The 56123-nt window shown below is 75.2% G+C and carries 56 protein-coding genes, 1 tRNA gene and 1 pseudogene (1 of these 58 running past the window's edge); 30 read left to right on the forward strand and 28 right to left on the reverse strand.

The features are described 5' to 3' along the window. Positions 1-46 precede the first annotated feature (46 nt). The 3 genes from GCU56_RS14030 to GCU56_RS14040 are packed head-to-tail and all read left to right on the forward strand — an operon-like array spanning position 47 to position 1646. Positions 47-493 (forward strand): hypothetical protein, encoded by a 447-nt coding sequence (locus tag GCU56_RS14030; RefSeq protein ID WP_163482361.1) that lies wholly within the window; start codon positions 47-49, stop codon positions 491-493. Then, entirely contained in the window at positions 490-1014 is a 525-nt protein-coding gene (locus GCU56_RS14035) for a sigma-70 family RNA polymerase sigma factor (RefSeq protein WP_163482362.1), read from the forward strand. Before GCU56_RS14030 ends, GCU56_RS14035 begins: the two co-directional genes overlap by 4 nt. Next, positions 1011-1646 carry a zf-HC2 domain-containing protein gene (locus tag GCU56_RS14040; RefSeq protein ID WP_163482363.1) on the forward strand — a complete coding sequence of 212 codons (636 nt, stop codon included), beginning with the start codon at positions 1011-1013 and terminating at the stop codon, positions 1644-1646. The genes GCU56_RS14035 and GCU56_RS14040 overlap by 4 nt, the downstream gene beginning before the upstream one ends. A 12-nt stretch (positions 1647-1658) precedes the next feature. On the opposite strand, the gene GCU56_RS14045 is transcribed toward GCU56_RS14040, so the two are convergent. After that, on the reverse strand, positions 1659-2651 hold the full coding sequence (locus GCU56_RS14045; protein ID WP_163482364.1) for an NAD(P)H-quinone oxidoreductase: 993 nt from the start codon (positions 2649-2651) through the stop codon (positions 1659-1661). A gap of 99 nt (positions 2652-2750) precedes the next feature. Here GCU56_RS14045 and GCU56_RS14050 point away from each other — a divergent pair, with 99 nt between their 5' ends. Beyond that, complete coding sequence (locus tag GCU56_RS14050) at positions 2751-3374, forward strand: hypothetical protein (protein WP_163482365.1); 624 nt, start codon at positions 2751-2753, stop codon at positions 3372-3374. Positions 3375-3432: 58 nt separating this feature from the next. Here GCU56_RS14050 and GCU56_RS14055 read toward each other — a convergent pair whose 3' ends face one another. The 6 genes from GCU56_RS14055 to GCU56_RS24670 all read right to left on the reverse strand — a co-directional run bounded on the left by GCU56_RS14055 (position 3433) and on the right by GCU56_RS24670 (position 9369). Further along, complete coding sequence (locus GCU56_RS14055; protein WP_163482366.1) at positions 3433-5034, reverse strand: AMP-binding protein; 1602 nt, start codon at positions 5032-5034, stop codon at positions 3433-3435. Positions 5035-5122: 88 nt separating this feature from the next. Next, on the reverse strand, positions 5123-5545 hold the full coding sequence (locus GCU56_RS14060) for a PaaI family thioesterase (RefSeq protein ID WP_163482367.1): 423 nt from the start codon (positions 5543-5545) through the stop codon (positions 5123-5125). Positions 5546-5651: 106 nt separating this feature from the next. Further along, positions 5652-6032 carry a VOC family protein gene (locus tag GCU56_RS14065; RefSeq protein WP_163482368.1) on the reverse strand — a complete coding sequence of 127 codons (381 nt, stop codon included), beginning with the start codon at positions 6030-6032 and terminating at the stop codon, positions 5652-5654. 163 nt (positions 6033-6195) lie between these two features. Beyond that, on the reverse strand, positions 6196-7056 hold the full coding sequence (folP, locus tag GCU56_RS14070) for a dihydropteroate synthase (protein WP_163482369.1): 861 nt from the start codon (positions 7054-7056) through the stop codon (positions 6196-6198). 229 nt (positions 7057-7285) lie between these two features. Continuing rightward, positions 7286-8542: a serine hydrolase domain-containing protein gene (locus GCU56_RS14075; RefSeq protein ID WP_345771841.1), complete on the reverse strand. Its 1257-nt coding sequence runs from the start codon at positions 8540-8542 to the stop codon at positions 7286-7288. Positions 8543-8805: 263 nt separating this feature from the next. Beyond that, positions 8806-9369, reverse strand: a complete 564-nt coding sequence (locus tag GCU56_RS24670) for an HU family DNA-binding protein (protein WP_275585886.1) — start codon at positions 9367-9369, stop codon at positions 8806-8808. Between the two features lie 13 nt (positions 9370-9382). Here GCU56_RS24670 and GCU56_RS14085 point away from each other — a divergent pair, with 13 nt between their 5' ends. Next, complete coding sequence (locus GCU56_RS14085; RefSeq protein ID WP_163482371.1) at positions 9383-10306, forward strand: aldo/keto reductase; 924 nt, start codon at positions 9383-9385, stop codon at positions 10304-10306. Between the two features lie 61 nt (positions 10307-10367). On the opposite strand, the gene GCU56_RS14090 is transcribed toward GCU56_RS14085, so the two are convergent. Beyond that, entirely contained in the window at positions 10368-11462 is a 1095-nt protein-coding gene (locus GCU56_RS14090; RefSeq protein ID WP_163482372.1) for an EAL domain-containing protein, read from the reverse strand. A 179-nt stretch (positions 11463-11641) separates the two neighbouring features. On the opposite strand from GCU56_RS14090, the gene GCU56_RS14095 reads away from it, so the two are divergent. Next, positions 11642-14476 (forward strand): SpoIIE family protein phosphatase, encoded by a 2835-nt coding sequence (locus GCU56_RS14095; RefSeq protein ID WP_345771842.1) that lies wholly within the window; start codon positions 11642-11644, stop codon positions 14474-14476. A gap of 4 nt (positions 14477-14480) precedes the next feature. On the opposite strand, the gene GCU56_RS14100 is transcribed toward GCU56_RS14095, so the two are convergent. Next, positions 14481-15707: a saccharopine dehydrogenase NADP-binding domain-containing protein gene (locus tag GCU56_RS14100; protein WP_163482373.1), complete on the reverse strand. Its 1227-nt coding sequence runs from the start codon at positions 15705-15707 to the stop codon at positions 14481-14483. A gap of 41 nt (positions 15708-15748) precedes the next feature. Beyond that, a complete protein-coding gene (locus GCU56_RS14105) occupies positions 15749-16462 on the reverse strand; it encodes a TRIC cation channel family protein (RefSeq protein ID WP_163482374.1) in 714 nt (237 codons plus the stop codon). 77 nt (positions 16463-16539) lie between these two features. Here GCU56_RS14105 and GCU56_RS14110 point away from each other — a divergent pair, with 77 nt between their 5' ends. The 10 genes from GCU56_RS14110 to GCU56_RS14155 all read left to right on the forward strand — a co-directional run bounded on the left by GCU56_RS14110 (position 16540) and on the right by GCU56_RS14155 (position 25804). Further along, on the forward strand, positions 16540-18510 hold the full coding sequence (locus GCU56_RS14110) for an ABC transporter substrate-binding protein (protein ID WP_163482375.1): 1971 nt from the start codon (positions 16540-16542) through the stop codon (positions 18508-18510). Beyond that, a complete protein-coding gene (locus GCU56_RS14115; protein WP_163482506.1) occupies positions 18507-19448 on the forward strand; it encodes an ABC transporter permease in 942 nt (313 codons plus the stop codon). The genes GCU56_RS14110 and GCU56_RS14115 overlap by 4 nt, the downstream gene beginning before the upstream one ends. 22 nt (positions 19449-19470) lie before the next feature. Beyond that, positions 19471-20412: an ABC transporter permease gene (locus tag GCU56_RS14120; protein WP_204332099.1), complete on the forward strand. Its 942-nt coding sequence runs from the start codon at positions 19471-19473 to the stop codon at positions 20410-20412. A 29-nt stretch (positions 20413-20441) separates the two neighbouring features. After that, positions 20442-21521, forward strand: a complete 1080-nt coding sequence (locus GCU56_RS14125) for an oligopeptide/dipeptide ABC transporter ATP-binding protein (protein WP_163482376.1) — start codon at positions 20442-20444, stop codon at positions 21519-21521. Continuing rightward, positions 21518-22552 (forward strand): oligopeptide/dipeptide ABC transporter ATP-binding protein, encoded by a 1035-nt coding sequence (locus tag GCU56_RS14130; protein WP_163482377.1) that lies wholly within the window; start codon positions 21518-21520, stop codon positions 22550-22552. The genes GCU56_RS14125 and GCU56_RS14130 overlap by 4 nt, the downstream gene beginning before the upstream one ends. Positions 22553-22816: 264 nt before the next feature. Continuing rightward, entirely contained in the window at positions 22817-23725 is a 909-nt protein-coding gene (locus tag GCU56_RS14135; protein WP_239522266.1) for a hypothetical protein, read from the forward strand. A 62-nt stretch (positions 23726-23787) separates the two neighbouring features. Then, positions 23788-24282 carry a DUF2975 domain-containing protein gene (locus GCU56_RS14140; protein ID WP_163482378.1) on the forward strand — a complete coding sequence of 165 codons (495 nt, stop codon included), beginning with the start codon at positions 23788-23790 and terminating at the stop codon, positions 24280-24282. Then, complete coding sequence (locus tag GCU56_RS14145; RefSeq protein ID WP_163482379.1) at positions 24282-24527, forward strand: helix-turn-helix domain-containing protein; 246 nt, start codon at positions 24282-24284, stop codon at positions 24525-24527. The genes GCU56_RS14140 and GCU56_RS14145 overlap by 1 nt, the downstream gene beginning before the upstream one ends. Continuing rightward, a complete protein-coding gene (locus GCU56_RS14150; RefSeq protein WP_163482380.1) occupies positions 24524-25732 on the forward strand; it encodes an FAD-dependent oxidoreductase in 1209 nt (402 codons plus the stop codon). Before GCU56_RS14145 ends, GCU56_RS14150 begins: the two co-directional genes overlap by 4 nt. Beyond that, positions 25718-25804: transfer RNA gene (locus GCU56_RS14155), tRNA-Ser, on the forward strand. Before GCU56_RS14150 ends, GCU56_RS14155 begins: the two co-directional genes overlap by 15 nt. A 127-nt stretch (positions 25805-25931) precedes the next feature. On the opposite strand, the gene GCU56_RS14160 is transcribed toward GCU56_RS14155, so the two are convergent. Both GCU56_RS14160 and GCU56_RS14165 read right to left on the reverse strand, forming a co-directional pair. Further along, positions 25932-26180 (reverse strand): NrdH-redoxin, encoded by a 249-nt coding sequence (locus GCU56_RS14160; protein WP_163482381.1) that lies wholly within the window; start codon positions 26178-26180, stop codon positions 25932-25934. A gap of 129 nt (positions 26181-26309) precedes the next feature. Next, positions 26310-26828: a GNAT family N-acetyltransferase gene (locus GCU56_RS14165; protein ID WP_204332100.1), complete on the reverse strand. Its 519-nt coding sequence runs from the start codon at positions 26826-26828 to the stop codon at positions 26310-26312. Positions 26829-27101: 273 nt separating this feature from the next. Here GCU56_RS14165 and GCU56_RS14170 point away from each other — a divergent pair, with 273 nt between their 5' ends. Next, positions 27102-27407, forward strand: coding sequence for a hypothetical protein (locus tag GCU56_RS14170; protein ID WP_163482382.1), 306 nt, complete (start codon positions 27102-27104; stop codon positions 27405-27407). Positions 27408-27510: 103 nt separating this feature from the next. On the opposite strand, the gene GCU56_RS14175 is transcribed toward GCU56_RS14170, so the two are convergent. Together GCU56_RS14175 and GCU56_RS14180 are read right to left on the reverse strand one after the other, a co-directional pair. Further along, positions 27511-27759 carry an STAS domain-containing protein gene (locus GCU56_RS14175; RefSeq protein ID WP_163482383.1) on the reverse strand — a complete coding sequence of 83 codons (249 nt, stop codon included), beginning with the start codon at positions 27757-27759 and terminating at the stop codon, positions 27511-27513. Further along, the gene (locus GCU56_RS14180; RefSeq protein ID WP_345771843.1) at positions 27756-28052 is read right to left on the reverse strand and encodes an STAS domain-containing protein; all 297 of its coding nucleotides are present in this window, start codon (positions 28050-28052) and stop codon (positions 27756-27758) included. The genes GCU56_RS14175 and GCU56_RS14180 overlap by 4 nt, the downstream gene beginning before the upstream one ends. 203 nt (positions 28053-28255) lie before the next feature. Here GCU56_RS14180 and GCU56_RS14185 point away from each other — a divergent pair, with 203 nt between their 5' ends. From GCU56_RS14185 to GCU56_RS24035, 3 genes are read left to right on the forward strand one after another with little or no spacing between them, the layout of a single operon-like run. Beyond that, a complete protein-coding gene (locus GCU56_RS14185) occupies positions 28256-28984 on the forward strand; it encodes a response regulator transcription factor (protein ID WP_163482385.1) in 729 nt (242 codons plus the stop codon). Then, a complete protein-coding gene (locus tag GCU56_RS14190; RefSeq protein WP_163482386.1) occupies positions 28981-30354 on the forward strand; it encodes an ATP-binding protein in 1374 nt (457 codons plus the stop codon). Before GCU56_RS14185 ends, GCU56_RS14190 begins: the two co-directional genes overlap by 4 nt. Beyond that, positions 30351-30953 carry a GerMN domain-containing protein gene (locus GCU56_RS24035; RefSeq protein ID WP_163482387.1) on the forward strand — a complete coding sequence of 201 codons (603 nt, stop codon included), beginning with the start codon at positions 30351-30353 and terminating at the stop codon, positions 30951-30953. The genes GCU56_RS14190 and GCU56_RS24035 overlap by 4 nt, the downstream gene beginning before the upstream one ends. Before the next feature lie 16 nt (positions 30954-30969). Here GCU56_RS24035 and GCU56_RS14200 read toward each other — a convergent pair whose 3' ends face one another. Together GCU56_RS14200 and GCU56_RS14205 are read right to left on the reverse strand one after the other, a co-directional pair. Beyond that, on the reverse strand, positions 30970-32127 hold the full coding sequence (locus GCU56_RS14200) for an NAD(P)/FAD-dependent oxidoreductase (RefSeq protein WP_345771844.1): 1158 nt from the start codon (positions 32125-32127) through the stop codon (positions 30970-30972). Then, a complete protein-coding gene (locus GCU56_RS14205) occupies positions 32106-32675 on the reverse strand; it encodes a TIGR00730 family Rossman fold protein (protein ID WP_163482388.1) in 570 nt (189 codons plus the stop codon). Before GCU56_RS14205 ends, GCU56_RS14200 begins: the two co-directional genes overlap by 22 nt. A gap of 53 nt (positions 32676-32728) precedes the next feature. On the opposite strand from GCU56_RS14205, the gene GCU56_RS14210 reads away from it, so the two are divergent. Continuing rightward, the gene (locus GCU56_RS14210; RefSeq protein ID WP_163482389.1) at positions 32729-33193 is read left to right on the forward strand and encodes an NUDIX domain-containing protein; all 465 of its coding nucleotides are present in this window, start codon (positions 32729-32731) and stop codon (positions 33191-33193) included. Between the two features lie 213 nt (positions 33194-33406). Here GCU56_RS14210 and GCU56_RS14215 read toward each other — a convergent pair whose 3' ends face one another. Then, positions 33407-34213, reverse strand: coding sequence for an endonuclease/exonuclease/phosphatase family protein (locus GCU56_RS14215; RefSeq protein WP_345771845.1), 807 nt, complete (start codon positions 34211-34213; stop codon positions 33407-33409). 1065 nt (positions 34214-35278) lie between these two features. On the opposite strand from GCU56_RS14215, the gene GCU56_RS14220 reads away from it, so the two are divergent. From GCU56_RS14220 to GCU56_RS14230, 3 genes are all read left to right on the forward strand, one after another. Further along, positions 35279-36196 (forward strand): 1,4-dihydroxy-2-naphthoyl-CoA synthase, encoded by a 918-nt coding sequence (locus tag GCU56_RS14220; RefSeq protein WP_163482390.1) that lies wholly within the window; start codon positions 35279-35281, stop codon positions 36194-36196. Positions 36197-36236: 40 nt separating this feature from the next. Continuing rightward, on the forward strand, positions 36237-36569 hold the full coding sequence (locus GCU56_RS14225) for a hypothetical protein (protein WP_163482391.1): 333 nt from the start codon (positions 36237-36239) through the stop codon (positions 36567-36569). A 143-nt stretch (positions 36570-36712) separates the two neighbouring features. After that, complete coding sequence (locus tag GCU56_RS14230) at positions 36713-37306, forward strand: TetR/AcrR family transcriptional regulator C-terminal ligand-binding domain-containing protein (RefSeq protein ID WP_163482392.1); 594 nt, start codon at positions 36713-36715, stop codon at positions 37304-37306. A 51-nt stretch (positions 37307-37357) separates the two neighbouring features. Here the strand turns inward: GCU56_RS14230 and GCU56_RS14235 are convergent, their stop codons facing one another. The 7 genes from GCU56_RS14235 to GCU56_RS25225 all read right to left on the reverse strand — a co-directional run bounded on the left by GCU56_RS14235 (position 37358) and on the right by GCU56_RS25225 (position 46252). Then, the gene (locus GCU56_RS14235; RefSeq protein WP_163482393.1) at positions 37358-38059 is read right to left on the reverse strand and encodes a TetR family transcriptional regulator; all 702 of its coding nucleotides are present in this window, start codon (positions 38057-38059) and stop codon (positions 37358-37360) included. Between the two features lie 9 nt (positions 38060-38068). Further along, positions 38069-38563, reverse strand: a complete 495-nt coding sequence (locus GCU56_RS14240; RefSeq protein WP_163482394.1) for a DUF5946 family protein — start codon at positions 38561-38563, stop codon at positions 38069-38071. A 66-nt stretch (positions 38564-38629) separates the two neighbouring features. Then, positions 38630-39622 carry a glucosyl-3-phosphoglycerate synthase gene (locus tag GCU56_RS14245; RefSeq protein ID WP_163482395.1) on the reverse strand — a complete coding sequence of 331 codons (993 nt, stop codon included), beginning with the start codon at positions 39620-39622 and terminating at the stop codon, positions 38630-38632. Positions 39623-39724: 102 nt separating this feature from the next. Beyond that, the gene (locus GCU56_RS14250) at positions 39725-41875 is read right to left on the reverse strand and encodes a phage holin family protein (RefSeq protein WP_163482396.1); all 2151 of its coding nucleotides are present in this window, start codon (positions 41873-41875) and stop codon (positions 39725-39727) included. Then, positions 41872-42585: a VTT domain-containing protein gene (locus GCU56_RS14255; protein ID WP_163482397.1), complete on the reverse strand. Its 714-nt coding sequence runs from the start codon at positions 42583-42585 to the stop codon at positions 41872-41874. Before GCU56_RS14255 ends, GCU56_RS14250 begins: the two co-directional genes overlap by 4 nt. After that, on the reverse strand, positions 42582-43391 hold the full coding sequence (locus GCU56_RS14260; protein ID WP_163482398.1) for an MBL fold metallo-hydrolase: 810 nt from the start codon (positions 43389-43391) through the stop codon (positions 42582-42584). The genes GCU56_RS14255 and GCU56_RS14260 overlap by 4 nt, the downstream gene beginning before the upstream one ends. A gap of 227 nt (positions 43392-43618) precedes the next feature. Then, positions 43619-46252, reverse strand: coding sequence for an EAL domain-containing protein (locus GCU56_RS25225; RefSeq protein WP_163482399.1), 2634 nt, complete (start codon positions 46250-46252; stop codon positions 43619-43621). 221 nt (positions 46253-46473) lie between these two features. Between GCU56_RS25225 and fdh the strand changes: the two are divergent. From fdh to GCU56_RS14290, 4 genes and pseudogenes are all read left to right on the forward strand, one after another. Beyond that, positions 46474-49764: pseudogene (gene fdh, locus GCU56_RS14275) on the forward strand (formate dehydrogenase). Positions 49765-49786: 22 nt separating this feature from the next. Next, positions 49787-50854 (forward strand): 4Fe-4S dicluster domain-containing protein, encoded by a 1068-nt coding sequence (locus tag GCU56_RS14280; RefSeq protein ID WP_163482401.1) that lies wholly within the window; start codon positions 49787-49789, stop codon positions 50852-50854. A 37-nt stretch (positions 50855-50891) separates the two neighbouring features. After that, entirely contained in the window at positions 50892-51926 is a 1035-nt protein-coding gene (gene nrfD / locus GCU56_RS14285) for an NrfD/PsrC family molybdoenzyme membrane anchor subunit (protein WP_163482402.1), read from the forward strand. 46 nt (positions 51927-51972) lie between these two features. Continuing rightward, the gene (locus tag GCU56_RS14290) at positions 51973-52161 is read left to right on the forward strand and encodes a hypothetical protein (RefSeq protein WP_163482403.1); all 189 of its coding nucleotides are present in this window, start codon (positions 51973-51975) and stop codon (positions 52159-52161) included. An 8-nt stretch (positions 52162-52169) separates the two neighbouring features. Here GCU56_RS14290 and GCU56_RS14295 read toward each other — a convergent pair whose 3' ends face one another. Next, positions 52170-52670 (reverse strand): diguanylate cyclase, encoded by a 501-nt coding sequence (locus GCU56_RS14295; protein ID WP_163482319.1) that lies wholly within the window; start codon positions 52668-52670, stop codon positions 52170-52172. Between the two features lie 196 nt (positions 52671-52866). Between GCU56_RS14295 and GCU56_RS14300 the strand changes: the two genes are divergently transcribed. Further along, a complete protein-coding gene (locus tag GCU56_RS14300; RefSeq protein WP_163482404.1) occupies positions 52867-53367 on the forward strand; it encodes a hypothetical protein in 501 nt (166 codons plus the stop codon). Here GCU56_RS14300 and GCU56_RS14305 read toward each other — a convergent pair. Both GCU56_RS14305 and GCU56_RS14310 read right to left on the reverse strand, forming a co-directional pair. Then, on the reverse strand, positions 53332-53598 hold the full coding sequence (locus GCU56_RS14305; protein WP_163482405.1) for a hypothetical protein: 267 nt from the start codon (positions 53596-53598) through the stop codon (positions 53332-53334). The genes GCU56_RS14300 and GCU56_RS14305 overlap by 36 nt on opposite strands. 51 nt (positions 53599-53649) lie before the next feature. Then, positions 53650-54846 (reverse strand): glycoside hydrolase family 3 protein, encoded by a 1197-nt coding sequence (locus GCU56_RS14310; RefSeq protein ID WP_204332102.1) that lies wholly within the window; start codon positions 54844-54846, stop codon positions 53650-53652. Positions 54847-54988: 142 nt separating this feature from the next. On the opposite strand from GCU56_RS14310, the gene GCU56_RS14315 reads away from it, so the two are divergent. Then, entirely contained in the window at positions 54989-55750 is a 762-nt protein-coding gene (locus GCU56_RS14315; protein ID WP_163482406.1) for a PP2C family protein-serine/threonine phosphatase, read from the forward strand. Between the two features lie 282 nt (positions 55751-56032). On the opposite strand, the gene GCU56_RS14320 is transcribed toward GCU56_RS14315, so the two are convergent. After that, positions 56033-56123, reverse strand: partial view of an LCP family glycopolymer transferase gene (locus GCU56_RS14320; protein ID WP_163482407.1) — the final stretch only. It continues 896 nt past the right edge of the window; the window shows 91 of its 987 coding nt (coding positions 897-987); the start codon falls outside the window, past its right edge; it ends in the stop codon at positions 56033-56035.

Below are 56123 nucleotides of genomic sequence, written 5' to 3' on the forward strand. Positions count from 1 at the left end.
GCGGCGCGTCGACCGCATGCTGACCGGCCGTCGAGGGGAGCGTGTCATGGACCGACGGCTGACCGTCCCGCCGTCCGTGCTGGTCGCCGGCCGGGTGGTCGGTGCCGGACTGCTCGCCACCACGGCCGTGATCCACCTCTACCTGTGGGACACCGGCTACCGCGCCATCCCCTGGATCGGACCGCTGTTCCTCGTCCAGGCGGCCACCGGGCTCCTGCTCTGCGTGGCGGTGCTGGCGGTGTCGCAGGGCTGGCTGTCCGAGGTGGCGCTGCTCGGCGTCCTGCTGCAGATCGGCACGCTGGTCGGGCTGCTCATGTCGGTCGAGGTCGGGCTGTTCGGCTTCCACGAGTCGCCGGTGGCCGCGCTGTTCGGGCCCAGCGTGGGAGCCGAGGTGGTCGGGACGCTCGTGCTGGCCGCGCTCGCCGCCGTCCGCCCGCGGGAGCAGCGACCGCGGCAGCCGGCGGCCACGCGGGAGGTGCGTGCGGGCAGATGAGCGCGCGCGGCGACGACACGGGGGAGCGGGACCTGCGTGCCCTCTACGACGCGCACGCGGCCGCCCTGCTGGGTTACGCGGTGCGGCTGTGCGCGGGCGACCGCGCGCGCGCCGAGGACGTCGTCCAGGAGACGCTGGTCCGTGCCTGGCGGCACCTCGACCAGCTCGACCCGGACGCCGCGCCGGTCCGTCCGTGGCTGTTCACCGTCGCCCACCGCGTGGCCATCGACGCCCACCGCGCCCGGCGGGCCCGCCCGCCGGAGGTGCCCGACACCGGGCTGGCCAGCGTGCCGGCCCTCGACGAGCTCAGCGTGGCGCTGGACCGGATCGTCGTCACCGACGCGCTGGGGTCGCTGTCGGCCGAGCACCGGGCCGTGATCGTGGAGACCTACTACCGGGGGCGCACCGTGGGCGAGGCCGCCGCCACTCTGGGCGTTCCCGTCGGCACGGTGAAGTCCCGCTGCTACTACGCGCTCCGGGCCCTCAAGCTGGCCCTGGCCGAACGGGGGGTGACGACGTGAGCTGCACCGCCGTGGTCCCCGACCTGGGCGCCTACGTGCTCGGGGCACTCGCGCCCGAGGACCGCCGTCGGGTGGCCGAGCACCTGCGGGGGTGCGCCGACTGCCGCGCCGAGGAGGCCGAGCTCGCGGCGCTGCCCGGCCTGCTCGCGCTGGTGGACCCCGCCGACCTCTCGACGCCGAGCATCGTGCCCTCTCCGGACCTGTTCGACCGGGTGTCCGCGGCCGCGGCCCGGCCGGCCCACCCGACCCGGTCGCGCCGGCGGCTGCTGCTGGTCGCCGCGGCGCTCGTCCTGCTCTTCGGCGGGGTGGCCGCCGGGGTGGCCACCTGGGCCGCTCGCGAGGACGGGACGACCGTGTCCGCCTCCGCGGGAGCGGCCGAGATCACGGTGACCACGTCGTCCGGGGGCGGCGGCACCGTCATCGACGTCGACGTCGCCGGGCTGGCGCCGTCCGGCGAGTGCCGGCTGGTGGCGGTCGACGGCGAGGGCCGGGAGCACGCCGCGGGGGAGTGGACGGTCGACGAGCGCGGCGGCGGCAGCTGGCGCGGCTGGGCCGACGTCGACGCCGACGCCGTCATCATGGTCGTGCTGCAGGACGGCGAGGGCACGCCGCTGGTCCGCGCACCGCTGTGACGACGGCTCCGCTCACCCGTCGGTGAGCAGCAGCACCTTGCCGACGTGCTCGCTGGCCTCGACCACACGGTGGGCCTCGGCCGCCCGGGACATCGGCAGCCGCCGGTCGACGATCGGCCGGACGACGCCGCGCTCGACGTCGGGCCACACCTCGTGCCGGACCGCGGCCACGATCTCGGCCTTGCCGCCGGGTCCGGTGGCCGGCCGGGCGCGCAGCGTGGTGGCGTGCACCGACGCCCGCTTGCGCATCAGCAGCCCGAGGTCGATCTCGGCCGTGGTCCCGCCCTGCATGCCGATGCAGACCAGCCGCCCACCGGTGCACAGCACGTCGAGGTTGCGGGACAGGTACTTCGCCCCCATGTTGTCGAGGACCACGTCGACGCCGGCGTCGTCGGTCTCCTCGAGCACGCGCTCGACGAAGTCCTCCTCGCGGTAGTTGATGCCGACCTCGGCGCCCAGCTCCCGGCAGACGTCGAGCTTGGCCGCGGTGCCGGCGGTGGTGAGCACCTGCGCTCCGGCCCGGGCGGCCAGCTGGATGGCCATCGTGCCGATGCCGCTGGAGCCGCCGTGCACCAGGAACGCGTCGCCGCGCCGGAGCCCGGCCAGCATGAACACGTTCGACCACACCGTGCAGACCACCTCCGGCAGCGCCGCCGCGGTGGCCAGCTCCACCCCGGCAGGGCGGGGCAGCAGCTGGCCCGTGGGGACGGCCACCCGCTCCGCGTACCCCCCGCCCGAGAGCAGCGCGCACACCTCGTCCCCGACCCCCCAGCCGGTCACGCCGTCCCCGACCTCGCTGACCACCCCGCTGCACTCGAGGCCCAGGATGTCGCTGGCACCCTTCGGCGGCGGGTAGTGACCGGCGCGCTGCAGGAGGTCCGCGCGGTTGACGGCGGTGGCCACCACGTCGACGACCACCTCGCCGGGCCGGCAGACGGGGTCGGGGACCTCGCCCCAGCCCAGCACCTCGGGTCCACCGGCTCCGCTGAGAGTCACCGCGCGCATGGCCCGACCCTAGGCAACCGGGCGGCCCGGTGCCCTCCACGTGCGCTGCGCAAGTGGGGCGCAAGTGCAGCCGAAGGACCTCCCGGCAGCGTCCTGGGCATGACGACGACGCTCCTCGCCCCGGTCCCCGACACGGCCCTGTCCCCGGTCCTGGCCGTGCGCCCGTCCCCGGCTCGCCGGCCGCCGGCAACGGGCTGCCCGATCGAGCGGCGGGCGCTGCGCGCCGGGGCCCGTGACCTGGCCGCCGCGCTGACCGGGATCGCCCTCGACGACCCGTGCTGCCGGCGACGCCAGCGGGCGGTGCTCGCCTCCTCGGCCACGGTCGTGCGGACGGCCGGGGCGGTCGCCCGCCGCACCGGGGACGGCGCGCTGGGGGCCGCGCGCGGAGCCGTCACCGCGGCCACCCCGGTGTTCGCCGCCGACGTGAGTGCCGGCGCCCCCGCGCTCGCCCTCGCCTGGACGGCGCTGGCCGACGCCCTCGACGGCGTCCCGGCCGGCGGCGGGCACGACCACCCATCCGGGGAGCTGCTCCGCTGCGAACACCGGTTCCGGACCGCCGTCGGGACGGCGCTGGTCGCCGTCCCGTGGTTCCTCGACGCCTGCAGCCCGCGGGAGCGGAGGGACCTGGTCCTGGCCGCCCCCCGCCGGCTGCGGCTGGCCCTGCGGCAGGGGGAGGACCGGTGGCTGGCCCGCCGCGACGCCGTGCGCGCAGCGGCGCACTGACCCCGTTCCGGGTGCTCCGGCCCTGACCCCGCCGGCGCCCGGAACGGTCCGGGTCAGGTCATCTCGCGGCCTTGAGCTCCTTGCGCAGGATCTTGCCGGCCGAGGACTTCGGCACCTGCTCGATGAACTCGACGAACCGGATCTTCTTGTGCGGCGCCACCTTGCCCGCCATGTACTCCATGACCGTCTCGGGCGTCAGGCTGGAGCCCGCGGCCCGGACGACGAAGGCCTTGGGCAGCTCCTCGCCGCTCTCCTCCTCCAGCACGCCGATGACCGCGGCGTCGGCGATCTCCGGGTGCCCGAGCAGCACGGCCTCGAGCTCGGCCGGGGCGACCTGGTAGCCCTTGTACTTGATCAGTTCCTTGACCCGGTCGACCACGGTGTAGTGCCCGTGCTCGTCGACGACCGCCACGTCGCCGGTGTGCAGCCAGCCCTCGCCGTCCAGGGTGTCGGCGGTGGCCTGGGGGTTGTTCAGGTAGCCCTTCATCACCTGCGGCCCGCGCACCCAGAGCTCGCCGCGCAGGCCGGCCGCGACGTCCTCGCCGGTCGCGGGGTCCACCAGCCGGCACTCGGTGTTGGGCAGCGCGTACCCGACCGACCCCTTCGGCACGTCCGCCGCGGCGCCGGGCGGCTCCTGGCCGGTGTCGGGCGTGCTGTGCGAGACCGGCGACAGCTCGGTCATGCCGTAGCCCTGCGCCACGGTGACGCCGGTGTCGGCGCCCTGGCGCAGCCGCTGCTGGCAGGCCAGCGCCAGCGACTCGTCCAGCGGGGCCGCGCCGGAGGTGATGGTCCGCAGCGAGGACAGGTCGAACTGGTCGACCAGGGGGTGCTTGGCCAGCGCGAGGACGATCGGGGGCGCCACGAAGGCCCGGGTGATCCGCTGGTCCTGGATGACCCGGAGGAAGTCCTCGAGGTCGAACCGGGGGAGGGTCACCACGGTGCCGCCGACGGCCAGGCCCTGGTTCATCAGCACGGTGAGGCCGTAGATGTGGAAGAACGGCAGGACGGCGATGATCCGCTCGTCGCCCTCGTGCACGTCCATGATGGGGCGCATCTGGACGACGTTGGCCACCAGGTTGCGGTGGGTGAGCATGACCCCCTTGGGCAGCCCGGTGGTGCCGCTGGAGTACGGCAGCGTGACGAGGTCCTGCGCCGGGTCGATGTCCACCTGCACCGACGGCGCGTCGGTGCTCAGCAGGTCCAGCAGCGAGGGGTGGCCCTCCGCGCCGTCCATGACCACGATCTCGTCGACCGGCGCCTGGTCGACGGCGGCCCGCACCCGGTCGAGGAACGGCGAGACGGTGATGAGCACCTTCGCGCCGGAGTCGCGCAGCTGGAAGGCGATCTCGTCGGGGGTGTACAGCGAGTTGATCGGAGACATCACGCAGCCGGCCGCGGCGATGCCGTGGAAGACCACCGGGTACCAGGGCGTGTTGGGGCAGAAGACGGCGACGACGTCGCCCTTGCGCAGGCCCCGGGCGTGCAGCGCGGCGGCGACCCGGTCCACGTAGGCGGCCAGCTGGCCGTGGGTGATGGTGTCGCCCTTGAGCCCGTCCACCAGCGCGGGCGCGTCCGGCCGGGTACCGCCGGCGGACAGGACGTGCGCGGGTACCGACACGTCGGGGATCTCGACGTCGGGATAGAGGCTGGGCAGCGCCACGGAGGAGCTCCTTACTCGTCGGTTGTGGCGCCAGTCTCACATCCGGGGGCGCCGCCCACCCAGGAGGGCCGCGGCGTCCCGGCCCGGGTCAGCGCGGCCAGAGGACCGACTGCGTGCAGCGGAACAACGCGAGCGTCCTGCCCGACTCGGCCTGCACGACGGCGTCCCACACCTGCGTGGTCCGCCCGGCGTGCGCGTTGGTGGCCACCGTGGTGATCCGCCCCTCCCGGACGGTGCCGAGGAAGTTGGTCTTCAGCTCGATGGTCGTGAAGCCCGACGACCCCTCGGGCAGGAGCGCCCGCGTGGCCAGCCCGCAGGAGGTGTCGGCCAGGCCGACCACGGTCGCGGCGTGCAGGTAGCCGTTGGGGGCCAGCAGCTCCGGCCGCACGGTCAGTTCCGCCTCCAGCCGACCGGGCTCGTGGGCGGTGATGCTCAGCCCGAGCAGGCCCGGCAGGGTGCCGGGGAGGAGGGCGTTGAGCTCGTCGGCGGTGTGGAACCCGGTGGCGGCCATGCCGCGCAACCTATCGACGCGCCGTCGTCCTGCCTGATCAGGTCACCTGGCGCCACCGGTCGTGAGGTCCGAGCCCGCCCGACCAGGGGACCTGGTCATCGGCGGATCAGCGGGCGGTCTCCCACAGCCCGACGACGTTGCCCTCGGGGTCGGTGAAGTAGGCGGCGAAGCCCATGTCGCCGACCGGTGTCCTCCCGACGACCGTGGAGCCGCCGAGGCCCCCGATCTTCTCGAGGGCCGTCTCGATGCTGTCCACGTCGACGACCAGGACCGGGCCGCTGGTGGCCGCCTGCGCGCGGGACAGCATGCCGCCGTTGATGAAGCCGGCCTCGCTCGGGCCGCTGTCGTCGCCGGGGCCGGTCATGACGATCGTGTAGCCCATCTCGGGCATCTCCATGGTCCGCCAGCCGAAGGCCTCCTCGTAGAAGCCCCGCGCCCGGTCCCCGTCGTCGAACGGGACCTCGAAGTGCACGACCCGACCGCTCATGACGCCACCTCCCGGCTGACCCTGGACCTGACGCGGGGCAGGCTAGTGCCGCGGCACCCTCCCGGGTACCGGCCGGAGCGCGCGAGGCGTGCGGGGCAGGGGTCAGGCCCCCCTCCCGGGTACCGCCCCGAGACTGCGAGGTGCGGGGAGGAGGGGTCCTTCGTCAGGCGAGGCCGCGGACGGTGCGCAGCGGCGGCCGGTCGCCCCGGATGGCGGCCACCATGTCCAGCGTCTGCCGGGTCGGTGCGACGTCGTGCGCGCGGAACACCGTCGCACCCAGCCACGCACTCACCGCGGTCGCCGCCAGCGTGCCGGTGAGCCGGTCGTCGAGGGGGACGTCGAGGGTCTCCCCGACGAAGTCCTTGTTCGACAGCGCCACGAGCACCGGCCAGCCGGTGCCGACGAGCTCGTCCAGGCGCCGGGTGGTCTCCAGCGAGTGGCGGGTGTTCTTGCCGAAGTCGTGCCCCGGGTCGACCAGCACCCGTTCCCGGTCGACACCGGCCGCGACGGCGGCCTCCGCCAGCGCCGTCGTCCGCCCGACCACGTCGGCGACCACGTCGTCGTAGGTGACCCGGTGCGGCCGGGTGCGCGGCGGCAGCCCGCCGGCGTGCGTGCAGACGATCCCGGCCCCGGCCTCGGCGGCCACGGCGGCCAGCTCGGGGTCGACCCCACCCCAGGCGTCGTTGACCACGTCGGCGCCGGCCGCGAGTGCCTCCCTCGCCACCTCGGCCCGCCAGGTGTCGATGGAGATGGGCAGCGTCGGGTGGGCGGTGCGGATGGCCGCGACCAGGCCGACGGTGCGGCGGATCTCCTCGGCGGCGTCGACGTCGTCACCCGGGGCGGCCTTGACCCCGCCGACGTCCACCATGTCCGCGCCCTCGGCCACCACCCGGTCGACCCGCTCGAGCGCCGCGGCCAGCTGGTAGGTGGCGCCGCGGTCGTAGAACGAGTCGGGGGTGCGGTTGACGATCGCCATGACGACGAACCGGCCGGCCGGCACGTCGAGGGCCCCCAGGCGCAGCAACCGGCCCCCCGTTCGGTCCGTGTGGTGGAGTCCCGCCAACGTAGAGGACCACGCAGCGGGAGGAACGGCGCGACGGCGGCGACGACGGTGGACGGGACCGACGGCGTGCGGGGTCCGGTCGGGGAGCGGCACGGCGACGGGCGGGAGGTCACCCGGGAGCGGGTGGACCTGGTCGCCGAGCCGGCCGGCGACGACCACGGTCTCCCGCCGCCACCTGTGCAGCCCCCTGTCAGGTGACGATCGCCTGGTTGACCAGCTGGCGCAGGAAGTTGCGGATCGGCAGCGTGCTCGACGGCAGCAGCTGGGTGTAGAAGCCGACGGTCACGTCCTCCACCGGGTCGACGTAGAAGGCCGTCGACGCAGCCCCGCCCCAACTGTAGTCGCCCGGGCTGGCCAGCACGCCGTAGCGCGCCGGGTCCAGGACCATCGAGAACCCGAGCCCGAAGCCGACCCCGCGCAGCGGCGTCTCGGCGAACAGCGGCCGGCCGAAGGTCTCCAGGTCCGCTCCACCGGGCAGGTGGTTGCGGGTCATGTGCGCGATGGTGCGCGGGCCCAGCAGCCGCCCGCCGTCGAAGGACCCGCCCCGACGGAGCAGCTCGATGAACCGCAGGTAGTCACCGGCGGTGGAGACGAGCCCGCCGCCGCCGGACAGGAACGCCGGCTTGCGGAGGGCTCCGGCGCCCATGGCGTCCAGCGGCGCGATCCCCGTCGCGGGCCCACCGGGCCGGCCCGGGACGGCCGTGTACAGCCGGGCCAGCGACTCGGGGTCGTCGCCGTCCCGGAGCCCGAACGCGGTGTCGGTCATGCCCAGCGGGGCGAAGATCCGCTGCTGGAAGAACTCGTCGAGGGGCTGGCCGGAGAGCACCTCGACCAGCCGGCCCAGGACGTCGGTGGACACGCCGTAGTTCCACTCGGAGCCTGGCTGGAACACCAGCGGCATCGCCGCCCACTGCCGGCAGACCTCGGCGGAGTCGGCGCCGGCGGGCGTGCTCCACTCGTGCCCGGCCGCCCGGTACATCGCGTCCACCGGATGGGTGTGGTGGAACCCGTAGGTCAGGCCGGAGGTGTGGGTGAGCAGGTGCCGCACGCGGATCGGCTCGGTCTGTGGGGCGGTCACCGGCTTCAGTGCCGACCCGGCCACGTAGACCCGGGTCTCGGCGAACTCGGGCAGCCACGTGGCGATGGGGTCGGACAGCTCGAAGGCACCCTCCTCGTACAGCATCATCGCCGCGACCGAGGTGATCGGCTTGGTCATCGAGTAGATCCGCCAGCGGGTGTCGGCCTCCACCGGGAGGCCCTCCTCGACGTTGCGCGCGCCGGCCCGGCCGACGTGCACCAGCCGTCCGTGCCGGGCCACCGTCACGAGGAAGCCGGGGAGCTGCCCGTCGTCCACCCAGCGGGCCAGCCGCCCGTCGATGCGCGCCAGCCGGGCCGCGTCGAGACCGACCTCGGCCGGGTCGGTGTCCACCTGGAGTGCCGTCGTCACGTGTCCTCCGTTCCGGACACCGCCCGCCGTCGGGCGGCGCCTGCCCCGCATCCTGACCCACGGCGCTGTGGGTCAGGCCACACGGGGGGCCGTCCGACGGCGGGCCGGCGGACCGGACCGGCACCTCGTCGGTGCCGCGACGGTCAGACCGGCACGTCGCTGTGCCGCGACGGTCAGACCGGCACGCCGCTGCGCCGCGACGGTCAGACCGGCACGTCGCTGTGCCGCGACGGTCAGACCGGCACGCCGCTGCGCCGCGACGGTCAGACAGGCACGTTGCTGGCGGCCTTCTTCAGGTTCGAGCCCGCGGTCACCTTGACGGTGTTGGCGGCGGGGATGTCGATCGACTCACCGGTCTGGGGGTTGCGACCGGTCCGCGCGGAGCGCTGGGTGCGCTCGACGGTCAGCAGGCCGGAGACGGCGACCTTCTCGCCACGGGTGATGGCGTCGACGAGCTCCTCCTGGAGCCCGGCGAGGACCGAGTCGACGGTGGCGGTGGGCACGTCGGCCCGCTTGGCGATGGCGGAGACGAGTTCGGCCTTGTTCACGGAGTTCCTCTCGCAGGGGGACGGGATCAGGCGGCCGGCCGCGGCAGATCCGCCGAGGCCGGGCCGGGAGGCACGGTGCCACGTGGGGCCGACAACCCGCCACCGCGGGGGGTCCGGCGCGCCCCGGGCGCCCCATCGGCATCGGCGGGGGCGTCTCCTCCGGACGGCGGCACCGGCCCTCCTGCAGGGGCCGGTCGCGAGCCCCGGACGGCGGGACCGGCCCTCCTGCAGGGGCCCGTCGCGAGCCTGCGAGCGACGGGGGGCAGGAGGCTCCTTCATCTAGCGTGAGTGCATGCCCCAGATCCCCGGTACCGACCTGGACGTCAGCGACCTCTGCCTGGGCGGCAACGTCTTCGGCTGGACGGCGGACGAGCCGACGTCCGCCGCCCTGCTGGACCGGTTCGTGGACGCGACCCCCAGCACGCTGTCCCCGTTCGTCGACACCGCGGAGATGTACGGCAACGGTCGCTCGGAGGAGATCCTGGGCAGCTGGATGACCGCGCGCGGCATGCGCGACCGGGTGGTCGTGGCCACCAAGGCCTCGCCGGGGCAGAAGGAGCACCCGCTGTCGGCCCCGGAGATCCGCGCGGCGGCCGAGCGCTCGCTGCGGAACCTGCAGACCGACCACATCGACCTCTACTACGCGCACTACGACGACGAGACGACGCCGCTCGAGGAGACCCTGCAGGCCTTCGACGAGCTGGTGCAGGCGGGCAAGGTCCGGCACGTCGCGGCGTCGAACTACTCGGCGAAGCGGCTGACCGAGGCGCTGGAGACCGCCGAGCGCCTGGGCACCGCCCGCTACGTCGCCCTGCAGCCGCACTACAACCTCATGGAGCGGCCGGCCTACGAGGACGAGCTGCGCGACGTCGTGGCGGAGCAGGGCCTGGGGATCCTGCCCTACTTCGCGCTGGCCAAGGGCTTCCTCACCGGCAAGTACCGCGCCGGCGAGCAGGTCGAGTCGCCGCGGGCCCGGGGTGCCTCGGTCTACGTCGGCGAGCGGGGCGACCGGGTGCTGGCCGCCCTCGCCGAGGTCGCCCGCGCGCACGGGGTGACCGGCGCGGCGGTCGCCCTGCGGTGGCTCGCCGACCAGCCGACCGTGGTGGCACCCATCGCCAGCGGCCGGTCGGTCGAGCAGCTGGCCGACCTGCTGCCGATGCTGGACCTCGTCCTCACCGACGAGCAGCGTCGCCTGCTCAGCGACGCGTCCGCCTGAGAGAGGACCCTCCTGCCCCCCGCCACTCGCACGCTCGCGGCGGGCCCCTGCAGGAAGGCCGTCAGCGGCAGGCCGCGGCGGTGACGAGGTCCTCGATCCGCAGCAGGCCGAGGACGGTGCCGGTCGCGTCGGTGCAGACGACGGGGTCGAAGCGCTGGGCCGGCGGTCGGGTGAGGGCGCGCTGCAGCGTCTCGGTGATGCCGGCGGTCGGGGGCACGCGCAGCGACACCGGCGCGGTGAACGCCGCCGCCGTCCGGGGGCAGGCGAGCAGGAGACCGACCGGCTCGCCCCGCTGCCCGAGGAGCACCGCCGGCGGGACGCCCGGCAGGGTCGAGCCCGCCTCGCACTGACGAGCCGGGCGCAGCAGGCCGGCCACGCTCCCGCTGACCCGGGCGCGGGCCACCTGGGCGTGCACCAGCCGGGTGACCTCCGGCGCCAGCGGCTGGAAGACCGGCGACGGCCGGCCGAGCAGCCACCCCCGGGCCAGCGGGATGCCGAGCCGCGCCAGGACCGCGAGTTGGCCGGGGGTCTCGACGCCCCGCGCCAGCAGCCGCGCGTCGATCCGGCCGGCGAACCCGCCGACCAGCTCGGCCAGCGCCAGCTGCACCGGGTCGGTGTCGACGTCGGTGACCAGCGCGCGGTCGAGCGTGACCAGCTCCGGCCGGATCGTGGCCATCTGCTGGAGGCCGGAGTGCCCCGAGCCGGCGCCGTCCAGCGCGACCAGGGCGCCCCGGGCACGCAGCGCCGCGGTCTGGCTGCGCACCGCGTCCAGGTCGGCGACGGGGATGTGCCCGGTCAGCTCGACGACCACCCGGTGCAGGCCGTCCGGTCCGTCCAGCGCCTCCCGCACCGGCCGGGTGCCGAGCAGGTGCGGGCTGACGCCGACAGTGAGGGAGGTGTCGTCCGGCAGCAGCGGGACGGCGTCGAGGGCCCGGGCGATCGCCAGCGCCTCGAGCTCGGCGGCCAGCCCGCACTCGGCGGCGGCGGCCAGCCACACGTCCGGGCCGGCGGTGCCGGGGAACCGGGACAGCGCCTGGTAGCCGACGACGCGGGCCGCGGCGAGGTCGACGATCGGCTGGAAGACCACCGACAGGTCGCCGGGGTCGGCGAGCAGCGGCCGGCAGTCGGGCAGGGCGCGCGTCCGGGTGACCGACATGCCCTCCCATCGGCCGCGGGACCGCGCTCCTCCACCGGCGCCGGCCACCGCCTCACCCCGCCGGGGGAACCGGGGGTGACGCGGGCGGAGACGATACGGCCGCGCCTGCGCGCGCGTGACAGCATGGTGCGTCCTCGCAGTCGCGCGGAGGGCATGCAGGGGATGGAGGGGGCAGGCGAGTGCTGTCCGCGTTCCCGTTGCCGGGCCCCGACGTCGTCGGCGACCCGCACCGCATCGCCGCCGCGCGCCGGCTGCTGGTCGAGGTGCCGGGGCCTGCGGCGTTCGACCGGCTCTCCGGCCTGGCCGCCCGGCTGCTGGGCACCGGCCACGCCAAGGTGACCCTCTTCACCGACCAGGACACGGTCGTCGGCGGGTACGGGCTGCCGCCGGGTGTCGTCGGCGGGCCGGCGCTGCTCACCGGGGCGCTGTCGGCCGTCACCGTCCGGCAGGGCAGCGCCCTGGTGGTCCAAGACGCCGCCGCGCAGCCGCACCTCGCCCACCTCCCGGCGGTCACGTCCGGGCAGGTGGCGGCCTATCTCGGGGCGCCGCTGGTGGCGGCGTCCGGGCACGTCGTCGGCGTCCTCGCCGTCTACGACCCCCGACCCCGCCCCTGGTCGGACGACGACGCCGCGCTGCTGGAACAGCTGGCCGCCTCCGTCATCGCCGAGCTCGAGCTGTCGGCCGCCCGCTCGGCGATCGGGGTCTCCCTCGCCCGGCTGGACGTGGCCCTCGAGGCCGCGTCGATCGGCATCTGGGAGCGCGACCTCCGCACCGGTGTCGTGCACTGGGACGAGCGCTGCGCGGCGATCTTCGGCATCGAGGGTGCGGTCGAGACCACGTCGGTCCAGGACCTGATGTCCGAGCGCATCCACCCCGACGACCGCGACGCCGTCACCGAGGCCATGCGGTCGGCGCTCTCGGGCACGGGGGAGTTCCTCGTCGAGGCCCGGGTGCTGCGCGTCGACGGCACGGTGCGCTGGACGGTGTCCCGCGGCCGCGTCGTCACCGACTCCGCCGGCAGCCCGAGGCGCGTGCTGGGCACCGCCGTCGACGTCACCGCCGCCCGTGAGCAGGCCGAGCGCCGCATGTCGGCGGTGCAGCGCGCAGCGGCGATCGCCGAGGTCGCGGCGCAGCTGGCCAACGCGACCCGCATCACCCAGCTCGCCGAGATCGCGCTGCGCGGCGCCGCGGTGCTCGGCGCGGAGTCGATCGGTCTGGCCGTGTTCGACCCCGGCGGTGGCCCGCTGCGGCTGCACCTCACCCGGCGGATCGTCGACGCGGTGGCCAGCGAGGCCGACGTCCAGTTGCCGCCCGAGGGGATCCCGCTCGAGCAGGACGACGAGCTGCCCACCCAGTACGTCGCCCGGCACGGGGAACGGCTGCTGTTCGCCGACGCGGCCGCGGCCGAGGCCCGCTTCCCCCGGATGGCCGAGATCAACGCGGTGCTGGGCACCCGGGCCGTCGCCGCGCTGCCGCTGCGGGTGGAGGGCCGGCCGCTCGGCAGCTTCATCGTCGTCTGGGCCACCGACCACGCGTTCACCGAGAGCGACGTCGAACTGCTGGAGGGGCTGACCGCGCAGATCGCCCTGACCGCGTCCCGGCTGCAGGCGGACCTGGTCCGCGCCGACGCCGTCGCGGCCATGACCGAGGCGAACGGCCGGCTGCAGCTCCTGGCCGACGCCGGGCGGGTGCTGTCGGGCAGCCTGGACATCGCCCAGCAGGTCGGACAGCTGGCCGACCTCGTCGTCCCCACCCTCGCGGACTGGTGCTGGCTGGTGGTGACCGACGAGCAGGGCCGGTTGCACGAGCTGGCGTCCGCACACCGCGACCCGGGGCTGCGCGCCGAGCTCGAGCTGTACGTGCACTCGATGGTCGCGGTGATGACCGAGCACGCCGCCGCCCAGGTGGTCACCCGCACCGGCCGGCCCCTGGTGCTCCCGGAGATCGACCGCGAGCGGGTCGAGCGGGCTCTCCCGGAGGACGCCACCCGCCAGCTGCTGGCCCGGCTGGGGCTGGCCTCGGGCACGATCGTGCCGCTGGTCGCGCGGGGGCAGACCCTGGGTGCCCTGGGCCTGTTCAACGCCGCGGACCGCGGCTCGCACACCCAGGCCGAGATCGACACGGCGCTGGAGGTCGGCCGGCGGGCGGGGCTGGCGCTGCACCACGCGCGGCTCTACGGGCAGCAGCGGGCGTTGGCCGACGCGCTCCAGCACAGCATGCTCACCGCGCCGCCCGAGCCCGACCACTGCGAGATCGTCGTCCGCTACGTCCCGGCGGCGGCCGGCGCCGAGATCGGCGGCGACTGGTACGACGCGTTCCTGGAGGCCGGTGGCGCGACGGTGCTGGCCATCGGCGACGTCGTCGGCCACGACAGCCGGGCCGCGGCGGCGATGGGGCAGGTCCGCGGGCTGCTGCGGGGCATCAGCTACTCCAGCGGTGCGCCGCCGGCGGAGGTGCTCACCCAGCTGGACCGCGCGATCCGCGGGCTCGCCCTGGACACCATGGCCACCGCGCTGGTCGCCCGGATCGAGCAGGACGACGCGGACCTGCGGCTGGACCAGGCCCGCCTGCGGTGGTCCAGTGCCGGCCACCCGCCGCCGATCGTCGTCGCCCCGGACGGCGTGGTCACCGTGCTGGAGCCGCTGCCCGCCGACCTGCTGCTCGGGGTGCAGCCCTCGACGGCACGCACCGACCGGGTGGTCGTCCTGCCTGCGGGCAGCACCCTGTTCCTCTACACGGACGGGCTGGTCGAGCGGCGCGACCGCGACCTCGACACCGGTACGGCCCAGCTCGCCGCGGTGCTGGGGGAGTCCGCCGGGCTGACCCTCGACGAGCTCTGCGACCGGGTGCTCGAGCAGCTGTTCCTGCCCGACGCCGAGGACGACGTCGCGCTGCTCGCCGTCCGGCTGTCCGCCCACTCGGAGCCGCGCCCGGCCGAGGCCGGGTCGCAGCTGGTCCCGCCGGGGATCGAGCCGGCGCCGCCGGTGCAGCCGGTGGCCGGCACCGACCGCTGAGCTCTCAGCCGGGGGTCACCTCGTAGCGGTGCCCGGCGGCGCGCAGCCGCTGCACCAGCACGTCGCCGAGTGCCGTCGCGGGGGTCAGCGAGCCGGCGCGGGCGGGCAGCCGCTCGCCGTCCAGCGCGAGGGCCAGTGCCGTCTCGCCCAGCATGACCGCGGTCGCGGCGTAACCCGGATCGCCCTGACCGGCCGCGGTGGCGCGGTAGTCGCGGCCGTCCTCCGTCGTCGCGTGCACGTCCATGCGGAACCATCCGTCGCGGCGGACGGACTCGCTCGGACCGGTGCCCGGGGCCGGCAGGACCCGGTCGAGCAGCGCGCGCGTGGGCGGCAGGCCCATGGCCGCCAGCGCCGCGGCCAGCCCGCCGGTGACGGCCGCCGCGGTGGCCGCGCCCAGCGGTCCGCGCCCGCAGCCGAGCGTCTCGCCGTAGCTCATCGACCGGCCGTACCCCCAGCCCTGCAGGGCGTTGCTGCGCCGCACGATCCGGGTGTTGAACGGCGCCATCACGAACGGGGCGGTCCACCGGCCGTCCGGGGTGCGCGCGGGCGGACCGGCGTCCCGCGGCTGCCGGACCGCCGGCTCGGCGTCCCTGTCCGGGCTGAGCGCGTAGGGGTCGGCCGTCAGCCGGCGGGCGGCCGGGTCGCTGCGCACGGCCGCGATCTGCGCGCGGAGCGAGTCGATCGTGCCCCCGCTGAACCCGCCGCGGAGGGCGGCGACGAGACGGACCTCGCGCAGCCCGCCGGCACCCTCGGCCGCCGCCCGGTCCGCGAGCAGCAGCGTGCTGAGGTCGGACGGGACCGAGTCGTAGCCGCAGGCGTGCACGATCCGCGCCCCGGTGTCGCGGGCCACGGCGTCGGTGCGGTCGATCGCCGCCCGGACGAAGAGGACCTCGCCGGTGAGGTCGGCGTAGTGCGTGCCGGCCCGCGCGCAGGCCTCGACGACCGGGAGGCCGTGGCGGAGGTAGGGGCCGACCGTGGTGGCCAGCGCCCGGGTCGCGCCGGCCAGCGCGGCCAGCGACGCCGGGTCGGTGGAGTCGGCGACGAGGACGTCCCACTCCCGGCCGGCGGGCGGCAGGCCGGCCCGCACCTGCTCGAGCCGGTCGCGGTCGCGGCCGGCGAGCGCGATCCGCGTGCCGGCCGGTGCGTGCCGCGCCAGGTGGCCGGCGAGCAGCCGGCCGACGAAGCCGGTGGCGCCGAAGACGATGAGGTCGTACCGGCGGGTGTCGGGCACCGGGCCATCCTCGCCCGGACCGTGCGCCCCCCGCGCGGCGGTCAGGCCCGGCGGCGCCACCGCGTTCCCCGGCTGCCGCGCACCCGGCCCAGCCGGCTGCGGGCGCGCTGGGGCAGGTCGACGGCGACCGGTGCCTCCCACCCGCGCCAGACCGACAGCACCCGCAGGGCGGCGACCAGGCCGATGACCAGGGCGGCCACCGGGATCGGGTCCACGCCGAGCGGGCCCGCGAGGACCGTGAGGGCGGTGGCGCCGATCAGTGCTGCGACGGCGTTGTAGGGCCCGGGCTGGACGATGTCGGCCCGCTGGGCGAGCAGCACGTCGCGGATCACCGCGCCGCCGACGGCGGTGAGCGTGCCGATGAAGACGACCGACGCGCTCGGCAGGGCGGCCAGCTGCGCCTTCTGTGCGCCGATGACGGTGAACAACCCCAGGGTCAGCGCGTCGAGGACGACGAGCAGCCCGGTCAGCCGGGACAGCCACCCGGAGAAGAAGAAGGTGACCCCCGCGGTGATGGCGACCGCGGGCAGGTAGGCGGGATTGGTGAGCGCGACCGGTGGGCCCTGCGCCAGCAGGACGTCGCGGATCAGCCCGCCGCCGAGGCCTCCGCTGACCGCCAGCAGCAGGACGCCGGACACCGCGAAGCCCTCCCGGGCGGCGAGCAGGCCCCCGGTGAGTGCGCCCACGACGATGGCCGCGAGGTCGACCGGCGCCGGCACGCGCAGCGTCTCGGCCACCGCCGCGAGGAGTTCCACGGCCGCGCATTCTCCCCTGGGCGCCGGGACGTCGTCCTCGCTGGCTTGCCGTCGACGGTCCGCTGAGCGGGCGCACGGTGGCGGTCAAGGACGACGTCGCGGTGGTCGGCGTCCCGATGATGAACGGCTCGGCCACGGTCGAGGGCTTCGTCCCCGCCCGGGACGCGACCGTGGTCACCCGGCTGCTGGCGCCCGAGGTGCGCCGGCAGTACGACGCCGCCCTGGGTCTGCCGGTCGGGACGATGCTGGTCGGGCGCCGCTCCGAGGACACCACCTGCCTCCGGGTCGCCCACGCCTTCGAGGAGCTCTCCGGCGGTTTCCCGCGCCCCGCCGGCCCGCTGACCTCCCGGCACGTCCGCGGTCCGCACGGTGGGGATCCGCGGACGTGCCCGGTCGCGGGCTGCGTTACCGGCCGGTCTCGAAGCGGCAACGATCACCGTCCCGACCTGCGGGGAACGGGCGACCGGGCCAGGGTCGGGTGCAGGACGCAACAGCCGAGCCCGCCGGAGGTCCCCGTGCGCAGAACCCGACTCCTGCCCCTGGCCGCGGCGGCGGCCCTCCTGCTCACCGCCTGTGGCGGCGGCGGCGAGAGCGTCGACACCGGTGGCGGCGGGGGCGGCGGGGGCGAGGGCGGGACCCTGGTCGCGGCCGTCGCGGCCCAGCCCGACCAGTTCGATCCGCACGTGACGACGGCCTACCCGAGCTTCCAGGTGCTCGAGAACGTCTACGACACCCTGGTCGTCCCCAGCGCCGAGGACCTCACCTTCGAGCCCAGCCTGGCGACCGAGTGGGAGACCAGCGAGGACGCCCTGACCTGGACGTTCACCCTCCGCGAGGACGTCACCTTCCACGACGGCAGCGAGTTCGACTCCGCCGACGTCGTGTACTCCTACAACCGGATCATCGACGAGGAGCTGTCCAACTCCTTCCGGTTCGCCAACGTGGAGTCGGTGGCGGCCGACGGCCCGCAGACGGTCGTCATCACGCTCAGCCAGCCGACGCCGAACCTGCTCGAGCGCATCGGCTCCTTCAAGGGCATGGCGATCCTGCCGGAGAACGCCGCCGAGGACATCGACCTCACCACCGAGGCCAACGGCACCGGGCCCTTCCAGCTGGAGAGCTCGGACTCCAGCAGCACCGTCCTCACCGCCTTCGAGGACTACTGGGGTGGGGCGCCGAGCGTCGGCGGGGTCGAGTTCCGCTACATCACCGAGCCGGCCGCGGCCCTGACCGCGCTGCAGAACGGCGAGGTGCAGTGGACCGACAACGTCCCGCCGCAGCAGATCGAGTCGCTGGAGGGGGACGACTCGGTCGAGCTCCAGACCACCCCGAGCGTGGACTACTGGTACATGTCCATGAACTACGCGCGGGCGCCGTTCGACAACCGGGACGTGCGGCGGGCCATCTCCTTCGCCATCGACCGCGAGGCGGTGGCCGAGGCGGCGTGGTTCGGTGCGGCGCAGGCCAACCAGACCGCGATCCCCGAGGACAGCTTCTTCTACCACGACTACGCGCCGTTCCAGCCCGACCCGGACCAGGCCCGTCAGCTGCTGCAGCAGGCCGGCGTCCAGACACCACTGACCATGGGCCTGATGGTCACCGACGAGTTCCCCGAGACGGTCACGGCCGCCCAGGTGATCGCCAGCCAGCTGGAGCCGATCGGGATCGACGTCGAGATCGAGACCCTGGACTTCGCCACGTGGCTGGACCGGCAGGGCCAGGGTGACTACGACGCCTTCTACCTCGGCTGGCTCGGCAACCTCGACCCCGCGGCCTACTACCAGGAGCAGCACCAGACCGGCGGGCCGAACAACTACCAGGGCTACAGCAACCCGCAGGTCGACCAGCTGCTCCAGCAGGGCGCCACGGAGACCGACGACGCCGCCCGCAAGGCCGCCTACGACCAGGCGGCGGAGATCATCGTGGACGACGTCTCCTACCTGTACCTGTACAACCCGGACGTCGTGCAGGCCTGGGCGCCCGGGCTGTCGGGCTACCAGATCCGCGCGGACAAGGCGATCAACTTCGAGTCGGTGGAGCTGCCCTGAGCGGCTACCTCCTCCGCCGGGTCGGCCAGTCGCTCGTCGTCCTGGCGGGGGTGAGCGTGATCGTCTTCGCCCTGGTCCAGCTGGTCCCGGGCGACCCGATCCGGCTGGCCCTGGGCACCCGGTTCGACCAGGAGACCTACGACGCGCTCCTCGCGCGGTCCGGCCTGGACCAGCCACTGGTCCAGCAGTACTTCTCGTGGGCCGGCCGGGCCCTCACCGGGGACCTCGGGGTCAGCTTCCGCAGCGGTGAGACGGTGACCTCGCAGATCGCCGAGCGGCTGCCGGCCACGCTGACGCTGGCGGTCGCCTCGATCCTGGTGGCCCTGGTGATCGCCATCCCCCTGGGCACGCTGTCGGCGCTGCGGCCCCGCTCCGTCGTGGACCGCGTCGCCACCGTGCTGAGCCAGATCGGCATCTCGGTGCCGGAGTTCTGGATGGCGATCGTGCTGATCCTGGTCTTCGCCGGGACGCTGGGCTGGCTGCCCTCGGGCGGGTACGTCCCGCTCACGGACGACCCGGTCGGCTGGCTGCGGCGGCTGGTCATGCCCGCGGTCGTCACGGGGGTGGTGTCGGGCTCGGTCATCACCCGCTTCGTCCGGTCCAGCGTCCTCGAAGCCCTCGGCGCCGACCACGTGCGGACGGCGCAGGCGAAGGGGCTCACCAGCCGGCAGGTCTTCACCTGGCACGTCCTCCGCAACGCGTTGCTGCCGCTGGTCACCATCACCGGCGTGCAGTTGGCCTACCTGCTCTCCGGCGTCGTCGTGGTGGAGATCGTGTTCTCCTGGCCGGGACTCGGGCAGTTGGCGCTGCAGGCGGTCCAGGCCCGCGACTACCCGGTGCTGCAGGGGGCGATCCTGCTGTTCGCCGTCGTCTTCCTGGTCATCAACCTGGTGGTGGACCTGCTCTACACCGCCATCGACCCACGGATCCGCCGATGACCCACAGCCGGGTGCCGCTGCGATGACCGGCGCGCCCCTCCCCGAGCCGGCGCCGTCCCCGACGGCGACGGACGCCGGCGTCCCCTCGACGCAGCGCGCGGCCCGCCCCCGCTGGCGCGAGACGCTGGGCCTGCTGGCCCGCAACCCCACCGCCGCGGCGGCCGGGCTCGTCCTGCTGGCGATCGTGCTGATCGCCGTCTTCGACGAGACCCTCGCGCCCAGCGGCCCCAACGAGATCTCGGTCGAGGACCGGCTGCAGGCACCGAGCCTGGCGCACCCCTTCGGCACCGACGACCTCGGCCGGGACATCCTCAGCCGGGTCGTCCTCGGGGCGGGGGTCTCGCTGCGGGTCGGCTTCCTCGCGGTCGCGTTCGCGCTGGTCGTCGGCAGCCTCATCGGTCTGCTGGCCGGCTTCTACGGCCGGTGGGTGGACGACGTCCTCATGCGGTTCATGGACGTCCTGTTCGCCTTCCCCGCGGTGCTGCTGGCCATCGCGGTGCTCGCCGTGCGGGGCCCCGGCGCCGGGAACACGGCGCTGGCGATCGGCGTCGTGTACGTCCCGGTCTTCGCCCGGGTGACCCGCGCGAGCGTGCTGGGCGTCCGGGAGGAGGTGTACGTGCGGGCCTCGCGGTCGGTCGGCGCCTCGGACTTCCGGCTGCTCACCCGGCACGTGCTGCCCAACGCCGCACCGCCGATCATCGTGCAGACCTCGATCAGCCTGGCGTTCGCCGTCCTGGCCGAGGCCGCGCTGTCGTTCCTCGGTCTGGGCACCCAGCCGCCCAACCCCTCGTGGGGGCTGATGCTCGCCGAGGGGCGCGGGTTCATCGACATCGCCTGGTGGCTGGCCTTCTTCCCCGGCATCGCCATCTTCCTCACGGTGCTGTGCTTCAACCTGCTCGGTGACGGCCTCCGCGACGTCCTCGACCCGCGGCAGCGCACGCTGATGGCCGGAGGCGGCCGGTGAGCGGGCCGGCGTCCTCGGGGACCGGGCCGGTGCCCTCGGGGACCGGGCCGGTGCTGGAGGTCGAGGACCTGCAGGTCGACCTGCGCACTCCCCGGGGGACGGCCCACGTGGTCAACGGGCTGAGCTACACCGTGGGGCACGGTGAGACGGTCGCCGTGGTGGGGGAGTCGGGCAGCGGCAAGAGCGTGTCGGTGCTCGCGCTGCTGGGGCTGCTGCCGGCGCGGGTCGCCACGGTCACGGGACGGGCCCTCCTGCACGGCGAGGACCTGCTCACCATGTCGCCCGAGCGGCTGCGGCAGGTGCGCGGCCCGGGCGCCGGGATGGTCTTCCAGGATCCGATGACCTCGCTCAACCCGGTGCTGACGGTCGGCCGGCAGCTGGTCGAGGGTATCCGGGCGCACGGTGAGGTCTCGAAGGCCGACGCGCGGAGGCGGGCGGTGGAACTGCTCGGCGAGGTCGGGTTGCCCGATCCCGGCCGGGCGGTCGACCGGTACCCGCACGAGCTGTCCGGCGGCATGCGGCAGCGGGTCATGATCGCCATCGCGCTGTCCAACTCGCCGGGACTGCTCATCGCCGACGAGGCGACGACCGCGCTCGACGTCACCGTGCAGGCGCAGATCATCGACCTGGTGGAGAAGCTGCAGGCCGAGCGCGGCACCGGCGTCGTGTGGATCACCCACGACCTCGGCGTCGTCGCGGGCATCGCCGACCGGGTGCTGGTCATGTACGGCGGGCGGTGCGTCGAGGACGGCACGGTGGACGACGTCCTGGAGCGCCCCGTGCACCCCTACACCCGCGGCCTGCTGGGCGCGCTGCCCGACCTGGCCGCGCCGGCCGGTCCGGACGGCGTCGTGCCCGACCTGGCCACGGTGCCCGGCGTCCCCCCGGCGCCGACCGACCTGCCGCCGGGCTGCGTGTTCTGGCCGCGCTGCCCGGTCCGCTCGGACCCGCGCTGCGAGACCGAGCAGCCGCCGCTGGTCCAGGTCGGCGGCGGCCCGGGGGCCCTGCCGCACCGCGCCGCGACGTGGTGCGAGGACCGGACTCCCGGCGCCGCAAGTGCGGTCGACCGGACCTTCGGCGCCGCAAGTCCAGGGGAGGGTGGGTCGTGACGGAGGACGTGCTGGTCTCCGCCCGCGGGCTGGAGGTGCACTTCCCGATCCGCTCCGGCGGTGCGCTGCGGCGGACCAGTGGGGTGCTCCGCGCGGTGGACGGCGTGGACCTCGACATCCTGCGCGGCGAGACGCTCGGACTGGTCGGGGAGTCCGGCTGCGGGAAGTCGACGCTGGGCAACGCGCTGCTGCGGCTGGTGCCGCCGACGGGCGGGACGGTGACCTTCGACGGCACCGACGTCACCTCGCTGGACCGGCGCGGGCTCAAGGAGATGCGCCGCCGGGCCGGGATGGTGTTCCAGGACCCGTTCGCCTCCCTCGACCCGCGCCGCACGGTTGCCCAGACGGTCTCCGAGCCGCTGGAGGTGCACGGGCTGCGCTCGGGCGGCCGCGAGCGGGCCGCGCGGGTGGCCGAGCTGCTGGAGCTGGTCGGCCTCGACCCGGCGGTGGCCGGGCGCTATCCGCACGAGTTCTCCGGCGGTCAGCGGCAGCGGGTGGGCATCGCGCGGGCGCTGGCCGGCGAGCCGGACTTCCTGGTCTGCGACGAGGCGATCGCCTCCCTCGACGTGAGCGTGCAGGCGCAGGTGCTCAACCTGCTGCGGCGGCTGCAACGGCAACTGGGCCTCACCCTGCTGTTCATCTCCCACGACCTGTCCGCGGTCCGGCACATCGCCGACCGGATCGCGGTGATGTACCTCGGCCGGGTGGTCGAGGTGGGCCCCGCGGACGCCGTCGGCTCGGACCCGCAGATGCCCTACACGCAGGCGCTGCTGTCGGCCGTGCCGGTGCCGCATCCGGAGCTGGAGCGCTCCCGGAAGCGGATCGTGCTGCGCGGCGACGTCCCCTCGCCGGCCGCCGTGCCCAGCGGCTGCCGGTTCCGCACCCGGTGTCCGTACGCGTTCGAGCCGTGCCCGGACGTCGACCCCGCACTGCAGCCGGTCGGTGCTCCGGGTCAGCTGGCCGCCTGCCACCTGCACGGCGTGGTGGGGCGGCCGGTGGACTCCGGTGAGCCGGTCGCGGCCCGCGACTGAGCGCGACGCGCCGGTGCGCCGGCGCCGTTCCGGGATGACCGACGGGGTCCGCAGCGCCGCCACGCTCAGGACGGGTGGGCAAGTCGACAAGGTCCCGGACGCAGCGCGGGGTCACGGACGGTCCTGCGGGCCGGAGACAACGATCGGGTGACGGGCGCCCTCCCGGTGGCGTCCGAGGAAGCCGGTCGGAGGTGCGCGGACCCTAGCTTTCTGGTTGTTCGCGGCCCTTCCCCGGCCGCGACGGACGTCATGGAGGACGGCGCGATGATGCTGTTGTGGCCGACGGTGGCCGTGCTGGGCTTCGTCACCCTGGCCGGTCTGGTCATCGCGTTGGGCAGGGGCTCGACCGCCCGGTACGAGTACGAGCGCAACTCCGTGGCCGCTCAGCGTCGCCAGCCCGTCGCCGCGGCCGTGCCCGCCGCGGCGAGTGGCGGGTCGGCGGGCGGCCCGGCCGGAGACCCTCCCCGGCAGGCGGGGCGCGGCGCGAGTGCGCCGGCGGCCGGAGGCCAGCTCGAGCAGCGCACGGCGGTCGGCGTGGCCGCCCACCCCGCCGGCAAGCGGAGCATGGAGGGCGCCTCCGACCCGGCGTGGTGGCTGGTCGACGAGTCCGGTGACGAGCGGGTCACGGAGATCGTGGCGGGCCCGTTCGCCGACCGCCTCGAGGCGGACTGGGCCGCCCTGGCCAACGGGCTGGCCGACACTGTGCGACCGGTCCACGGCGTCCAGCGGGCCGACGGCGCGCTGGCCCGCCGGCAGTCGCCGCAGGAGCGGGCGTGGCTGGCCGAGCTCGGTGCGCACCTCGACCGGCTGCCCGAGGACTGGGACGAGCTGCTGTCGGACACCGACGCCCTGACCACGCTGGTGGTGGAGGTCGGCGCCGCGCTGATCGAGGCCGGCCTGCCGCTGCACGACTGGGCGGGCTGCGGCCCGGACGGCGGCGGTCCCGGCGGCGGGGTGTGCCTGACGCCCGACCTCGGCTCCGGCGGCATCCTGGTCAGCTGGCGCCAGCACGACCGGATGAGCCTGCAGCAGGTCCGGGGCGCGGCCGTGGACGCCGCGGTGCAGGAGACGATGAACGCCGCGGTCGCCACCGTCCTGGCCCAGCTGGGCTTCCGCGTCGAGGCGCTGGACTCGAGCAGCTGCTACCGGGTGACCGCCGTCCCGGAGGACTGATCCGGTGAACCACCCGGCGTGGTCGATTGACTTTCGATAGATTCACCGCGAGAGTCGATCGCATGACGCACTTGCGCCGGGTGGTGCTCCCGCTCCGGATCCTGCTGGTGATCGTGTTCGCGGCCCTGGTGGTCGCCCAGGTCTGGGGCGTGCCGGGGATGGTGCCGGACCTGACCGAGCCGACGCTGGAGCGCTCGCTCGTGAAGGCGGTGATGGCGACCGTCTCGGTGCTGGCGCTCGGCTGCGTCCAGGTCGTCGTCGTCTGCACCTGGACGTTGCTCACCCTGGTCACGAAGGACCAGATCTTCAGCTCCAGCGCCCTGCCGTGGGTGAACGGCATCGTGCGGGCCACCGTCGTCGGCTGGGGGATGCTGCTCGGCGCCTTCGTCTGCAGCTGGTACTTCATCGTCGACGAGGTCAGCGACGACCCGGCGCTGCCGGCCCTGCTGCTGCTGTCGCTGCTCGTCGGAGCCGTCCTGGGCCTGCTCATCGTCATCATGCGGGCGCTGCTGCGGCAGGCGACGACGCTGCGGACCGACATGGAATCGGTCATCTGATGCCCATCGTCGTCCGCATCGACGTCGAGCTGGCCCGCCGCAAGATGAGCGTCGGGGAGTTCGCCGAGAAGGTGGGGCTCACGCCGGCCAACGTGGCCGTGCTGAAGAACGGCCGGGCCAAGGCCGTCCGCTTCAGCACCCTGGAGGCCATGTGCCGGGTGCTCGACTGCCAGCCCGGCGACCTGCTCGAGTGGGTCGAGGACGACCACACCGCGTCGCAGGCTCCGCACGAGGCCCGGCGATGACCGGGGTCCGGGACGCCCCGGCCGGTCGCCGTCCCGATCCGGGGACCGTCGACGTGCTGGTCGTCGGAGCGGGGCTGGCCGGGCTGCACACGGCCACGCTGCTCGCCCACCGGGGCCACGACGTGCTGCTGGTCGAGCGGCGCGCCCGGCTCACCGGCGCCATCCGCACCACGGGGATCTTCGTCCGGAAGACCCTCGACGACTTCGCGCTGCCTCCCCAGCACCTCGGGCCGCCGATCCGGCGGGTGGTGCTCTACCCCCCGGGGCTCGATCGGCCGGTGACCCTGGTCAGCGCCCGGGACGAGTTCCGCGTGGGCGACATGGGGCCGCTGTACGCGACGGCGGCCCGCGCGGCGGCCGACGCCGGTGTGCGGATCGCCCTGGGCACCCGCTACGAGGGGCGGCGGGACGGGACCGTCCACCTCGCCGGCCCGGAGGGTCCGGCGCGGGTGCGGGCGCGCTTCCTCGTCGGCGCCGACGGAGCCCGCTCGCGGGTCGCCCGGGACCTGGGCCTGGACCGCAACGACCACCTGCTCGTCGGCGCCGAGGAGGTCTTCGAGATCCCCTGCGGCGAGGACCCCCCGACGTTCCACTGCGTGCTCGACCCGTCGCTGGCGCCGGGCTACCTGGCGTGGGTGGTCAACGACGGCCGGCACGCCCACGTCGGCGTGGCCGGCTACGCGCGCCGCTTCCCCGAGGGGCTCCGCCGGGCGCTGGAGCGGTTCGCCGCCGGCGCCCCCGGGCTGTCCGGCGTCGACCGTCCGGACGACGTGGAGCGCCGCGGTGGCCCCATCCCGGTCGGGGGACTGCTGCGCCGGATCAGCTGCGCCGACGGCCTGCTCGTGGGCGATGCCGCGGGCGCGGTCTCACCGCTCACCGCCGGTGGGCTCGATCCGTGCCTGCGACTGTCGGAGCTCGCCGCCGCCGTCCTCGACGACGCCCTGCGGGCCGGGCGGCCCGACGCCGTGCGGCACTACGACGGAGCCGCCCTGCGGGCCAGCTTCCGGGGGCGGCTCCTGATGCGCCGGGGACTGGCCCAGGTGCGCACCCCGGCGGCCGCGGCCACGGCGTTCAGGCTGCTGCGCACGCCGTTCGGGCAGGCCGCCGCCCGTCGGGTCCTCTTCGGCGACCTGTCCTTCCCGGACGCCGCCCCGCGCCGGGACTCCTCGCCGGTCCGTAGGATCGGCGCGGGAGGGCTCGCCTAGTGGCCGATGGCGGCGGTCTTGAAAACCGCTATGGGGTCAAACCCATCGTGGGTTCGAATCCCACGCCCTCCGCTCTCGACGTCGTCCGGCTGCGCTCCACGAGCGGATCCCGACGGTGATCGGCCAGCGCTGGACCGCCCTGAGGGGGCAGGTGCGCTGGCGCCGGTCTCCGGTGCACCATCCACGGGGCCCGGTCGAGTCAGCGGCGGGCCATCGCTACGCGCACCTGCCGCAGCGATGGGTTGGTCAGGTACTCGGGCCCGACGACCACGGTCGGCGAGAGCTCGAACCCCTTCTCGTGATGGGCCCGGACCGCGCTGGCCCCCTCCTCGTCGTCGCGGAAGCGCACCGACCGGTGAGGCACGCGAGCGAGGGTGAGCTGAGCGCGCAGCCTGGCCGCGTACGGGCATCCCGGCTCGTAGTAGACGATCGGGGTGTCATCGGCCATGGCAGACCTCCAGGGGCACGGCTGACGGTGTCACCGTGCCGCGGGGTCGATGTCCAGGGCAAGCGACGCCCGGGCGAGCCCGGCCGCGCCGGCAGTCGCTGAACGGGGCGGGGTGGGCGGTCGCGGCACTCAGGTGTCGTGGGTGTGCCGCCTGCCGGGCGTCAGCTCCCAGCGCCAGACGGCGCCGACGTCGGGATCGCTGAGCTCGGCGGTGCGTCGGAAGCCCAGTCGCCGGAGGACTGCTGTCGACGGGTTCTCCTCGGCGAGGGTGTGGGCACGCACCAGCGTCACTCCACGGGCGGTGGCGATGTCCAGCCAGCGGCGGGCGGCCTCGGTGGCGTGGCCCCGTCCGCGGTGGGCCGGAGCGACGCTGTAGCCGATCTCGACGGTCCCGTCGGTCGGCGGACCCGTGAAGCCGCCCAGGCCGACGACCGTGTTCGTCGTGGGGTCGATGATCAGGTAGCTGAACCAGCCGGGGTCCATGCCGTCCCCGAGCGCCTGGATCGTCGCGGGCAGGGCCTCCGGGAACTCCAGGTAGCCGGCGGCGACCCGGTAGCCGAACTGGCGTGTGAAGGCGTCGTCCCCCTCGAGCAGCGCCTCGGCGCGGTCACGCGTGAGCGGTTCGACGGTGGTGAGCTGCGGTTCCATGACCTCATCCAGTCCCCGTGCCGACGCGGCGGGTGCGTGCGGTGGATCGCCGCCATCCTGGCCTGAGCGCGGCACCGATGGGTCGTGATCCGGCCCCCGCTCCGGGGAGGGGAGGCCGACGAGGTGCAGGCGTCCGCTCAGCTGCCGGGTGCCGCCGGCGGCATGACAGCCGTGCGAGCCTCGCCCTCGGCCGCCGCAGGTGGCCGGTACCACCGAGCCGGGCGTCGGGCGCGAACGGGTGACGCCGGTCCAGGCGTGGCCTAGCCTGCGCTGGTGGCTGACGACGACCTGCAGGGCCTGGTGCGGCGTCGCCTCTGGGAGCTGGGCGTGACCGCGGACGAGGCGTCGCGCCGGTCGCGGTGGGTGGTGCCGGCGCAGACCATCCAGCGCATGGCCCAGCGCGGCGGCCGCAGCTTCATCAGCGCTGGTCTGGCCCGGCACCTGGCCCGAGCGCTCGGCGTTCCGGAGAACAGAGTCCGCCGGGCGGCGGGCTTGCCCCCGGTGGACCCAGGCGAGACCATCGCCACGGGCCCGCATCTCAGGCTGGTCCGCCGGGAGGACCAGCGCCACCTGGACTGACGAGGACCGCGGCGGGACCCGGGCCCGCCCCAGGGGCGGTTCCCCGGCGGCCTCGGCCCCAGTGCGCTGGACGCTCGCCGCACGGGGCCGGTGCCGGCCCCGGTCAGGTCCGGATCAACAGCTCCCCGCCGTCGGCGGCGAAGTCGCGGCGCAGCTCCCGCAGGATGTCCAGCCCCTCCGCATCGGCGGATCGGACGTCACGCAGATCGAGCACCACCCGGACGTGGCCGCTGCCGCGCAGCCCGTCCGCCGTCCCGCGCAGCAGGTCCGCGCCCAGTGACGTGAGCGTGCCCCTCGCCCGGATCAGCCCGGCGGACCGGTCGACGACCTCGGTCAGCGACGAGTCGTTCACGCCACCGCTCCGGCGGTCGCCGGCTCGACCTCGATGACGCGCCAGAGCCCGGTGCGGTGCAGGAGGTCCTCGGTGCGGCGGTTGGCGCCACGCAGCACCACCGCTCCGCCGCGGGCCCGGCAGGTGCGATGGGCCGAGAGGAAGCTCGCGACGGCGGAACTCGACAGGTGCTCGACCCCGGACAGGTCGACGACCAGACGGCGGGCGCCGGCCATCAGCGCGTCGTGCAGCAGCCAGCGGACGTCGGCCAGCCCGTCGGCGAGCAACTCGTCGTCGAGGTGGATCGTGCCCACGTCCCCCCGTGTCCCGCCGTCCGCCGCGCAGCCGCCCGTCCTGGACCGTGCCGGTGCTGTCGTCACTGTCGGCTCCTCCTCTGTCGCTGACCGCGATCCTGCCCTCGGCCACTGACAGCTTCCTGCGCGAAGGTTGCGATCCCGCCGGGAGTTGCTTTGCGATCGCGTGACGGGACGGCGGCCGCCGGGCGACCGCTGGCAGCATGTCGCGGGTGGCGCTGCGTCTGCTCGTCGTCGAGGACGACGACCCGATCCGCACCGCCCTGCGCTGGGCGCTGGAGGACGAGGGCTACGACGTCGCCGAGGCGGCGAGCGGCGAGGAGGCCCTCGCGCAGGTGGCCGTCGCCACACCCGACCTCATGGTGGTCGACCTGATGCTCGGCTCGATGGACGGGTTCGCCGTCATCCGCGAGGTCCGCCGCGACCACGCCCTGCCGATCATCGTGGTGAGCGCGCGCGCCGACACCCATGACATCGTCGCGGCGCTGGAGGCCGGCGCCGACGACTACGTGACCAAGCCGTTCGAGGTGAAGGAGATCACCGCGCGGCTGCGTGCGCTGCGCCGGCGGGCGGGCGCGGGGAGCGGTGCCACGGGGGCACCGGACGCCCGGCCGGACGAGGTGCTCCTCGACCGGCACCCGCCGGCGCCGCTGGTCCTGCGGGAGATGCGCGGCACCGTCCACCGCGGCGGCGCGCAGGTGCCGCTGACCCTCACCGAGTTCCGGCTGCTGTGCGAGCTGGCGTCGGCGCCCGGCCGGGTCTTCAGCCGTGCGGCCCTGCTGGAGCGGGTGTGGGAGCACGGCTTCTTCGGCGACGAGCGGATCGTCGACGTCCACATCCGGCGGCTGCGCACCAAGGTCGAACTCGACCCGGGAGCCCCGCGCCTGGTGGTGACCGTGCGCGGGCTGGGTTACCGGCTGGACCCACAGTGAGAGCGGCCCTCGGGTCACGGGGGCTCCGGGCGCGGATCGTGCTGGGCTTCGCCGTCGGCACCCTGCTGGTCTCCGCCGTCCTGGTGACCACGACCTGGCTGCTGGCCCGCGGCTACCTGGTCGACCAGCGCGAGCGCTCGCTCACCCGGCAGGCGTTCGCCGACGCCAACGTGCTCAGCAGCCGGCTGTCGACGGCGGGCACCGAGGTCGGCGACGTGGTCGGGGAGCTGGTGCCCTCCGGCGGTGCCGACGTCGTCGTCCGCAGCGGCGACTCCTGGTACTCCTCCGGTCTGGAGGTCGGCGCCCGCGACGTGCCCGCCGAGCTCCGCGCGATCGTCGGCGGCGGCGCGGCCGGCACCGTCCGCGTCGACACCCCGAGCGGCCCGGCGCTGCTGGTCGGCGTCCCGGTCGCCAGTGCGGGTGTGGAGTTCTACGAGCTCTCCCCGCTGGCCGAGCTGGAGCAGGTGCTGCGCACGCTGGCCACCGTCCTGGGCGCCGGCGCGCTGGCCGCCACCGCGGCCGGCGCGGCGTTCGGCGGGTGGGCCAGCCGGCGGGCCGTGCAGCCGCTGGAGCAGGTGGCGGCCGCGGCGACCCGGATCGCCGGGGGCGAGCTGACCACCCGGCTGCCGCCGTCGGAGGACCCCGACCTGCTGGCCATCGTCGCCAGCTTCAACAGCATGGTCGACGCGCTGGCCGCGCGGATCGAGCGCGACGCCCGCTTCGTGGGCGACGTCAGCCACGAGCTGCGCAGCCCGCTCACCGGCGTCCTGACCAGCGTGGAGGTGCTCGCGGCCCGCCGCGCCGAGCTGTCGCCGCGGGCCGACCAGGCGCTGGCCCTGGTGGAGCAGGAGCTCGGCCGGTTCCGCCGGATGCTCGACGACCTGCTCGAGCTGGCCCGCATCGACGGCGCACCGCGCTCGGACCGCGCCGCGCCGGTGTCGATGACGGCGCTCGTGCGTGAGGTGCTCGCCGCCAGCGGCCGGGACACCCGCCTGCTGCACGGCGATCCGGACACCGAGACGACGGTGGTCGGGGACAAGAACGGGCTGGAGCGGGCGGTGCGCAACCTGCTGGACAACGCCGACCGGCACGCCGGCGGCCCGTGCGCGGTCCACGTCCAGCGGCGGGACGGCGCGGTGGTGGTGAGCGTGGACGACGCCGGACCCGGCGTTCCCACGGCCGATCGCGAACGGGTCTTCGAGCGCTTCGTGCGTGGCCCCCGGGCCGCCCGCAGGTCGCTGCCGGGCGCCGGGCTCGGGCTGGCCATCGTCGCCGAGATCGCCGCCCGGCACGACGGCGCGGCCTGGTGCTGCACCGCACCGGACGGCGGCGCGCGGTTCAGCCTCTCGCTGCCCGGAAGTGCCCGGTGAGCCGCCGGGCCGCGGCGCTCGCCCTGCTGTGCCTGCTGGCCGGCTGCGGCGTCCCGACCGGCGGGCCCGCGGAGACCATCCCGGCATCCGAGGTCCCCCACGGGCTGACCTCGACCAGCCCCGCGCCGAGGCCGACCGCCGCTCCCGAGCCCCAGGCCGAGACCACCCGCATCCACCTGGTGGCCGGGGACGACAGCCTGGTGCCGCGACCGCGGGAGGTGTCCGGCTCGTCGGTGCGCGACCGGCTCGACGCGCTGCTGACCGATCTCGCGGCCGGTCCCACGGCCGCCGAGCGCGATCTGCAGCTGTCCACCGCACTGCCGCCGGACGTCGAGCTCAGCGTCACCGACGTCTCGGACCCGACCGTGACCATCGACATCAGCGGCGCCGCGGACGCGCCGGCCGGGCTGGCCAGCCGGCGGGCGGTGGCGCAGATCGTGCTGTCGGCGACGAGCGTGCCCGGGGTCGACGCCGTCGTCCTCACCCTCGACGGGGAGCGGGTCGAGGCGCCGCTGCCGTCGGGGGAGCTGACCCCCGCGCCGTTGACGGCAGACTCCTACACCGTCCTCCTGGCGCCGGCGTCCGCACCGCCGTCCTGACGCCCGGGCCGCTTCCTCACCGGCCGCCCGCGGCCAGCCCGCGGACGGCGGCGGCCAGCGTGCGGCCGGTGAGCCGGCCGTCGGCCAGGCCCAGTGCCACGACGTCGTCGAAGACCCGCTGCCGCGCAGACGCGGCGCGGAAGGTGGCGTCCATGACCGCCGGCCACCGGCTCAGCTCCGAGGCCAGCCGCGCGGAGCGCAGGTGGCCGGACAGCCGCCGGCGCACCGCCGCCCGGTAGATCGCTCCCGCGGCCGGCCCGGCCTCGGCTGCCGCGCCGGCCAGCGCGCCGGAGAGGACGGCGTAGAAGATCCCCTCGCCGGTCAGGGGGTTGACCAGCGAGGCCGCGTCGCCGGCCAGCAGCACCCGGCCTCCCGGCAACCGCGGCCGCCCGGTCGACAGCGGCAGCCGGTGCGCCCGCAGCGGCCCCGGCGCGACGCCGGGCAGCAGCCGGTGCAGGCCCTCCACCAGCAGGGCGCGGGTGGCTCCACCGGAGACCAGTTCGCCGTAGCCGACGTTCGCCCGCCCGTCGCCGAGCGGGAACGACCACGCGTAGGCCGGCCAGCGCTGCTCCGTCGTCACCAGTACCTGGGTGCCCGCCTGACCGGGCAGCTCCGGGGCGTAGCCGCGGATGGCGACGGCGAGCCGGTCGTCCCGGTTGCTGCCCAGGCCCAGCGCCCGGCGGACGACGGACTCCGCGCCGTCGGCTCCCACCAGCACGCCGGCGCGCACCGTGCCGTCGACGGTCACGCCGTCCGGGTCGGTCGCGACGGTGCGGACGGTGTGCCGGCGGAACCGCGCCCCGGCCGCCCGCGCCGCCGCCAGGAGCCGGCCGTCGAGCACGGCGCGGGGGACGACGTACGAGGGCCGGTGCGTGGCCCGGTCGACCGTCGCGCCGCCCGGTGACCGCAACGACAGCCGGGGCACCGGCGGATGGCCCTCGACGAGACCAGCCGGGTCGACCCCCAGACCGGTGAGGACGTCGAGCGCCTCGGGCGCGACGGCGTCCCCGCAGACCTTGTCGCGGGGGAACTCGGCGCGGTCGAGCACCAGCACCGAGGCGCCCGAGCGGCGGGCGGCGAGCGCGGCGGCCGAGCCGGCGGGTCCACCTCCGACGACGACGACGTCCCAGTGCTCCTCGGGCCCGGGTGGCGTCACGGCGGCGTCGGCGTCCACTTGCGCGCGGGGTGCTCGTAGCGCCCGACGAACTCCAGCAGCTCTGCCGCGTCGCCGACCACGCCGAGGGCGTCCAGCCGCCGGGCGTCGAGGTAGCCGTCGTCCACCATGCGCCGCAGCTGGGTCAGCAGCGGCTGCCAGAAGCCGTCGACGTCCACCAGGACCGTCGGCTTGGCGTGCAGGCCGAGCATCCCCCAGGTCCAGGCCTCGAAGAGCTCCTCGAGCGTGCCCGCCGCTCCGGGCAGGGCGACGAAGGCGTCGGAGAGCTCGGCCATCCGCGCCTTGCGCTCGTGCATCGTCTGCACGACCTCGATCCGCGGCAGCCCGGGGTGCGCCAGTTCGTCGTCCACCAGGTGCTGGGGGATCACGCCGAGCACCTCCCCGCCGGCGGCCAGTGCGGCGTCGGCGACGACGCCCATCAGCCCGACGTGGCCCCCGCCGTAGACGATGCCGACCCCCGCGCGGGCCAGGTCGGCGGCGAGGTCGGCGGCGGCCTGCTGATGGGACGGCGGCCCGGTCTGGGACCCGGTGAAGACGGCGACGCGCACGCCCCGAGCCTGGCACGGCGGCGGTCGCGCCTCCCCTCGGGTTCACTGGAGGGGTGTTCACCACGACCGACGGCTGGGTGAGCTGCTCGTTCGGGCACCGGCACTGGGGCCTGCTGGGCGCGGCCGGGCTGCTCGTGCACCGGGACGGCGACGACGGCCCCGAGCTGCTGCTCCAGCACCGGGCCACCTGGTCCCACCACGGCGGCACCTGGGGGACGCCGGGCGGAGCGCTGCACGCGGGGGAGTCGCCCGAGCGCGGCGCGCTGCGCGAGGTGCAGGAGGAACTGGGGCTGCTCCCCGACGACCTGTCACTGGGCGCGCACTCCGTCGACGACCACGGGGGCTGGGCGTACACGACCGTGCTGGCGCGGCCGTTGCGCGCCATCGAGCCGGGCGACCTGCGGCTGGACGGCGAGAGCGACGGGGTGGCCTGGATCGCGCTGGCCGAACTCGCTTCGGTGCCGCTGCACCCGGGCTTCGAGGCCTCCCTGACCCGCCTGCACGACCTGCTCCACTGACCTCGGGCCTCTCCGCGGACCCCCCCGGGCCTTTCGGCGCCGACGGTCCGGGACCCCGGGGACCTTCGGCGCCGAAGGTCCGGGACCCCACGGGCCTTTCCGCGAAACCCCCCGGGCCTTTCGGCGCCGAAGGTCCGGGACCCCGGGGGACTTTCGGCGCCGAAAGTCCGACCCCGGGGCTCTCGGCGCCGGGGGGCCGGTGGGTCCGGCCCGTCAGGTGGGGGAGACGGTGACGCGCAGCGCACGGTGGTCGCCGACGGCCAGTTCCTGGGCCCGCCCGTCGCGGGCGGACAGGCCGTTCCCGACCGCCAGCAGGTGGTCCAGCTGCACCCGCGGGTCGGCGGCCGGGAAGCTGGCCGCGCGCACCAGCGGGGTGGCCCGCAGCAACCGGGCCGGGACGCCGCCGGGCAGGTTGAGGTCGCCGGCCAGCACCGTGGGACCGGGCAGGGTCGCCATCCACCGGCGCAGTCGCAGCAGCTGACGCACCGAGGTGTGCGGCGCGAAGGACAGGTGGGTGGCCACCACGGTGAGGTGCTCGAGCCGGGCGGCGACGGCGATCCGCGGCTCGTCGGGGATCCACCACCACCGCAGGCCCCCGGTGCGCGGGTCCGGCGCCTTCATCGGCAGGCGGGCGCGTCCGGCGCCCAGCCCGAGCACCGACCACTCGAGCACGGGGAGCCGGCTGATCAGGGCGATCCCGTAGACCGGCCCGGCCTGGCCGTCGTCCGGTCCGCGCAGTGCCGGGTGAGCCGGGGACCAGCTGCGGAACGGATCCGGGGTGCCCGTGAGCGTCGCCGCGCCGCGCCAGTCCGCGGCGTCCAGCCCGTCGGCCACCGCGGCCGCCTGGTCGGCACCGGAGGAGCGCGGCTGGCCGGCGTCCACCTCCTGGACGGCGAGCACGTCGGCGTCGAGGACGGCCACCGCTGCCCCCAACGCGGCCGGGGCGAGCACCGACCCCGCCGCGCTGCGCCCCGAGGAGATGTTCACGGTGCCGATCCGCACGGCGCGCGCGTCGGGCACGCCCCGACGCTACCGGGGCGGCCGGGACCCCGACGTGCCGCTGCGTCCGGACGCCCTTACGTTGGGCGAGTTCCGTCACCCGCCGAAGGAGCCCGGCCCTGTCCCGCCGACCCCGCCACCTCGCCGCCGGCGATCCGCACCGCGCCCCCACTCGTCCCGGTCGCCTGCAGGACACGCTGCAGACCCGGGGGCCCTTCGCGCTGTTCTTCCTGGCCGGGTTCCTGTGCGCCGCCGCGGTGGCCATGATCCTGTTCGGCCCGTCCCCCGAGCGGACCGGCGGCGCCTCGGCCGGGGGGCAGGACGTCGCCGAGGAGGGCATCGGCACCGCGGCCCGCGCCTCGTCGGCGGCCGGGGGCCGGGCGTCCTCGATGACGCGCGGATCGTCGGGAGCCGACGCTGACGGGACGGCCGACGGCGCCGACCCTGCCGGCGCTCCGGGCGGTGTGCCCGGTGCCGTGTCCGGCGCCGTGCCCGGTGCGCCCGCCGGGACCCCGGGGCAGCCGGCGGTGGAGTCGGGGCGGACCGCGGATCCGGGGCAGGCGCCGGCAGAGCCCGGGACGCCGTCCGGTCCGCCGGCCGGCCCGGGCGGTGAGGCGGCGGGTCAGGCCGCCGGCCCCGCACCGGACCAAGGCGAGGGCCCGGCGAGCGACCCGGCGGCGACCGGCGCCGCGGCGACCACCGCCGCGAGCCGGACCGAGGCAGCGCCCGCCACCGGCCGCCCCCCGACCGCCGGCGCTCCCACGGGACCCGCGGCCGAGGGTCCCCGTGCGGCGCCGGTGCCCCGGCCGGGTGTGCCGACCCGGACGCCGTCCGGCCCGCCGGCTCCGGCTCCCCCTCCCGCCCCGGCTCCGGCACCTGCCCCCGCCCCGGCGCCGGCTCCTGCCCCGGCACCTGCTCCCGCCCCGGCACCTGCTCCCGCCCCGGCACCTGCCCCCGCGCCCGGTGGCGACTGTCTGTGCGACGTCGTCGAGGACGTCACCGGCGGGGTGGGGACCGTCGTGGGTGGGGTCGTCGGCGGCCTCGTCCCGTGACCGGCTGTTCCGCGGTCGCACTAGGTTCGCTCGCATGAGCGCCCGCCCCGACGTCTCCGAGATCTTCGACAGCGCCGCGTGGGAGCCGGTCGCGGGCTTCGACTTCGCCGACCTCACCTACCACCGCGCCGTGGACGCCGGCGTGGTCCGGATCGCGTTCGACCGGCCGGAGGTCCGCAACGCGTTCCGCCCGCAGACCGTCGACGAGCTGATCGCCGCCTTGGAGCACGCGCGGCTGTCCACCGACGTCGGCTGCGTGCTCCTCACCGGCAACGGACCCAGCCCCAAGGACGGCGGCTGGGCCTTCTGCTCCGGCGGCGACCAGCGGGTGCGCGGGAAGTACGGCTACGAGTACGGCGGCGCTCAGGCGGCTGGGGCCGGTGCGGGCGGTGGAGGACAGGGCCGGCTGCACGTCCTCGAGGCGCAGCGGCTGATCCGCTTCATGCCCAAGGTCGTCATCTGCGTCGTCCCCGGGTGGGCCGCCGGGGGCGGGCACAGCCTGCACGTCGTCTCCGACCTCACCCTGGCCAGCGCCGAGCACGCCCGGTTCAAGCAGACCGACGCCGACGTCGGCAGCTTCGACGGTGGCTTCGGCTCGGCCTACCTCGCCCGTCAGGTGGGCCAGAAGTTCGCCCGCGAGATCTTCTTCCTCGGCGACGAATACACCGCCGCCGACGCGCACGCGATGGGCATGGTCAACCGCGTCGTCCCCCACGCCGAACTCGAGGCCACCGCGCTGGACTGGGGTCGGCGGATCGTGGCCAAGAGCCCGACGGCGCAGCGGATGCTCAAGTACTCGTTCAACCTGATCGACGACGGTCTGGTCGGGCAGCAGCTGTTCGCCGGGGAGACCACCCGGCTGGCCTACATGGCCGAGGAGGCGGTGGAGGGCCGCGACGCCTTCCTGGAGAAGCGGGATCCCGACTTCACCCGCTTCCCCTGGCACGTGTAGGGACCTTCGGTACAGGAAGTCCCAACAGGAGGGAGACGTCATGATCGTCGAGGTGGTGACGGGCGCCGACGAGCGTCCGGAGGCACGGGTCGTCGACGTCGACGACCTCGGCCGGCTGCACCTGGCCCTGGGGCAGGTGACCGACGAGGAGGCCGCGGAGGTCCTCGAGGGCGCCGGGCTCGGCCGGTTCCAGGACAGCGAGACCGCCGTCCTGGACGTCGCCGCGCTGCGCGCCGCGGCCGAGCAGCAGGCCACGGCCTCGGACTGGCCGGCGCGGTGGGACGAGATGGTGGGTCAGGCCCGCTCGAAGGGCTGGCTGTCCGAGGACGGTGCCACCCTCCAGGTGCACGTGGAGAGCGCTGCCGGGGCGTGATGCGTGGGGCGACCGCCCGTTCGCATGCCGCACATACTTGAGACTCTCAAGAAAAGCCTGTGAGTTCCGGTCCCGGTCATTGTGGTGACTCCACCGAACGTCCACGATGTCGCGGTGAAGTCCTCCGATGACGGGGCAGCGGCGTGACGGGGACGCCGGGTCGCCCTCTGAGCGCCGAACTCTCCGACCAGCTGCTCTCGGTCGCTGTCGACATCCTGGCCGACGAGGGCTGGGGCAGGCTCAACAGCGACCGGGTCGCCGCCCGAGCCCGCGCGGGCAAGGCAGGCATCTACCGACGGTGGCCGACGATGGCGGCGATGGCCCGACACGCGGTCGGGCGGTTCACCCTGGTCCCGGCTCCGCCGGACTCGGGGTCCGTGCGCGACGACCTCGCCGCGCTCGTCGACCGCTGGCGGCACCCCCTCGACCGAGAGGAGCGAGCCGCCGCCAGCCTGGTGGGCGCCGCCCGCCACGACGAGGACCTGCGGGCCGGACTCGACGCCGCTCTGGTCCAGCCGCTGGCCGACGCGGTGGCGACCATCGGCACCCGCTCCGCCGAGCGCGGACAGGTGCTGCCCGAGGCCCGCCTGGCGCTGCTCGGGTCGGTGCTCGAGGCGTTCTGGTGGCAGCGGCTGACCGCGGCGGCCGGGGCGATGACCGCGGCCCAGGTTCAGCGCGTCGTCGACGACGTCCTGCTACCGCTCCTGCAGCCGGCTCGCGAGGCCGCCGCCGTCTGACCCCGGCTGCACCCGGGCGGGTCCCCGCCTGCCGCGGCCGGCGGGGACCGCTCAGCCGGTGCGGCGGACGGCGTCCGGCCAGCCGGGAGCGGTCGGCCTGGCCGTTCCGGCGTGCATCGGGCCGAGCCCCTCCTGGAGCTGACCGAGCACCTGGTCGGCCAGCGACTCGATGCGGGCCGCCGACCGGGCGGCGCTCACGTGGTCGCCGAGGACTGGACGCTGGCTGACCAGCAGCACGCGGACGGCCGCCAGCCAGGTGGCCGCGGTGAGCGACGCGGCGGTGACCGGGTCCGGTGCGGTGTACGGGCCGTCCGACCACGCCGCGGTCAGAGCCTCGGCCAGCCGGCGCTCCGCCTCGTGGACCAGTTCCAGTTCCCGGACGCGCAGTGCGGCCGACGCCTCGATCGTGGCGATGAAGCGGCGGCGCTGCTCGGTGGTGTGCGCGCCCGCCAGGGCGGCCACCATCCCGACGAGGTGCCTGCGCAACGCAGTCAGCGGCGGCACGCCCGGCGGTCGGGAACGCACCGCCTCCGCGGGGCCGTCGACCCAGGGCGTGCGGCCGTCGAAGAAGAGCTCCTCCTTCGTGCAGAAGTGGTTGAACACCGTCTGCACGGCGACGTCCGCCGTCGTGGCGATGTCGGCGATGGTGACCGCCTCGAAGCCCCGCTCGGCGAACAGGTCCTGGGCGACCGACCGGATGAGGGCGCGGGTCTGCGCCTTCTTGCGGGCCCGCCGGTCGTTCAGATCACTCACCGTCGCAGCTTAACTGCGCTCGGTAGTTCGATCGGGCATGCGGGTCGGTTCGCGCCGCCAGTCGGCGAGCACCGCACGCGCCCAGGTCTCGACCAGGACGGGCAGGTCGATGACGTCGAGGTCGGCGGCGACGTCGGCGATCGTCGTCCGCCAGGCCTCGGGTGCCTCGGCCACGTCGCCCGGCGGGGTGGGCACCGGCTCGGCGAGCCGTCCGGCGAGGTCGTCGAGGACCTCCGCGAGCCGCTGAGGGCCCGTGGCGCCGGGGTGCTGGGCGGCATAGGCGCCGTCGGCCAGGGCGACGACGACGGCGACCTGCGCGTCGGTGACCTCCTCACGCAGACCCCGCAGGGTCTCCTCGAACAACCGGGTGCAGGCGGCGGAGACCCCCGCTGGCGCCGGGTCGTCCCCCCGGGCGGGGACGAGCACGCAGCCACACCCGGGGCACCGGACGCTGGTGTCGGCGCCGAGCCGGGCCGCGGGCGGCGGGGACGGGGACGGGGACACCCGCCGATCGTGCCCCACCCTCGCGGCCGCGCGGCAGGAGGCCCCGTCCGGGCCGCCGCCGTGCGATCAGCCGACGACGTCGGCCGGCAGCGCGCGGTACTCGGGCACGGTGACCATCGGCGGGCGCTCGTCGACGGCGACCGGTGTGCTGTGCGGCACGAAACCCATCCCGTCGTGACGGAACTGGGTGAGCAGGCCGCCGGCCTCCTCCAGCCGGTGGTCGGTCCGGCCGCGCCCGGCACGGGACAGCACCGTGGACACCACCTGCCCGGCCATCCGGCCCAGTGCCTCCTGACTCTGCGAGGTGTGGCGGCGGACGCCCAGGTCGACCTGGGCCAGCCCGGCGAGACCGGTCAGGTCCAGCAGGTCGATGAGCAGGCCGATCTCGACGCCGTAGCCGGAGACGAAGGGCACCTGCTCCAGCACCGAGCGGCGGCCGGCGTACTCCCCACCCAGCGGCTGGACGACGCCGGCCAGCTCCGGCCAGAGCGCGTTCAGCAGCGGGCGGGCGGTCAGCTCGGTCACCCGCCCGCCGCCGGCCGGACTGCTCACCCCGTCGGCCCGCAGTGGCCGCGTGTAGCAGCCCTTCACGTAGCTGGTCTGCGGATCGGTCAGCAGCGGGGTGAGCAGCGCCGGCACGTAGTGGGTGACGTCCCCGAGGAGGTCGGCGTCGAGGAACACCAGGAGGTCGCCGGTGGTGGCGGCCAGCGACTTCCACAGCGCCTCGCCCTTGCCCGGACGGGTGCCGTGGCCCGGCAGCACGTCGGCGGTCGAGACGACGTCGGCGCCCGCGGCCCGCGCCACCCGGGCGGTGTCGTCGGTGGAGTCGGAGTCGACCACGAGCAGCTCGTCGACCAGGGGGAGCCGCTGCACCCAGTGGGAGCGCAGTCCGGTGACCAGGTCCCCGACCGTCGCCTCCTCGTCCCGCGCGGGCAGGACGACGCTGACCCGGTGCCGGCCGCGGCGCTTGGCGCGCAGCAGGGCGCCGGGGTCGACGTCGTCCAGGGACGGCGCCACGGTCGTGCGCTCGGCGAACCAGGCGCCCGCGTCGGGTCTCATCGCCCTACTCTCCGTGACCCGGCTGCGCCGGTGCCAGGTCCCGCCGTCCTGTTCATTCGATCGTCACCGGCTGTCCCGGAGCGGGCCGGACGCGACCCCGGATCACACCCGGGCGTCGTCCCGCTGCAGCGCGGTGGCGCTGAGCGGTCCGACCGTCGCGCCCTCGCCGGTCGGCTCCGGATGGCCCAGGTCGGTCAGCCAGCCGCGGAACACCCGGTGCAGCCGCTCGGCGCCGACCACCTCGCCGGGCGGCCGGAACGAGCGGGGGTGCAGCAGGAAGCCGTGCTGCTGGGCCCCCCCGAGGCCGCCGTGCGAGCCCACGTGCGGCTCGAACGCCGAGGCCTCGTCGGTGTCGGGGTCGTAGCGGCTGTTGATGACGACGTCGGCGCAGGTCGCGAACCCCGACATCCGTGTCACCAGCCCGGCCGCGTGCACGCCGTAGACAGCGAGGGGGTCCTCGCCGATGACGATGCCCGTGGTCAGCCGGTGCAGCCCCTCGCGGCCGAGGACGACCGGCCCGAACTCCTCGGAGTGCACGAGCAGGAAGCCGACGCCGTCGTGGTCGACCAGGCCGGGCAGCAACCCGGGCCAGTGCCGCTCGATCTCCTCCAGCGACACCCGGCCGGGGATGTCGGGGAACGAGACCATCGCGGTGTGCCCGGACACGGCCACGACCACGCCGGGCGCCACCCGGGGCACCGAACCGGCCCGCTCGGGCAGCTCGTGCGAGTGCGGCACGTCGGCGGCGCGCTCGACCCGTTCGCGCAGCCGGCGGGCGATCGGTCCGGCGCTCTCCGCCAGCGCGGCACCGACCTGCCAGGCCTCGGTGAGCCGGCGGCTGTCGCGCGGGCCGGTCAGGTGCGGCTCCGGCAGCGCGCCGGGTGCGCCGCAGAGCCGGCCGACCAGCTCCTCGATCGACTCCCCGAACCGGGCGGCGAACGCCTCGCCCTGGGTCTGCCCGTGGTCGGAGAGGCAGACCAGGTGGTACTCCCGCGGGGCCAGCTGGGCGGCCCGGTGCAGCCGGCCGATCTGCTGGTCGATGGTGCGCAGCACCGCGAGGCTGTCGGCGCGCTCCAGGCCCGCGTGGTGGGCGGCCTCGTCGTAGCCGAGGAAGTCCGCGTAGGCGACGGGTCGCCCCGCCATCATGTCCTCGAGCAGGGCGAACACGACGACGTCGCGCGCGATCACCGTCGTCCCCGGACGGGCGAGGGGGTAGATGCCGCCGCGGGACACCCGCGGCCGGACGTCGTCGCGGCGCTCCCGGGCCGCGGCGAGCAGCTCGCGGTGGATGTCCACGGCCGACACCGCGATGGTCCGCAGCGCGTTCACCGGGTTGGCGAAGTAGGCGTAGTACCCGGAGCCCACCCGCTCCCGGGCCTGCCGGGCGCGCCGGCTGGTCGCGGGGACGACGTGCGAGAGCGAGCTCATCGTCAGGCTCACGTGCGCCGCGTCGCCGGTGAACAGGTTGCCCCGGCTCGCGCCGCCGCCGGAGAGCAGGCCGCGGCCGTCGGAGTGCGCGCGCTCGAGCTCCGCGGCGTCCAGCGGGGAGGAGACGCGGACCATCCGGTCGCGGGCCTTGTCGTACCAGCGGAAACCGGGGATGTCCTGGTTGGAGCCGTGCAGGATGCCCATGACAGCCGCGCCGGTCTGCGAGCTCCAGTCGGTGTGCCAGGAGGTCAGCGCGTGGCTGCCCGAGCGCAGCCACGCGGCCAGGTTGGGCATGGAGCCGTCCCGGACGGCGCGGCGGGCGGTGTCGAAGGACAGCGCGTCGATCTGCAGGAACACCACGCCGGGGGGCAGCGGCGCAGCCCCCGGCGTCGGGCGGGCCCGGCGGCGGGCGCGGCGGAAGAACAGCTCGTCCTCGTCGATGGCCAGCACGCTGCTGACCAGCCCGGAGACCGCGGCCATCCCGACCCCGACGGTGACCGCGGTGCGCAGGTTCTCGATGACCACGCCGGGGACGAGGAACGACAGCCCCAGCACCGCCGCCCCGAGCAGCAGGAAGCTGCCCAGGCCGAGGGTGAGGAAGGCCAGCGGCAGCGCGATCCGCATGACCAGCGGCCAGACCACGGCGGTGAGCAGCCCCAGGAGCAGCGCGATCACCGGCGGCTGCCACCAGGAGTCCATGGTGAAGTCGGCCAGCCACGAGTCCAGCGCGGCCAGCGCGGCGGTGGTGGCGAGCCAGGTGAGCAGCACGCGGGCCGGCGTACGGCCCCGCCGCACCACCCGGCCCGGGGTGGCGGGACGGGTCATGCCGGTCCGCAGGGTGAGCGGTCCGGATCCGTCTCGTGGGGGCGTCGGGCCGGCGGGATCCGGCCCGATCCGACGCGGCCCCGGTCCTCGTCGTCCGCCGGTGGCTCCGGGTGCCCGTCGTGTCCCGCCGAGCGCCGGCGTCGCGAGCTCACCGCGTTGAGCACCGCACCGACGAGGAGCACCAGCCCGGTGGCCAGCAGGACGGCGGTCAGCGGCGAGTCGAAGACGCCGCCGCTGACGACCCCGAGCAGCGCGTAGGCCACCGCCCAGAGGAAGGCGGCCAGCAGCGAGGCAGGGAGCAGCCGCCGCCACGGGTAGGCCAGGGCGCCCGCGGCCAGCAGCACCGGGATCCGTCCCGCGGGCAGCAGCCGGCCCGCGACGACGATCTGCCAGCCGTGCCGGCGGAACTGGTCGCGGACCTCCTCGATCCGTTCGGCGTGCTGGCCCCGGGCGACCCAGCGGACCGCCGACGGGCCGCCGAACCGGCAGATCGCGAAGGTGACGACGTCCCCGATCCAGGCGGCCAGGGTGGCGACCGCCACCACCAGCGGCAGGTTCAGGCCGTGCGCGGTGACCGCGAAGGCCGCCCCCGCGCCGACCAGGGCGCCGGTCGGCACCACGGGCACGACCGAGCCGAGCAGCACGCCGCCGAAGAGCACCGGGTAGCCGATCGCCGAACCGTCGGTCCACGCCGCGGCGAGCGCGCTCACGGTGTCGCCGTCCCGGTGGGGAGGACCACCGGCCGCCCCGGCTGGGTGACCGCGACGTGGGTGCCCAGGCCGCGGCCGGCCACGGCGGCGGCGAAGGTGTGCGGTGGCTCGACCAGCAGTGCCCGCATCCGGCTGCCCAGCCCCGGCAGCACGGTGCTGCCGCGGACGGCGAGGGTGCCCCAGTGCACCGGGACGGCGATCCGCGGGCGCAGCCGGGCGACGGCCTCGGCCGCCTCCGCCGGGTCGAGGTGCCCCGGCCCCAGGGTGGGGCCCCAGCCCCAGACCGGCAGCAGTGCGACGTCGATCCCGCGGTCGCCGAGCAGGTGCATCTCGTCGAACAGGCCGGTGTCGCCGCTGACGTAGACCGTCCGACCGCCGCCCTCGACCAGGTGGCCGAGGGCGCTCGTGTCCGGACCGTGGGTCAGCCGCGGGCCCCAGCGGTGCCCGGTGTGGCGGGCCGGGACGGCCGTGACCCGCAGGGCGCCGTGGTCGAAGGACTCACCCGGCAGGAGCTCGACGACCTGCCGGAAGCCCCGGCCGCGCAGCCACCCCCCGGCGCCGCGGGGGACGGCGATCGGCACGTCCGGGTCCAGCAGCCGCAGCGAGGGCAGGTGCAGGTGGTCGGCGTGCAGGTGGCTGATCAGCACCAGGTCGACGCCCGCCCAGGTCTCGGGGGACGGCGCGGGGACGACGCGCCGCAACGGCCCCACCCGCCCGGTGAGCAGCGGGTCGGTCAGCAGGGTGTGCCCGGCCAGCTCGACCCGCACGGTCGAGTGGCCGAGGAAGTGCAGCACCGGCTCGCTCACCGCGCCAGTATCGACCTCGGGGGTGACCATCCAGAACCGGATTGACCCTTCCGGGGAGACCCTGACCACCGGCCAAGCCCGCTCCGGCCTCGCCTCGGCCCTCCTCGCGGGCCTCCTCGCCGCCCCGGCCCTCCCCGCGTTGATCATGCGGTTGTTGCGCGCGACACGCGACGACCTGCCGCGACGACCGGCAACGAGCCCATGGTCGACGAGGAGACCCGCGTGCCTCACCGGGCGGAGGCCGAGGCGACGCCGGTCGCGACGACACCGGTGGGCCAGTGACCCTGCACCAGCTGCGCGACCTCCAGGGGGCGGGCGAGGGCGTAGCCCTGCAGGAAGCGGTGCCCCATGTCGCGGAGCAGGGTGAGCTCGGTGTCGGTGGTCACCCCCTCCACGACCACCGGCAGGCCGAGGCTGCCGCCCAGGTGCAGCACCGAGCGGCACAGGGCCTGCCGCTGGGTGTCGTGCTCGACGCCGGCCAGGAACTGCCGGTCCATCTTCAGGACGTCGATCGGCAGCCCGACCAGGTAGGCCAGCGAGGACCAGCCGGTGCCGAAGTCGTCCACGGCCACCCGCACGCCGAGCTGCCGGAGCGTCGTGAGGTCCTCGATCACGGCGTCGGAGTCGAGCAGCAGGGACTCGGTGAGCTCGACGACCAGCCGGCCGGCGGGCAGTCCGCTGGCGGCGAGCGCGGCCAGCACGTCGGGGACCAGGGACCCGCCCTGCACCTGCCGGGCAGAGACGTTGACCGCCACGGCGAGGTCGGGGTCCGGCAGCGCGGCGACCGTGGCGCACGCCTGGCCGAGCACCCACCGGCCGAGGGTGCTGATCAGCGGGGACTGCTCGGCCAGCGGCACGAACTCCGCGGGGGAGATCTCGCCGAGCACCGGGTGCGTCCAGCGCAGCAGCGCCTCGACCGACACGGTGCGGTGCAGCACGACGTCCACCACCGGCTGGAAGACCAGTCGGAGCTGACCGCCCTCCAGCGCGCAGGCGAGGTCGGCGCGCAGGGTGTCCTGCCGGTCCTGCTGGAGGCGCAGGGCGTCGTCGTGCCGGTGTACCGAGCCCGGTCCGGCCGCCCGGGCGCTGCGCAGGGCGAGGTCGCACTGCCGCAGCGCCTCCGCCGGGTCCAGGTCGTCGGGGAGCACGGTGACCCCGCCGCAGGCGTGCAGCGCGACGGGACCGGCCGGTGTGGTCAGGGTCCCGACGCAGGCCACGAGCCGGGCGGCGAGCACCTCGGCGTCGGCCACGCTGCCGTCGGCGACGACGGCGAAGTCGCCGTCCTTGGTGCGGGCCAGCCAGTCCTCGCCGCGCAGCACCCGGACCAGCCGGGCGGTGATCCCGCGGAGCGCGGCGGCGCCGGACTCGCCGGGGAGGGCGTCGAGGCCGCTGATGCCCAGGACTGCCAGCGACCGGGGCCGCCCACCGGCCTCCGCCCGCAGCGCGGACAGCCGCCGCACCAGCGCCGCCCGGTTGGGCAGCCCGGTGACCGGGTCGGTGAGGGAGAGCTCGAGCAGTGCGGGGTCGGGGTCGCCCGCGGGCGTCGCGGCCGTGACGTCTCGGCAGTAGAGGACCAGTCCGCCGACGTCCGGGTCGTCCCGCAGGTCGCGCACGGTGGCCTGGATCAGCCGCCACCGGCCGTCGGTGTGACGGACCCGTGCGGTCCGCACCGTGGACCCCGTACCGGCCGGTCCCGGCGGCCGGCCGAACAGGGCCGTGGCGTCGTCCCGGTGCACCACGTCGAGCAGGGCGCGGCCGACGGCCTGCTCGGGGTCCAGGCCGAGCAGGTCGGTGAGCGCGCGCGAGGCGAAGGTGATCCGCAGCCGGTCGTCGAGGATGACGACGGGGTCGGCGCTGCTCCGGACCAGGGTGGCGAAGTAGGACTGGCTGCGCAGCAGGTCGGCCGTCAGCCGCTGCTGGGTCCGCCACATGACGGCCTGGTGGGCGAGGACGACGAGCAGCCCCACGACGGCCAGGGCCACGTCGACGCCGTCGGCGGAGCCGGTGAGGCCGATCCGGAGGAACAGCAGGCAGCCGGCGACCACGGCCATCGCGTGCGGCAGCAGCGCGACGGTGACGCCGACCGGGCGGGGCCCGGAACCCTCGGCGTCGCGGGGGACGTCGAGTCGGCAGGCCACGCAGACCAGCACGACGGCGACCGCGGTCGCCGGCCTCGTCCAGACCGCCAGCGACGGCGGGACCTCGCCCCACGCGAGCACGGCGAGCGTGCTCGCGCCGGCCATGACCGCCTGGGCGGCCAGCAGCAGCCCGGCGACCCCGCGTCGCCGCGGGTCGACGGTGCCGAGGAACAGCAGCGCGGCGGCCGTGGTGAGGGCGACGGTCACCGGGACGACCAGGACGGCGGCGCGCAGCAGTCCCGCGGTACCGGGGCCGGCGTCCAGGGGGGCCAGGACCAGGCGCACGGCGAGGAGGGTGGCGATCGCTGAGAGGGCGGCCGCCGTGACCAGCTGCGCCCGGCCGGTCCGCCACGCGCCGCGCAGCCGGACCAGTGCGACGACCGTCAGCAGGTGGCCGGCGACGGCGCCGAGCACGGCGCTCGCCGGGACGTCGGTGACCAGCCGGATGAGCGCCCCGCCGGCGCAGGTGACGGCGAGCGCGCCGGCGTACCAGCGCCAGCCGGCCGGGGCGGCGGTGCGACGGGCGCCGAGCAGGAGGACCAGCACGCCGGTCGCCGCGAGGAGGGCGCCCGACGCGTGCTGCACGGCCGCCGGCGCAGCGACGAGGCAGACCCCCGCCGCGCCGGTGGCGACCGTCAGGACGACCGGGGCGCGCACGAGCCGGCGCAGCGGGCACTGCGCCCGGACGGCGGCCGGCGGTGCCGGTGCGGGAGCGGAGGTCACACCGGGTCCATCGGAACGACTCCGTCCGTCCTGCAGCCCGCGGGCCGATCGGCTCACCCACAAGGGGCGTCGGCGGCGGGACGGCAGCGCCGGCCGGCGACCCGGAGGGGTGCCGCTCGATCGTCACGTGGCGACCCGGCGGCGCCGGCAACCCCCGGTGACCTGCGGAGGAGAGCCGGTCCGATGCGCCGGATCGATCCCGAGGTGGCAGAGTCCAGGAGGTGAAGACGTGGCTCGATGCGTGGCCGGTGTTCCGGCAGCTGACCGGCTCCGATCCGCTCGGACGCGGCAGCGCCGCCCGCAGCAAGGCGACCGAGAACGTGGTGAGCCGGACGGCCACCGCCGACCGCGTCGTCCAGAGCGTCTGCCCCTACTGCGCGGTGGGCTGTGGCCAGCGGATCTACGTGAAGGACGAGCGGATCGTCCAGATCGAGGGCGATCCGGACTCGCCGATCAGCCGCGGGCGGCTGTGCCCCAAGGGCAGCGCGAGCAAGCAGTTGGTGACCAGCCCGACGCGGGTCACCACGGTCCGGTACCGCCGTCCGTTCGGGACGGAGTGGGAGGACCTCGAACTCGACACGGCGATGGAGATGATCGCCGACCGCGTCCTCGAGGCCCGGCGGAAGGGCTGGCAGGACGAGCACGAGGGCAAGCGCGTCAACCGGACCATGGGAGTAGCGAGCCTCGGAGGGGCGACCCTCGACAACGAGGAGAACTACCTCATGAAGAAGCTCTACAGCGCCCTCGGCGCGATCCAGATCGAGAACCAGGCGCGCATATAGCACTCCTCCACGGTCCCCGGTCTGGGGTCCTCGTTCGGACGTGGCGGTGCCACGAACTTCCAGGAAGACCTGGCGAACTCCGACTGCATCGTCATCGAGGGTTCGAACATGGCCGAGTGCCACCCGGTGGGCTTCCAGTGGGTGATGGAGGCCAAGGCGCGCGGCGCCAAGGTCATCCACATCGACCCCCGGTTCACCCGGACCAGCGCGGTCGCCGACCTGCACGTGCCCATCCGCGCCGGCGCGGACATCGCGTTCCTCGGCGGCCTGATCAAGTACGTGCTGGACAACGAGCTGTACCTCGAGGAGTACGTCCGCGCCTACACCAACGCGTCCGCGCTGGTGAGCGAGGACTTCGTCGACACCGAGGACCTCGGGGGCGTCTTCTCCGGCTTCGACCCCGAGCAGGGGCACTACGACGAGGCCAGCTGGCAGTACGAGCCTGAGGAGCCGCCGCACTCGGGCTCCGACGACCCGCAGGGCGCCGCCGAGCAGAAGGCACTCGAGCAGGACGACGACGTCAAGTCCGCGGACCGGGCGCAGGCGTCCGGCAGCGGCGGGCCCCCGATCGCGGCCAAGCCGATGCGCGACGAGACCCTGCAGCACCCGCGCAGCGTCTTCCAGGTGCTCAAGCGGCACTTCGACCGCTACACGCCCGAGATGGTCGCCGAGGTGTGCGGCATCGAGCCCGAGGTGTTCCACCAGGTCGCCCGCTGGGTGACGGAGAACAGCGGGCGCGAGCGGACGACGGCGTGGGTGTACTCGGTCGGCTGGACGCAGCACAGCGTCGGCGCGCAGTACATCCGCACCGCCTCGATCCTGCAGACCCTGCTGGGCAACATCGGCCGACCGGGCGGCGGGATCCTGGCGCTGCGCGGGCACGCCAGCATCCAGGGTTCCACCGACGTCCCGACGCTGTTCAACCTGCTGCCCGGCTACCTGCCGATGCCGCACGCCGCCCAGCACCAGTCGCTGGACGACTACGTCGCCGACGCCGCCGGCAAGGGTGGCTTCTGGGGCAACAAGCGGGCCTACACCGTCAGCCTCCTCAAGGCCTGGTTCGGGGACGCAGCAGGGCCGGAGAACGACTTCTGCTTCGGCCACCTGCCCAAGATCAGCGGGGACCACAGCTCCTACCGCACGATCGCCGACATGATCGAGGGGAAGGTCTCGGGCTACTTCCTGGTCGGGGAGAACCCCTCGGTCGGACACCCGAACGGGCGGATGAACCGCTTCGGGCTGGCCAACCTCGACTGGCTCGTCGTCCGCGACCTGCAGATGATCGAGTCGGCGACGTTCTGGAACGAGTCCCCCGAGATCGAGACCGGCGAACTGGCACCGGAGACGATCGGGACCGAGGTCTTCTTCATGCCCGCGGCCACGCACGCGGAGAAGGACGGCACCTTCACCCAGACGCAGCGGCTGCTGCAGTGGCGGCACAAGGCGGTCGAGCCGCCGGGCGATGCCCGCAGCGACCTGTGGTTCTACTTCCACCTCGGCCGCATCCTGCGGGAGCGGCTCAAGGACTCCACCGACCCACGCGACCGCGCGCTGCTCGACCTCACCTGGGACTACCCGGTCGAGGGCGAGACCCAGGACCCGAGCGCCGCGGCGGTCCTCCGGGAGATCAACGGGGTGGGCCCGGACGGTCGGGCGCTCTCGGGGTACATGGAGCTCAAGGACGACGGGTCCACGTCGTCCGGCTGCTGGATCTACTCCGGGGTCTACGCCGACGAGGTCAACCAGGCCGCGCGGCGCAAGCCCGGTCGCGAGCAGGGGCCGGTCCCGACCGAGTGGGGCTGGGCCTGGCCGTACAACCGGCGCATCCTCTACAACCGCGCCTCCGCCGACCCGGCCGGCCGGCCCTGGAGCGAGCGCAAGGCCTACGTCTGGTGGGACGAGGAGGCCGGGCGCTGGACAGGCCTGGACAACCCGGACTTCGAGGCGACCAAGCGGCCGGACTACGTGCCACCGGAGGGCGCCAAGGCCCAGGACGCCATCGCCGGGACCGACCCCTTCGTCATGCAGGGCGACGGGAAGGCCTGGCTGTACGCGCCCGCCGGCCTGGTCGACGGCCCGCTGCCGACGCACTACGAGCCGGTGGAGTCGGTGGTGGAGAACGGCCTGTACGAGCAGCAGGCCAGCCCCACGATCGAGCGGATCCCGGGGCCGTGGAACCGGGAGAACCCCTCCCGCAGCGAGGTCTTCCCGTTCCAGGTGACCACCTACCGGCTGACCGAGCACCACACGGCCGGCGGGATGAGCCGCACGCTGCCCTACCTCGCCGAGCTCCAGCCGGAGTTCTTCGTCGAGGTCAGCCCGGAGCTGGCGGAGCTGCGCGGGCTGACCAACGGGGAGTACGCGACGCTGGTCAGCACCCGGACGGCGATCGAGGCCAAGGTGCTGGTCACCGAGCGGATGCGGCCGATCAAGCTGGGCGGCGGTCAGGTCGTCCACCAGATCGGCATGCCGTACCACTGGTCCTACAGCGGCATCTCGACCGGCGACTCGGCCAACGACCTGCTCGGCATCGCCCTCGACGCGAACACCCACATCCAGGAGGACAAGGTCAGCACCGCCGACATCCGGCCGGGGCGCCGGCCCCGCGGGCCGGAGCTCCTCGAGTTCGTCGAGTCCTACCGCCGGCGAGCCGGGGTGGAATCGGGTCGGGTCGGCGTGAACGGCCGCGACCCCGTCGAGGCCTCGGCCGGCGAGGGGTCGACGCAGTGAGCGACACAGAGAGGAGGCCGGCATGACCTCGATCAGCTCGGCGAGCCCGGCCTTCACCGGCCGCGACCCGGACAACCGGCTGTTCGGCCCGCTGCCGGACGTGCAGGGCGAGGCCGGCTACGACGACGACCACCCGGCCCGGGTCGGCTTCTTCACCGACACCTCGGTCTGCATCGGCTGCAAGGCCTGCGAGGTGGCCTGCAAGGAGTGGAACCTCCTGCCGATGGACGACTCGCACGGCGCGCGAGACGTCATCGGGCTGTCGGGGATGTCCTACGACAACACCGGGCAGCTGGGCGCCAACAGCTGGCGGCACGTGGCGTTCATCGAGCAGAGCCGGACCGTGGACCTGCCGATGCCCGCCGTCGGTCTGCCCGGCGCGACCCGGCAGGACTCCGGCCCGTCGGCGGCCAACGCGACCGGGGACAGCCTGGCCCACGCGCAGCAGTCCAGCGTGCTCAACGCCGAGGCGCTCAGCGAGTTCGACCCGCAGACCGGGCAGACCGGGGCGGACAAGCAGATCCGCTGGCTGATGAGCTCCGACGTGTGCAAGCACTGCACGCACGCCGGGTGCCTCGACGTCTGCCCCACCGGCGCGCTGTTCCGCACCGAGTTCGGCACCGTGGTCGTCCAGGGCGACATCTGCAACGGCTGCGGCTACTGCGTGCCGTCCTGCCCCTACGGCGTGATCAACCAGCGCAAGGACGACGGCCGGGTGTTCAAGTGCACCCTGTGCTACGACCGGCTGACCGACGGCCTGCAGCCGGCCTGCGCGACGGCGTGCCCGACCCAGTCCATCCAGTTCGGCAACCTCGACGAGCTGCAGGCCCGGGCCGACGCCCGGCTGGCCACGCTCAAGGAGCAGGGCGTGGAGACCGCCCGGCTCTACGGCCGCGACGAGAACGACGGCGTGGGCGGCAACGGCGCCTTCTTCCTGCTGCTGGACGAGCCGGAGGTCTACGGGCTGCCGCCGGACCCCATCGTCACGACCCGGGACCTGCCGGCCATGTGGCGGGCGGCCGCGGCGGGTGCGGCGATGATCGTCGGCGTGGCCCTGTCCGCCGTCCTCGGCTCGCGGAGGCCCCGATGACAGGGCCTTCGTGGCCAGGAAGGCCGGAGGAGGCGGCGTGACCGAGGGAGTGGCGACGCCGGGCGCGGGCTGGCGCCGGGCGGACGGGCCGCCGTCCCAGCGACGGCAGAAGCGCCGGCGCCGGGGCGGGGGACGTCCCGGCGGCGAGGTGGCGATGGTCGAGGAGGCCGAGTTCACCTCCTACTACGGCCGTCCGATCATCAAGCCGCCGGTGTGGAAGACGCCGGACGTGCCGCTGTACCTCTTCCTCGGCGGTGCCGCCGGCTCGTCAGCGGTCCTCGGTGCGATCGCCGACCTCAGCGGCCGGCCGGGCCTGACCCGGGCGGCCCGGTACGTGGCCGGTGGTGGCTCGATCGCCTCGGTCGGCTTCCTGATCCACGACCTGGGCCGGCCCGAGCGGTTCCTGCACATGCTGCGGGTGATCAAGGTGACCTCGCCGCTGTCGGTCGGCACCTACATCCTGTCGCCGTTCAGCGCGGCGGCCGGTGCGACCGCGGCGGTGGAGCTGCTGGGCTGGTTCCCGCGGCTGAAGCGGTTCGGCGGCATCGTGTCGGGGCTGTTCGGCGGTCCGATGGCCACCTACACCGCCGTGCTGCTGGCCAACACCGCCGTCCCGTCGTGGCACGCGTTCCACACCCGGCTGCCGTTCGTGTTCGGCGGCTCGGCGATGGCCGCCGGCGGTGGGCTGTGCATGGCGCTGGCGCCGCTGGCGGAGTCCGAGCCGGCCCGGAAGATGGCCATCATCGGAGCCGGCATCGAACTGGCCGCCGTCCGCGGCGTGGAGAACGACGAGAGCGTCGTGTCCGAGCCGTACCACATCGGCCGGGCGGGGACGTTCATGCGGGCCGCCAAGGCCTGCACCGCCACCGGCCTGGGGCTGGCCGTCCTCGGCGGGCGGACGCGGGTGGGGGCGGTCGCGTCCGGCGTCCTGCTCGCGGCCGGGTCGCTGCTCACCCGGTTCGGCGTCTTCGACGCGGGCATGGCCAGCGCGAGGGACCCGAAGTACACCGTGGTCCCGCAGCGGGAGCGCATGGCGGCCCGGGAGGCCGGGGTCCACTCCGTCACCCGCTGAGCGCGCCGAGCGCGTCCAGCGGACCCTCGGGCGGCGAAGGACCGGTGTGTTCGTCCTCGTGCTCGTCGTCCCGGCGCTGCTCGTGGTGGTGCTGGGCTACGTCGTCGGGTACGCGCTGTGGGAGTGGGCCGGCGGGGGAGCGCTGCTGACCCCGGAGGTGCCCGGGTGGACCGCCGGGCTGGTGCTGCTGGCCGTGGTGCTGCGGATCGCGGTGCGCCGGCTCCGGCGGCGCTGAGGTCACGGTCAGCCGCGGTGGCGGACGACGCTCCCCGGTCCGGTGCCGCGGGCGGTGCGCAGGCTGAGGGTGGCGCGCCGCATGGTCTCGCGGGCGGGCACCTCCGGATCGAGGGCGACCACGCCGGCGCAGGCGCTGAGGCCCGGGATGCCCAGGTCGGTGAGCGCCGTGGTGACCCGAGCGGCCGCGGTCTCGGCGGCGTCGGCGGGGACCGGGAGCAGCACGCCGAACTCGCCGTCCCCCCACCGGCCGAGCCAGTCGTCGCCGCGCAGCGAGCGGGCCACGACCGCGGTGGCCGCCGCGAGGGTGCTGGTCGGCGTCGGCAAGTGGTCGTCGCGGCGGAGGAGGCCGAGGACGACCAGGGCGCCCGGGGTGGTGGCCGCGGCGGCGCTCCACTCGTCCACGTGGGCCAGGACGGAGTTGGGGCCAGGGAGGAGGCTGGTGACGTCGTTCTCGGGCGGCAGCACCGGGACGACGGGGGGACGGGACAGCAGCGGGTCGACGGCCATGCCCGCTGTTTCGGTACCGAGAGCGTCCGCTTTGAGCCTCCCGGCGCCCGCTCCACCCGGAGGGAGGAGTTCCCAGGTCACGACACGGTCGCGCGGACGTCGGAACGTCGCAGTTCCGTCGGCTCCGGTGCCTACGCTTCCGCGGCACAGGGCCGGCGTCAGCGCTGACACCGGGCACGGGGCGACGGGGGAGCGCGTGGCAGTCGAGGACGACGTCGCGGCCGTGGAGTTCACGGTCGAGACGGGGCTGGGGGTAGCGGCGATCCGGGCCGCCGGGAAGCGCGCCGCCGAGGCCGGGCGCCGATACATGCGGACGACGATCAGCGAGACCCGCGCCGACGGCGGGGTGGTCGGCTACGTGGCCCGCGGGCCGGGCGGCGTCCGGCAGATGGCGCTCCGGATGAGCTGGGCCGCCGCCGGCCGCGGCCGCCTCCGAGTGCACCTGTCGGTCGGCGAGTACCAGGTGGAGCGGCCCCGGCTGTTCGGCATCCCGGTGGGCCGGGCGACGGTGCCGGCGCTGGACTCAGCCCGCCGGTTCGCCGCCGCGCTCCGGGCGGAACTCGCCGGGGCGCCGCTGTCCGTCCGTGGTCACGACGGGCCCGCGGCGCTGACGTCCTGGCCGTCGGACGAGGCGGCTCCGCACGGGCACTGGGGGCGGCGTCTACCTGGCGGTGAGCCCGTCGCTCCCGGCGTCTGACGCGGGCGTCAGACGCCGCGAGCGACGCCCGGACGTCACCAGCAGTCCGAGCTCGGAGAGGAGGGCGGCGGCCCATCCGCTGACGATGAAGAGGTCACCCAGGTGGATGCCGTGACCCCGGGAGACCGTCACCAGCACGGGGCCGTCGTTGACGTACTGCCCGGTGATCAGCAGGAGGGCGAACGCCGACACGATGACGGCGACGACGAGCGCGAACAGCCAGCGGAGCACACGACGACGGTAGCCGGGACCCGGCGGGAAACCCGGCTCGCGCTGCGCCTGTCACTCCTCCGAGAGGAGGCCGGCCCGCGTCTTGGCGGTCAGGGCGGTGCGCACGGCGTCGTCCACCGTGGCGGAGAAGCCGGGGTCGGCCTCGGCGCGCGCCAGGACGGCGTCGACCATCGTCGGGACGGTGCCCGCGTCGACGGTGAGGACCAGGGTGCCGCCGGCGGCGAGGAACCGGACGGCCCGCTCGCCGACCGGCACGTCCTGCACCGCCTGCGCGGCGCCGACGTCGTCGGAGATGACCACGCCGTCGAAGCCCAGTTGCTCGCGGAGCACGTCGGTGATGACCACGGGGGAGAAGGCCGCCGGCCCGGCGAGGTCGATCTGCGGGTAGGTGGCCGACGACATCATGACGAACGGCTCGGCGGGGGAGCGGGTGAGCGTCCCGAAGGCGGCCACCTGCTCGTCGTACCGCGTGGTGACGGTGTCGGTGACGTCACGGCTCTCGTCGGTGTTCTCCCGCACCCGGCCCAGGCCGGGGAAGTGCTTCACCGTCGCGGTGACCCCGTGCGCGGCCAGCCCGTCGATGATGGTGCCCGCCGCGGCGGTGACCTCGGCCGCGGTGCCGCCGTATTGGCGGCCGTAGGCGCCGATGGGCGCGTTGCCGGCCTCCGAGCCCGCGGGGACGACGTCGGCCACCGGCGCCAGGTCGAGCGTGATGCCGGCGCTCGCGAGGGAGGCGCCCAGGCCGTCGGCGAGGGCCGCCAGCTCCTCTGCAGGCAGCCGGCCCTGGTCGACGGCGCGCGGCAGCTCGGGGAACTCCGGGCCGGACAGGCTCTGCACGGCACCGCCCTCCTGGTCGACGGCGACCCACGGCCGGATCGCCGGTGCCGCCTCCGCCCACCGCCGCGTGGTGGCGGCGAGCACGTCGGCGGACGCGGTGCTGCGGCCCTGCAGGAAGATGCCGCCCACGCCGTGGTCGGTGATCAGGGCGTCGGCGGGGGTGAGGTCGGTCAGTGGGACGCCGACGACGACGAGCTGGGCGATCTGGCGGCGCCGGTCCAGGCCAGCCAGGGCGGCGTCCACCCGGACCTCCTCCGGATCGGGGGCCGGGCTGGCCGACGGGCTCGCCGTCGGCTCGCTGGTCGCCTGGCCGGGCTCGCTGCCGGCGCGGCCGGGCTCCGGACCGGCGCAACCGGCCAGGAGCAGGCACAGCAGGGCGGTGGCCGCGGTGGAACGGGACGCCGGCTGCACGTGCCCATTCTGACCGCGACGCGGAGGGTCATCCGGCCCGTCGTCGGTCCGCGACGCGCTGGTTGGCTCGTGACCTTCTAGGCTCGGCGAACCCGCCTTCCCCGCGGGTGGTCCTGTCGTCGATGCGTGTTGTGGAGTGCGGATGCCGCCGGTCGAGTTGACGTGGGGAGCGGCGACCGCGCTGGGTCAGCGCGAGGACAACCAGGACAGGTTCCTCACCCAGCCGCCGGTCTTCGCCGTCGCGGACGGCATGGGCGGCCATGCGGGCGGCGCGGCCGCTGCCGAGGCCGTGGTGGGGGCGCTGGCCTCCCTCACCGACGGCGAGACGACGACCGTGGCGCGGATCCGGGTGGCCCTGCAGCGGGCGGACGGCGAGATCCGCGCGTTCAGCGGGCCGGCCACCAGTGGAGCCGGGACGACCATCGCCGGGGTGGCCGTGGTCGACGAGGGGGACGGGCCGCAGTGGGCGGTGTTCCACGTCGGTGACTCGCGGGTCTACCGCTGGTCGGACGGGCGGCTGCAGCAGCTGAGCACCGACCACTCCGTGGTGCAGGAGCTGATCGACGCCGGGTACATCTCCGACGAGTCGGCCGCCAGCCACCCGCAGCGGCACATCATCACCCGCGCCCTCGGTGTCGGCGCCAGCAGTGAGCCGGACGTCCTGCTGCTGCCGATCACGCCTGGCGACCGCTTTCTCGCCTGCTCGGACGGGCTGACCGGCGAGGTGGCCGACGACCGCATCGCCGGGCTGCTGTCCGCGGGGAACGACCCTGGGGCTGTGGCGTCCGCGCTGGTCGCAGAGGCCGAGGCCATGGGTGCCCGGGACAACGCCACGGTCACCGTCGTGCTGGTTGGCCGCGGTCCTTCCCAAGCCGAGGAGCGTTCCGCCACGGCCACCCCTTGAGTCGTCCGGTGCGCTGGTTGCTCATGGCCGGCCACGTGCCTGTGGACGGTCGTGGGGGCGGGATCGTGCGGGACACGGTCGAGCTCGCCCGCGCCCCTGCAGCGGCGTGAGGACATCGACCTGCACCTGCTGACCTCGCCTGAGTCGGCCGCCTCCGTCGCGGAGTTGGCGGGGTCGGCCGACCGGATCGTGCCGCTGCCGCGTCTGACGACTCGCCAGTGAGTCGGCGTCCTGTGGACGTCGGCGACGTGCGCCGGGCGGCCGCCGGGAGCCGTGGGGTGCTCAGCGGGGGACGTCGGGCAGCGCCTGGTCGCGGAACTCGGCGGCGTTCTGGGAGAGCGAGTCGCTGCGCAGGTAAGCCCACATCCGGTCC

Origin of the sequence: Geodermatophilus sabuli (genome assembly GCF_010686765.1) — a bacterium.
GTDB lineage: Bacteria > Actinomycetota > Actinomycetes > Mycobacteriales > Geodermatophilaceae > Geodermatophilus > Geodermatophilus sabuli_A.

Excerpts from the sequence above, each read along its gene's own strand:
- GCU56_RS14030 (WP_163482361.1), top strand. The coding sequence starts at position 47 with ATGGACCGACGGCTGACCGTCCCGCCGTCCGTGCTGGTCGCCGGCCGG.
- GCU56_RS14035 (WP_163482362.1), top strand. The coding sequence starts at position 490 with ATGAGCGCGCGCGGCGACGACACGGGGGAGCGGGACCTGCGTGCCCTC.
- GCU56_RS14045 (WP_163482364.1), bottom strand. The coding sequence starts at position 2,651 with ATGCGCGCGGTGACTCTCAGCGGAGCCGGTGGACCCGAGGTGCTGGGC.
- GCU56_RS14050 (WP_163482365.1), top strand. The coding sequence starts at position 2,751 with ATGACGACGACGCTCCTCGCCCCGGTCCCCGACACGGCCCTGTCCCCG.
- GCU56_RS14060 (WP_163482367.1), bottom strand. The coding sequence starts at position 5,545 with ATGGCCGCCACCGGGTTCCACACCGCCGACGAGCTCAACGCCCTCCTC.
- GCU56_RS14065 (WP_163482368.1), bottom strand. The coding sequence starts at position 6,032 with ATGAGCGGTCGGGTCGTGCACTTCGAGGTCCCGTTCGACGACGGGGAC.
- GCU56_RS24670 (WP_275585886.1), bottom strand. The coding sequence starts at position 9,369 with ATGAAGGAGCCTCCTGCCCCCCGTCGCTCGCAGGCTCGCGACGGGCCC.
- GCU56_RS14085 (WP_163482371.1), top strand. The coding sequence starts at position 9,383 with ATGCCCCAGATCCCCGGTACCGACCTGGACGTCAGCGACCTCTGCCTG.
- GCU56_RS14090 (WP_163482372.1), bottom strand. The coding sequence starts at position 11,462 with ATGTCGGTCACCCGGACGCGCGCCCTGCCCGACTGCCGGCCGCTGCTC.
- GCU56_RS14120 (WP_204332099.1), top strand. The coding sequence starts at position 19,471 with ATGACCGGCGCGCCCCTCCCCGAGCCGGCGCCGTCCCCGACGGCGACG.
- GCU56_RS14135 (WP_239522266.1), top strand. The coding sequence starts at position 22,817 with ATGATGCTGTTGTGGCCGACGGTGGCCGTGCTGGGCTTCGTCACCCTG.
- GCU56_RS14140 (WP_163482378.1), top strand. The coding sequence starts at position 23,788 with ATGACGCACTTGCGCCGGGTGGTGCTCCCGCTCCGGATCCTGCTGGTG.
- GCU56_RS14145 (WP_163482379.1), top strand. The coding sequence starts at position 24,282 with ATGCCCATCGTCGTCCGCATCGACGTCGAGCTGGCCCGCCGCAAGATG.
- GCU56_RS14150 (WP_163482380.1), top strand. The coding sequence starts at position 24,524 with ATGACCGGGGTCCGGGACGCCCCGGCCGGTCGCCGTCCCGATCCGGGG.
- GCU56_RS14160 (WP_163482381.1), bottom strand. The coding sequence starts at position 26,180 with ATGGCCGATGACACCCCGATCGTCTACTACGAGCCGGGATGCCCGTAC.
- GCU56_RS14165 (WP_204332100.1), bottom strand. The coding sequence starts at position 26,828 with ATGGAACCGCAGCTCACCACCGTCGAACCGCTCACGCGTGACCGCGCC.
- GCU56_RS14185 (WP_163482385.1), top strand. The coding sequence starts at position 28,256 with ATGTCGCGGGTGGCGCTGCGTCTGCTCGTCGTCGAGGACGACGACCCG.
- GCU56_RS14220 (WP_163482390.1), top strand. The coding sequence starts at position 35,279 with ATGAGCGCCCGCCCCGACGTCTCCGAGATCTTCGACAGCGCCGCGTGG.
- GCU56_RS14225 (WP_163482391.1), top strand. The coding sequence starts at position 36,237 with ATGATCGTCGAGGTGGTGACGGGCGCCGACGAGCGTCCGGAGGCACGG.
- GCU56_RS14245 (WP_163482395.1), bottom strand. The coding sequence starts at position 39,622 with ATGAGACCCGACGCGGGCGCCTGGTTCGCCGAGCGCACGACCGTGGCG.
- GCU56_RS14250 (WP_163482396.1), bottom strand. The coding sequence starts at position 41,875 with ATGACCCGTCCCGCCACCCCGGGCCGGGTGGTGCGGCGGGGCCGTACG.
- GCU56_RS14280 (WP_163482401.1), top strand. The coding sequence starts at position 49,787 with ATGACCTCGATCAGCTCGGCGAGCCCGGCCTTCACCGGCCGCGACCCG.
- GCU56_RS14295 (WP_163482319.1), bottom strand. The coding sequence starts at position 52,670 with ATGGCCGTCGACCCGCTGCTGTCCCGTCCCCCCGTCGTCCCGGTGCTG.
- GCU56_RS14315 (WP_163482406.1), top strand. The coding sequence starts at position 54,989 with ATGCCGCCGGTCGAGTTGACGTGGGGAGCGGCGACCGCGCTGGGTCAG.